44 protein-coding genes and 3 tRNA genes (1 of these 47 running past the window's edge) are annotated in these 57,671 nt (G+C 66.7%); 28 read left to right on the top strand and 19 right to left on the bottom strand.

What is annotated here, in order from left to right; translation table 11 throughout:
- On the top strand, positions 1–582 hold the end of the coding sequence (locus B5520_RS17245) for a RecQ family ATP-dependent DNA helicase (RefSeq protein ID WP_079598342.1). The gene continues 1,641 nt to the left of window position 1, outside the view; only the last 582 of its 2,223 coding nucleotides appear in the window; the start codon falls outside the window, past its left edge; its stop codon occupies positions 580–582.
- On the opposite strand, the gene B5520_RS17240 is transcribed toward B5520_RS17245, so the two are convergent.
- The 4 genes from B5520_RS17240 to B5520_RS17225 all read right to left on the bottom strand — a co-directional run bounded on the left by B5520_RS17240 (position 506) and on the right by B5520_RS17225 (position 5,194).
- A complete protein-coding gene (locus B5520_RS17240) occupies positions 506–2,032 on the bottom strand; it encodes an MFS transporter (RefSeq protein ID WP_079598301.1) in 1,527 nt (508 codons plus the stop codon). The two genes, B5520_RS17245 and B5520_RS17240, sit on opposite strands and share 77 nt — an antisense overlap.
- Before the next feature lie 169 nt (positions 2,033–2,201).
- A tRNA-Ser gene (locus B5520_RS17235) sits at positions 2,202–2,290 on the bottom strand.
- A gap of 100 nt (positions 2,291–2,390) precedes the next feature.
- On the bottom strand, positions 2,391–2,921 hold the full coding sequence (locus B5520_RS17230) for a GNAT family N-acetyltransferase (RefSeq protein ID WP_254865619.1): 531 nt from the start codon (positions 2,919–2,921) through the stop codon (positions 2,391–2,393).
- The gene (locus B5520_RS17225; protein WP_079598300.1) at positions 2,918–5,194 is read right to left on the bottom strand and encodes a prolyl oligopeptidase family serine peptidase; all 2,277 of its coding nucleotides are present in this window, start codon (positions 5,192–5,194) and stop codon (positions 2,918–2,920) included. Before B5520_RS17225 ends, B5520_RS17230 begins: the two co-directional genes overlap by 4 nt.
- Before the next feature lie 84 nt (positions 5,195–5,278).
- On the opposite strand from B5520_RS17225, the gene B5520_RS17220 reads away from it, so the two are divergent.
- On the top strand, positions 5,279–7,240 hold the full coding sequence (locus tag B5520_RS17220) for an FAD/NAD(P)-binding protein (protein ID WP_079598299.1): 1,962 nt from the start codon (positions 5,279–5,281) through the stop codon (positions 7,238–7,240).
- A gap of 189 nt (positions 7,241–7,429) precedes the next feature.
- Here B5520_RS17220 and B5520_RS17215 read toward each other — a convergent pair whose 3' ends face one another.
- Positions 7,430–11,959, bottom strand: a complete 4,530-nt coding sequence (locus B5520_RS17215; RefSeq protein ID WP_079598298.1) for an ExeM/NucH family extracellular endonuclease — start codon at positions 11,957–11,959, stop codon at positions 7,430–7,432.
- A 478-nt stretch (positions 11,960–12,437) separates the two neighbouring features.
- A tRNA-Ser gene (locus B5520_RS17210) sits at positions 12,438–12,525 on the bottom strand.
- Positions 12,526–12,632: 107 nt separating this feature from the next.
- Between B5520_RS17210 and B5520_RS17205 the strand changes: the two genes are divergently transcribed.
- From B5520_RS17205 to B5520_RS17165, 10 genes are all read left to right on the top strand, one after another.
- Positions 12,633–13,616 (top strand): NAD(P)H-quinone oxidoreductase, encoded by a 984-nt coding sequence (locus tag B5520_RS17205; RefSeq protein WP_079598297.1) that lies wholly within the window; start codon positions 12,633–12,635, stop codon positions 13,614–13,616.
- 118 nt (positions 13,617–13,734) lie between these two features.
- Positions 13,735–14,343, top strand: a complete 609-nt coding sequence (locus B5520_RS17200; protein ID WP_079598296.1) for a PadR family transcriptional regulator — start codon at positions 13,735–13,737, stop codon at positions 14,341–14,343.
- Complete coding sequence (locus B5520_RS17195) at positions 14,340–15,077, top strand: ABC transporter ATP-binding protein (RefSeq protein ID WP_079598295.1); 738 nt, start codon at positions 14,340–14,342, stop codon at positions 15,075–15,077. The genes B5520_RS17200 and B5520_RS17195 overlap by 4 nt, the downstream gene beginning before the upstream one ends.
- Entirely contained in the window at positions 15,077–17,560 is a 2,484-nt protein-coding gene (locus tag B5520_RS17190; RefSeq protein ID WP_254865618.1) for a hypothetical protein, read from the top strand. The genes B5520_RS17195 and B5520_RS17190 overlap by 1 nt, the downstream gene beginning before the upstream one ends.
- Before the next feature lie 3 nt (positions 17,561–17,563).
- The gene (locus tag B5520_RS23080) at positions 17,564–17,938 is read left to right on the top strand and encodes a hypothetical protein (protein WP_254865617.1); all 375 of its coding nucleotides are present in this window, start codon (positions 17,564–17,566) and stop codon (positions 17,936–17,938) included.
- 153 nt (positions 17,939–18,091) lie between these two features.
- Positions 18,092–20,392: a carbon starvation CstA family protein gene (locus B5520_RS17185; RefSeq protein WP_176156904.1), complete on the top strand. Its 2,301-nt coding sequence runs from the start codon at positions 18,092–18,094 to the stop codon at positions 20,390–20,392.
- Complete coding sequence (locus B5520_RS17180) at positions 20,392–20,595, top strand: YbdD/YjiX family protein (protein ID WP_079598294.1); 204 nt, start codon at positions 20,392–20,394, stop codon at positions 20,593–20,595. Before B5520_RS17185 ends, B5520_RS17180 begins: the two co-directional genes overlap by 1 nt.
- Before the next feature lie 77 nt (positions 20,596–20,672).
- A complete protein-coding gene (locus tag B5520_RS17175) occupies positions 20,673–21,299 on the top strand; it encodes a bacterial proteasome activator family protein (protein WP_079598293.1) in 627 nt (208 codons plus the stop codon).
- A 7-nt stretch (positions 21,300–21,306) separates the two neighbouring features.
- Positions 21,307–21,756: a hypothetical protein gene (locus B5520_RS17170; protein WP_079598339.1), complete on the top strand. Its 450-nt coding sequence runs from the start codon at positions 21,307–21,309 to the stop codon at positions 21,754–21,756.
- A gap of 110 nt (positions 21,757–21,866) precedes the next feature.
- Positions 21,867–22,712 (top strand): aldo/keto reductase, encoded by an 846-nt coding sequence (locus tag B5520_RS17165; protein ID WP_079598292.1) that lies wholly within the window; start codon positions 21,867–21,869, stop codon positions 22,710–22,712.
- Between the two features lie 106 nt (positions 22,713–22,818).
- Here B5520_RS17165 and B5520_RS17160 read toward each other — a convergent pair whose 3' ends face one another.
- The 8 genes from B5520_RS17160 to tmk form a co-directional block, all read right to left on the bottom strand.
- Positions 22,819–23,004, bottom strand: coding sequence for a hypothetical protein (locus B5520_RS17160; RefSeq protein WP_079598291.1), 186 nt, complete (start codon positions 23,002–23,004; stop codon positions 22,819–22,821).
- Between the two features lie 38 nt (positions 23,005–23,042).
- A complete protein-coding gene (locus B5520_RS17155; protein WP_254865616.1) occupies positions 23,043–24,140 on the bottom strand; it encodes a hypothetical protein in 1,098 nt (365 codons plus the stop codon).
- 40 nt (positions 24,141–24,180) lie between these two features.
- Positions 24,181–24,663, bottom strand: a complete 483-nt coding sequence (locus tag B5520_RS17150; protein ID WP_079598290.1) for a hypothetical protein — start codon at positions 24,661–24,663, stop codon at positions 24,181–24,183.
- A gap of 59 nt (positions 24,664–24,722) precedes the next feature.
- A complete protein-coding gene (locus tag B5520_RS17145; RefSeq protein WP_079598289.1) occupies positions 24,723–26,336 on the bottom strand; it encodes a phospholipase D family protein in 1,614 nt (537 codons plus the stop codon).
- 222 nt (positions 26,337–26,558) lie between these two features.
- Positions 26,559–26,631 (bottom strand) — tRNA-Thr (locus B5520_RS17140).
- A gap of 105 nt (positions 26,632–26,736) precedes the next feature.
- The gene (locus B5520_RS17135; RefSeq protein ID WP_079598288.1) at positions 26,737–28,302 is read right to left on the bottom strand and encodes an alpha/beta hydrolase; all 1,566 of its coding nucleotides are present in this window, start codon (positions 28,300–28,302) and stop codon (positions 26,737–26,739) included.
- A gap of 20 nt (positions 28,303–28,322) precedes the next feature.
- Complete coding sequence (locus tag B5520_RS17130; protein ID WP_079598287.1) at positions 28,323–29,465, bottom strand: DNA polymerase III subunit delta'; 1,143 nt, start codon at positions 29,463–29,465, stop codon at positions 28,323–28,325.
- A complete protein-coding gene (tmk, locus tag B5520_RS17125; protein ID WP_079598286.1) occupies positions 29,462–30,160 on the bottom strand; it encodes a dTMP kinase in 699 nt (232 codons plus the stop codon). Before tmk ends, B5520_RS17130 begins: the two co-directional genes overlap by 4 nt.
- Before the next feature lie 119 nt (positions 30,161–30,279).
- Here tmk and B5520_RS17120 point away from each other — a divergent pair, with 119 nt between their 5' ends.
- Both B5520_RS17120 and B5520_RS17115 read left to right on the top strand, forming a co-directional pair.
- Entirely contained in the window at positions 30,280–31,470 is a 1,191-nt protein-coding gene (locus B5520_RS17120) for a trans-sulfuration enzyme family protein (protein ID WP_079598285.1), read from the top strand.
- 9 nt (positions 31,471–31,479) lie between these two features.
- The gene (locus B5520_RS17115; protein ID WP_079598284.1) at positions 31,480–31,833 is read left to right on the top strand and encodes a DUF2516 family protein; all 354 of its coding nucleotides are present in this window, start codon (positions 31,480–31,482) and stop codon (positions 31,831–31,833) included.
- 126 nt (positions 31,834–31,959) lie between these two features.
- On the opposite strand, the gene B5520_RS17110 is transcribed toward B5520_RS17115, so the two are convergent.
- Positions 31,960–32,784, bottom strand: a complete 825-nt coding sequence (locus B5520_RS17110) for a class I SAM-dependent methyltransferase (RefSeq protein ID WP_254865615.1) — start codon at positions 32,782–32,784, stop codon at positions 31,960–31,962.
- A gap of 176 nt (positions 32,785–32,960) precedes the next feature.
- On the opposite strand from B5520_RS17110, the gene B5520_RS17105 reads away from it, so the two are divergent.
- Entirely contained in the window at positions 32,961–33,707 is a 747-nt protein-coding gene (locus tag B5520_RS17105; RefSeq protein WP_079598283.1) for a phosphoglyceromutase, read from the top strand.
- A gap of 72 nt (positions 33,708–33,779) precedes the next feature.
- On the opposite strand, the gene phoU is transcribed toward B5520_RS17105, so the two are convergent.
- Positions 33,780–34,442 (bottom strand): phosphate signaling complex protein PhoU, encoded by a 663-nt coding sequence (phoU, locus tag B5520_RS17100; protein ID WP_079598282.1) that lies wholly within the window; start codon positions 34,440–34,442, stop codon positions 33,780–33,782.
- Positions 34,443–34,647: 205 nt separating this feature from the next.
- Here phoU and B5520_RS17095 point away from each other — a divergent pair, with 205 nt between their 5' ends.
- Positions 34,648–35,895, top strand: coding sequence for a sensor histidine kinase (locus B5520_RS17095; protein WP_079598281.1), 1,248 nt, complete (start codon positions 34,648–34,650; stop codon positions 35,893–35,895).
- The gene (locus B5520_RS17090) at positions 35,892–36,572 is read left to right on the top strand and encodes a response regulator transcription factor (RefSeq protein WP_079598280.1); all 681 of its coding nucleotides are present in this window, start codon (positions 35,892–35,894) and stop codon (positions 36,570–36,572) included. The genes B5520_RS17095 and B5520_RS17090 overlap by 4 nt, the downstream gene beginning before the upstream one ends.
- 77 nt (positions 36,573–36,649) lie before the next feature.
- Here B5520_RS17090 and B5520_RS17085 read toward each other — a convergent pair whose 3' ends face one another.
- Entirely contained in the window at positions 36,650–37,207 is a 558-nt protein-coding gene (locus B5520_RS17085; protein WP_254865614.1) for a hypothetical protein, read from the bottom strand.
- Between the two features lie 257 nt (positions 37,208–37,464).
- Here B5520_RS17085 and B5520_RS17080 point away from each other — a divergent pair, with 257 nt between their 5' ends.
- From B5520_RS17080 to B5520_RS17045, 8 genes are all read left to right on the top strand, one after another.
- Positions 37,465–37,947, top strand: a complete 483-nt coding sequence (locus B5520_RS17080) for a CarD family transcriptional regulator (protein WP_011690592.1) — start codon at positions 37,465–37,467, stop codon at positions 37,945–37,947.
- A gap of 156 nt (positions 37,948–38,103) precedes the next feature.
- Entirely contained in the window at positions 38,104–38,886 is a 783-nt protein-coding gene (ispD, locus tag B5520_RS17075; protein WP_079598336.1) for a 2-C-methyl-D-erythritol 4-phosphate cytidylyltransferase, read from the top strand.
- 17 nt (positions 38,887–38,903) lie between these two features.
- Positions 38,904–39,404 (top strand): 2-C-methyl-D-erythritol 2,4-cyclodiphosphate synthase, encoded by a 501-nt coding sequence (ispF, locus tag B5520_RS17070; RefSeq protein ID WP_104443625.1) that lies wholly within the window; start codon positions 38,904–38,906, stop codon positions 39,402–39,404.
- Positions 39,405–39,413: 9 nt separating this feature from the next.
- Entirely contained in the window at positions 39,414–40,871 is a 1,458-nt protein-coding gene (gene cysS / locus B5520_RS17065) for a cysteine--tRNA ligase (protein WP_079598277.1), read from the top strand.
- A gap of 138 nt (positions 40,872–41,009) precedes the next feature.
- Complete coding sequence (rlmB, locus tag B5520_RS17060) at positions 41,010–41,999, top strand: 23S rRNA (guanosine(2251)-2'-O)-methyltransferase RlmB (RefSeq protein ID WP_079598276.1); 990 nt, start codon at positions 41,010–41,012, stop codon at positions 41,997–41,999.
- Between the two features lie 87 nt (positions 42,000–42,086).
- A complete protein-coding gene (gene glgX / locus B5520_RS17055) occupies positions 42,087–44,207 on the top strand; it encodes a glycogen debranching protein GlgX (RefSeq protein ID WP_079598275.1) in 2,121 nt (706 codons plus the stop codon).
- A gap of 14 nt (positions 44,208–44,221) precedes the next feature.
- On the top strand, positions 44,222–44,710 hold the full coding sequence (locus tag B5520_RS17050) for a ribonuclease domain-containing protein (RefSeq protein WP_079598274.1): 489 nt from the start codon (positions 44,222–44,224) through the stop codon (positions 44,708–44,710).
- Between the two features lie 8 nt (positions 44,711–44,718).
- Positions 44,719–45,075: a barstar family protein gene (locus B5520_RS17045; protein WP_079598273.1), complete on the top strand. Its 357-nt coding sequence runs from the start codon at positions 44,719–44,721 to the stop codon at positions 45,073–45,075.
- Positions 45,076–45,078: 3 nt separating this feature from the next.
- Here the strand turns inward: B5520_RS17045 and B5520_RS17040 are convergent, their stop codons facing one another.
- Both B5520_RS17040 and glgP read right to left on the bottom strand, forming a co-directional pair.
- Entirely contained in the window at positions 45,079–46,866 is a 1,788-nt protein-coding gene (locus B5520_RS17040) for a thiamine pyrophosphate-requiring protein (RefSeq protein WP_079598272.1), read from the bottom strand.
- 46 nt (positions 46,867–46,912) lie between these two features.
- On the bottom strand, positions 46,913–49,531 hold the full coding sequence (gene glgP, locus B5520_RS17035) for an alpha-glucan family phosphorylase (RefSeq protein WP_181039495.1): 2,619 nt from the start codon (positions 49,529–49,531) through the stop codon (positions 46,913–46,915).
- 191 nt (positions 49,532–49,722) lie between these two features.
- Between glgP and B5520_RS17030 the strand changes: the two genes are divergently transcribed.
- Genes B5520_RS17030 through B5520_RS17020 form a run of 3 tightly spaced genes read left to right on the top strand, consistent with a single transcriptional unit; the run spans position 49,723 to position 57,291 of the window.
- Positions 49,723–51,765, top strand: a complete 2,043-nt coding sequence (locus B5520_RS17030) for an alpha-1,4-glucan--maltose-1-phosphate maltosyltransferase (RefSeq protein WP_079598271.1) — start codon at positions 49,723–49,725, stop codon at positions 51,763–51,765.
- The gene (treS, locus tag B5520_RS17025) at positions 51,762–53,558 is read left to right on the top strand and encodes a maltose alpha-D-glucosyltransferase (RefSeq protein WP_079598270.1); all 1,797 of its coding nucleotides are present in this window, start codon (positions 51,762–51,764) and stop codon (positions 53,556–53,558) included. Before B5520_RS17030 ends, treS begins: the two co-directional genes overlap by 4 nt.
- Before the next feature lies 1 nt (position 53,559).
- Positions 53,560–57,291 carry a 1,4-alpha-glucan branching enzyme gene (locus tag B5520_RS17020; protein WP_079598269.1) on the top strand — a complete coding sequence of 1,244 codons (3,732 nt, stop codon included), beginning with the start codon at positions 53,560–53,562 and terminating at the stop codon, positions 57,289–57,291.
- Positions 57,292–57,671 lie beyond the last annotated feature (380 nt).

The following is a 57,671-nucleotide window of genomic DNA, read 5'->3' as shown; positions in this document are numbered from 1 at the left end:
CGCCTGGGTGTCCCGGTCAAGGGCAAGCTCAAACCCGGTGAAGGCCTTGCAGAAGGGCGTGTCCTCGCCAGGCTCACCGATCTGGGGTGGGGCGGTGCCTTGCGTGAGCTTTTTGCTGCCGGCGCCGAGGACCGGCCCGTGGACCCGGGCATGCTGCAGGCATGTGTTCAGGTCCTGCGGGAATGGGGTGCCGGTGATTCACGCACGCCGGGCTGGAGCGGGGCCGGGAGGCCCGCTGCCATTATCAGCGTCCCGTCCCGGAGCAAGCCGCAGCTGGTCGGATCCCTTGCCAGGGGGATCTCTGAGATCGGCCGTATTCCCTACCTTGGCGAGCTGCAGCGTGCGCACGGCGGCCCCACCGGAGGCCGGGGCGGCAACAGCGCCTACCGGCTGGCCGGGGTCTGGGACCGCCTGGTGGTTGGGCCGGAGCTTGCAGCGGCGATGGGCGGTATCCAGGGGCAAAGCGTGATGCTTATTGATGACCTGGCGGACAGCCGGTGGACACTTACGGTCGCGGGCCGCGCTCTTCGGCAGGCCGGGGCGGGAGCTGTTCTTCCGCTGGTCCTGGCCCAGGCCGGCTGACCTCTGGACCGATGGGCACAGGATTGTTCACTCCAGGCCGGCTGACCTCAGCGCCCGCATGCCGCGGCAGGAACAGGCTGTCGACGGTGCTGGCGAGCATCAGGGCGGCCATCACCAGGAACGCCCCGCGGAATGGCCCCGCAGGGTCCTGCGGAAATGCGGCCAGCCCGTCGAAGATCCGGATCAGCAGGGCACCCACCGCTATGCCCGCCCCCGTGGCCAGTTGAACGAGCGTGGCGGAGACGGTGTTCGCGGACGTCAGCTGGGCCGGCACGATGTCCGCGTACTGCACGGAGGCGTAGGCCGAGAAGCCGATGGACCGGAAGGCTCCGCTGCAGACGAGCAGGGCGAACATCACGGCCTGGGGAGTCTCAGGCGTCAGCAGGGCACAGGCGGCGAAGGTTGCGGCCGACGCCAGCGACGCGAACACCAGCATGGCCTTGAAGCCGAAGCGCCGGATCAGCGGCGTGGTGGCCGGCTTGATGCCGATGTTGCCGATGAAGACTGCCGCCACCATGATGCCGGCGTGGATGGGGGACCAGCCGAATCCTGCCTGGAACATCAGCGGAAGCAGGAATGGGACCGAACTGATGGTGAGCCGGTAGACGAACCCGCCCGTCGCCATGGCCCGGAAGGTCCGGGTGCGGAACACGTCCAGGTTGAACAACGGATTCCGGGTACGGCGCATCCACAGCACGGCGGCGGCAAGCGACGCGGCACCGGATGCTGCGCTGATCCCGGCCCAGGGCGTGTTCGGGTGGGCGCTCGCCAGTTCCAGGCCTACCACCAGGGCGCCGACGCCCACGGTGGTGAGGAACAGGCCGGGCCAGTCGAGCCGGCGGCCCGGGTCCCCTGCTGACCTGGGCACCAGCCTCAACGCGGCAAGGAAGGCGGCAAGGCCAAGGGGAAGGTTGATCAGGAAGATCCAGTGCCAGGACAGGTAAGTGGTCAGTGCGCCGCCCACCAAGGGTGCCAGGACCGGTGCCAGGAGCCCCGGCCACACCAGGAAGGCAGTGGCGCGGAGCAGTTCGGATTTAGGTGTGCCGCGGAGGACCAGCAGCGTTCCCACCGGAACCATCATTGCGCCGCCTGCCCCCTGGGCTATGCGGCTCAGGGTCAGCGTGGCCAGGTCCTGGCTCAGCGAGCAGGCCAGCGAGGCCACGGTAAAGACGGCGATGGCCAGGCAGAAGATCCGCCGGGCTCCGAACCGTTCCGCCAGCCAGCCGCTGATCGGAATGCCCACGGCCACGGTCAGCAGGTAGGCCGTCATGGTGATGTTCACGTCGGCCGCGGGGACCCGGAAATCGGCGGAAATGTTGGGGATGGCGGTGGTGAGGACCGTGCCGTCCAGGAACTCCATAAAGAACGTTGCCGCCACCAGGAGGGCCAGGCGGGGGCTCCACGCATGGCGGATACCGTCGGGTCCGTTGTCCGGTGCGCTTGCTGCCATCCGATTATCGTGCCACCCGAGGGGCATCTATCAGAAACACCGCTGGATCAGAAGCGTGTTCGCGAATCCGAATTCAGACGGCTCTGATCTGCGAACAAGCCCAGGAAATGAGGCCGCGCAAGTCCACCGGGAACGCAAAAGGCCCCGGTCCGGGGACCGGGGCCAAACGCGGAGACGGGGGGATTTGAACCCCCGGTCGAGTTTAACCCCGACCCTTCATTAGCAGTGAAGTCCATTCGGCCGCTCTGGCACGTCTCCAATTGCTATTCCTAGCCCACCAAGGATACGCAGATCGGGGCATGCAGTGCAAAACGGCTGTCCGCCGGTGGCAGGAGATGGCGGCAGGACGCGGGCAACATCAGGAGGCGGGCTGTGCCGGGCGGACCATCCGGATCTCCCGGAGGTTCTCCCAGCTGGGAATCACGTCCTCCGCCCCGTCAGGTTCAAAGCCGAACCTGCGGTAGAAAGCGATGGCGTTGCCGTTGTCCGCGGCCACCCAGAGTGACGCGGCCGCGGTGCCCAGGCCGGCCTCCAGCAGCCGCCGCCCCAGGCCGAGGCCCTGGTGCGAGGCCAACAGGTACAGCCCCCACAACTCAAGGTCCCCGGAAGACGGGGGCGGCGACTCGTGCCAGGGATCGTCAGCCGGCATATGCCGGACGCCGGAGAACCCGACGATCGTGCCGCCGTCGCACGCCACCCATGCCTGGACCGGTTCCGGCCGGTCCAGCAACGCCCGCCACATAGCCGCTCTGTCGGCAGGGTCCGCTGCTGCGAGGTGCGCGTCGGACAGCATGCCCCAGTAGGTTTCCTGCCAGCAGCGCAGGTGCACCTCCGCCAGTCGTTCCACGTCACCTGCCACGGCCTGCCGTACCGACAACTCCGGGGTCACGAGGTCCCGCCCGCCAGCGCCTTCCACAGGAAATGCTGGCTGCGGGCCTGGAGCGCGGCGGCCTGCCGGTTGTCGGACGCACCGGCGTGGCCACCCTCCAGGGCTTCGTGGAACCACACGTTGGGAATGCCCATGGCCAGCATCCGGGCAGCCATCTTGCGGGCCTGGACGGGGCCCACCCTGTCATCCGACGTCGCCGTCCAGATGAACGTTTCCGGATACTCCACCCCGTCCTTGAGCAGGTGGTAGGGAGAGAACGTCTTGATGTACTCCCACTGCTCCGGCACGTCGGGGTCACCGTATTCCGCGATCCAGGAGTGGCCGGCAGATAGCTTGGTGTAGCGGCGCATATCCAGCAGGGGAACGCCGCACGAAACGGCGCCGAAGAGTTCCGGGTACTGGGTGAGCATGTTTCCCACCAGCAGTCCGCCGTTGGAGCCGCCCACGCAGCCGAGCCGTTCCCGTGACGTGACGCCGCGCGAGATGAGATCGCGGGCCACGGCGGCAAAGTCCTGGAACGCCTTGTGCCTGTTCTCCTGCAGGGCTGCCCGGTGCCAGGCCGGGCCGTATTCGCCGCCGCCGCGGATGTTGGCCACCACGTAAACGCCGCCGCGGGAGTGCGGGGTCTGGCCGTCGTCGCCCGGCAGGCCGGTGGTCCTGCGCTCCAGCCAGGCCCTGCCCACGGTGCCGCTGTAGGAGGGCGTACGGGAGATCTCAAACCCACCGTATCCGGAAAGCTGTGTGGGGTTCTGGCCGTCGAGCGGCAGGTTCCGCGCGGCGACCTGGAAATACGGGACGCGTGTGCCGTCGTCGGAGACGGCGAAGTGCTGCTGTACTTCGTAGTCGCCGTCGGTGAAGAACGACGGCGACGTCTTCACGGTCGCATGACGGCTCACCACGCCGGGCGTTCCGGCGTCGCCGTGGTTGCGTTCCAGCGTGCCCCGCATCAGCGTGCTGGGGGTGGTGAACCCGGTGGCGACGAGCCAGAAGTCGTCGCCCGCACCGCCGTCGGCCGCAGCCTCGTCCTCGTCGTCCACGGCGTAGGCGTTGACGTCGTGCAGCGGCGGGCAGGCGTCCAGGGGAGTGGATGCCCAGGCGCCTTCGGTTCCGCTCTGGCTGCCGGTCCGCTCAGCCGGGCGGGACGGATCAAGGACCCTGATCTGCGACGAGACGTCCTGGAGGAGGTTGAGCAGCAGGAAGTTCCGGGTCCAGCTCCAGGACTGCAGCGAGGTGCTGGCATCCGGGGTGAACAGGACCAGGACGTCCCGGGCGCCGGCCAGGTAGTCCTGGAAGTTGGCGGCCAGCAGCGATCCGGCGGGGTAGGTGGTTCCGTCCAGGACCCAGTCCTGCTGCGGGCGGAACAGCAGCCATTCCCGGTGGGCGCTGACATTGACATCGGTGGGGACATCAATCGCCACCCACTCCCCGTCCCGCAGCACCAGGTTGGTGCGGTTGAAGAAGTCGATGTAGTCCACGGCAAAGGTGCGTTCGAAGCCGGGGGTGGAATCGTGCGCCACCACCGCCATCATGTGGTCCTCGGGGACCTCGAAGAGCCGGGGCGCGGCGGGCAGTCCGGCGCCGCGCTTGAGGGTCACCGCGGTACGGGCGTAGGAAGAGGCAGTCTTGGGGAGCCCGTCGGCGGTGGAGGCGACCAGCAGCGTATCCGCGTCGAGCCAGGACACGTTGCCCTTCGCCGTCGGCAGGTCAAAGCCGCCGCGGGCCGGGTCCACGAAGCTACGTGCCTCGACGTCGTATTCGCGGTAGCGGTTGGCGTCGCCGCCGTCGGGGGAGAGCGCCAGCAGGGCCAGCCGGTATGGCTCGCCGGGAGCGGGCCGGAGGAACGTTGCGCCGTGGAACACCCACTCCTCGCCTTCGGCGGCGGCCAGGGCGTCCACGTCCAGCAGGATGTCCCACTCGGGTGAGTCCGTGCAGTAGCTCTCCCACGTGGTGCGGCGCCACAGGCCCTTGGGGTTCTGCTGGTCCTTCCAGAAGTTGTAGTACCAGTCCCCGCGCTTGCCCACCATGGCGATGCGGTCCGTGGAGTCCAGGACCTCGAGGATCCTGCCCTCCAGTTCCACGTAGTCGGCGTCCTCGAGCAGGTCCTCGGTGCGGGAGTTCTGCTCCTTGACCCAGGCAAGCTGCTCTTCGCCGTAGATGTCTTCGAGCCAGACATTCTCATCCGTAGGCTCGGGTGCGATGGCCGCAGGCGTGCTGCCGGGGGTGGCCTGGCCGGAACCTGGGACGGACGCTGAATCAGCTGCAGTGGTGGTCATGCGCCCCATCCAAACAACATCCCCGGGGGCTGGCAAGTCAAGCGTTCGGCGCAGACTTGGTTCACAGCCCGTACTCTGGATGCCGTGGAAATAACGCAGAGCATCCGGACAGCCATCATTGGTGCCGGACCGCGCGGCACCAGCGTACTGGAACGCCTGCTCGCCCACGCCGCCGCACACAACACCGCCGCGTTGAACGCACCCGGGACAACGGGCGGGGCCATCCGGCTCCACATCGACGTCATCGACCCCTACCCGGCCGGCTCCGGGCACGTCTGGCAGCCGGAGCAGTCGCGGCTGTTCCTGATGAACACCCAGTCTTTCTACCCCACGCTGATTCCGGAGGACCCGTCACTTCCGGCGCCGGTGGCCGGCACCACCTTTGAGCAGTGGCGTGCCCGGCAGCAGCACCACCCGCTCCCGTTCCTGACAGCGGACGAGCGGGCCGAACTTGCCGTGCTGGGTGCCAACGATTTTCCCAGCCGCGCCCTGTATGGCAGGTACCTTCGCTGCACCCTGGCGGATCTGCTGGACAAGGCGCCCGACGGCGTCACTATCGACTTCCACGAAGCGACCGCCCTGTCGGTGCGCCCCTCAGGGGACGGCACGTTCGACGTCGGCCTGGCCACCGGCGCTACCCTCTTCGCCCATTCAGTGGTCCTGGCGCTTGGCCACATCCCGTCCCGGCTGAACCCGGAACAGCGGGAACTCCAGGCCTCCGCCGGGCAACTGGGCCTGCGGTATCTGCCGCCGGCCGTGCCGGCCGACGTGGACTGGTCACAGATCCCGGCGGGCGAACCGGTCCTGGTCCGCGGCATGGGCCTGAACTTCTTCGACACCATGGTGCAGCTCACCGAGGGCCGCGGCGGAAAGTTCGTCACCAGCGGCGGACGGCTGGAGTATGAACCGTCCGGCCAGGAGCCGCTCATCATCGCCGCGTCCCGGCGCGGAACCCCGTACCGTGCCAAGGCAGCGCTGAAAGGCTACTACCCGCGCTCAGTGACCCTCCGGTACTTCACGGAAGCGGCGCTGGAGCGCTTCCGCAAGGCCGGCATCCGGCCCGGGTTCGACCACGATCTGTGGCCCCTGCTGCACCGCGACACCCTCTGGGCCTACTACTCCACCCTGGTGCGCTCGCAGCCCGGCGCCGTCCCGGATACCGCCGCCTTCCTTGCTGCCCTGGACGAGGCGCTGCATCCCCACGCCCACAGTGCGGCCAACTGGGAGGACAGCGTGGAGAGCGTGCTCGCCATCCACGTGGGGCCCCGGCACCGGCTGGACCTCCCCGGACTCGCGGCGCCGCTGGCAGGGCGTACTTTTGCCTCGCGTACAGAACTTGATGCCGCGGTGGTGGAGTACCTGCTGGACGATGCCCGCCGTTCCGCCCTGGGGGAGGACGATCCCGTCAAGATGGCCATCGGCGCTCTCCATCACGGACGGGCTGTCCTCAAAACGGCAGTGGCCGACGGCGGCATCACCGATGAATCGTGGGTGGCCGGCCTGCGTGGCTGGTTCGAGTCCTTCGTGGAAGGCCTGGCCAGCGGGCCGCCGGCCCTGCGCTCGGAGCAGTTGGCGGCCCTGGCCCGTGCCGGAGTTGTCAGCTTTGTGGGCCCGGACCCAAAGTTCGGTGTCGACCGCCGGAACCGTATGTTCACCGCGTCCTCGCCGTGGGTGGGTGGGGCCCCTGTGTCGGCCGCCACGATGGTGGAGGCGCTCGCGCCCGGCAACAGGGTCTCGGCCAACGATTCTCCGCTGCTGGAGCAGCTCCTGGCCGACGGCGCGGTCCGGCCCCGGCTAATGATGACGGCGGAAGGCGCGCCGGTGCAGTCCACGGGCCTGGACGTGGTGCCGCACCCGTACCGCCCGGTCGCGGCGAACGGGTCCGTCACCGAGGGCCTGTACGTGCTGGGTTTGCAGCTGTCCTCCACCCAGTGGGGGACTGCCATTGCCGCCGAAGCGGTCCAGCCCGGCGGCCCGGTGTACCGCAGCGGCCAGCGGACACTCCGGGACGCCGACGAGATCGCCGCCGCCATCCTGGGTTCCTGACGTACCACCCGGACGCTCTCTCACGTCCTGCAGCCAAACCCCCAACGCTCTATCAGCGTTGGCGCCTTAACGGCCAACGCTCTCTCACCGGAGTGAAAGAGCGTTGGGCGAAAACCTGCAATATGTGAGAGAGGGTCGGTTTACGGGGTGGCTGATGCCGGGCGGAAGCCCGGCATCAGCCGTCAGCCATTAGCCGCGGAGGCAGGCCTGGTACTGCAGCCAGGCGATTCCGTAGCGGATCCAGCCCAGGACGTCGTACCACCTGGTGGGCTTTTCGGGCGCCGTGCAGACTGGCGGGACGCTGGCGCCTGCAGCCACCTGCACGTCCACGGTAACCGCCGTGCCGGATTCGGCTGCCGTAAGCACAAGCGTGGCAGGGCCGGCGGCCGCTCCTGCGGGAACCGCGAGGCTGACGTCGGCAGTACCCCCAGTGACGGGCACCGTGCCCAGCTGCGTGACAGTACCTGCCGAGTCGGTGAACACGGCCGACAACGCGGTGTTGACCGGGCTGCCGAGCGACGTCAGGTCCAGCTTGGAGACCGTGAGCGTCACAGCCTCACCGGGCTTGACCTCGCCGGGGGTCGTGTTGGTGACGGCCACTGAACGCCGGGCGAAGTCCGGTGAAACGGGACTGGTCTTTTGCAGGTAGCCGATCCAGGCGTCCCGGTCCACCAGTCCTGAGTCACGGGTGTTGGTGCCCTCCGTAAAGATCCGGAAGTTGTCACCGCCGGTTGCAAGGAAGCTGAACGTGCCCACCCGGTAGGACTTCGCCGGATCCAGCAGCTCTCCGTTGACACGAACCGACGTGATGCGGTCACCCGCCGCGCGGGCCGCGTCGTAGGTGTAGTTCACGTTCTTGGACAAGCCCAACTGGAGGTAGGCGCGGCTGGGAACCGTGCCGTCCGCGTTGGTCTGCCATTGCTGCTCCAGCAACGTCTTGAGCTGGGCTCCCGTCAACGACGTGGTCCACAGGTTATTGACGAACGGAAGCACCGCGTTGGCTTCGGCGTAGGTGATGGTGCCGTCAGGTGCGTAATAGAGCTCGTTTCGCAGCCCGCCCGGGTTGACCACGCCGATTTCCGCACCACCCAGCTCGGTTGGCTTCAGCGAATCCAGCAGGGAGTCGGCCACCAGGTTGCCCAGCGTGGATTCGCTGGCGCGGTCGTCGCGCTTGGCTGCGCCGGTGGCGTCCGTGGTGAAAGCGGTGGTGATGTCCGCAGTGACGGTGCCTACGGGCTGGTTGCCGATGACCGCGGCGTCAGCCAGGGCCTTTTGGACGATCGTGTCCACGGCGGCAACCCGCGGGTAGGCGGCAATGAGGTCGGCAGCGGCGTCGCTGGTGCGCTTGACGTTGCCGGCCTTGTACGCGGTGACCTGCTTGGTGGCGGTGTCGACGGTGAGCTGGATCTGCCCCACGTTCTCGCCGTAGTTGCCGGTCTGCACGATGGGGCGTGTCTTGCCTTCAGTGCCCGGAACAGGGGCATCCCACGCGTATTCCTTGTGCGTGTGGCCGGTGAAGATGGCGTCCACGTCGGCGGATGTTTCGGTGACCAGTTTGGCGAAGGGGCCGCCGGCAGCGACTTCCTCCTCCAGTGTGGCACCTTCCACAACTCCCGAGCCGGCGCCGTCGTGGTTTTCCACAATGATCACGTCGGCAAGGTTTTCCGCCGTGATCCTGGCGGCCGCGCGGTTGATGGCGTCCACGGGGTCACCGAACTCGAGGTCGGCGACGCCGGCGGGGGTCACCAGCGTGGGGACCTCCTGGGTGACGGTGCCGATTACCGCCACTTTGATGCCGTTCAGTTCCAGCACCGTGAACTCCGGCAGCACGGGCTCCGTGGTGCCCTTTCGGTACACGTTGGCTCCCAGATAGGGGAACTTCGCGTTGCTGCCACCGGCGATGACGCGGTCCCGCAGGTCCGCCCAGCCGCCGTCGAACTCGTGGTTGCCCACGGCGGATGCCCGCAGCTCCAGGGCGTTGAGCACGTCGATGGTGGGCTGGTCCTTGGCGACAGCGGAGGCAAACAGCGAGGCACCGATGTTGTCACCGGCCGAAAGGAACGCTGTGGCACCCGGGGCTGCAGCCGCGCGGAGCTTTTCGATGGTTCCTGCGAACTGGACCGTATTGATATCGATCCGGCCGTGGAAGTCGTTGATGCCCAGGAAATTCAGATCCACCGCGGCAGGCGCAGAAGTCAGGTTCAGGCCCACCACCACCGGATCATGGTCGCTGGCCCGGAACTGGTCCGGCGCGTAGTAGTTGGTGACGTTGTTGTTGTGGCGGCTGTACTCCAGCGCCACGGACTCCACGGAGTTGATGTTCCAGATGTCCGCACCCGTGACCACGGCATTGGCGGCAGGGGAGGCCAGGATGTGGTCGAGGGAGCCGACCATCCCGCCGAAAAGGTAGGAATGCTTGGCAGAACCGTCGGCGTTGCGCGCCTTGTCGTCCTGGTTGACGTATCCCGCGGATGTGAAGACGTTGATGGGGTCTTCCTTGCCATACGCGTTGAAGTCGCCGATCAGGAACACCTTGTCCGTGCCCTTGGCGGACTGCAGGGAGGTGGCGAAATCCAGCAGTGACCTGGCCTGGGCGGTACGGGCCAGGTTTGAGGCGCCCTGCCCCTTGTCCGTGTCGTCCGGGGTTGCAGCCGATCCCTTGGACTTGAAGTGGTTGGCGATGGCGATGAATTGGGTGCCGGCGCCGCCGCCCACGGGCTTGAACACCTGGGCCAACGGTTTGCGGGCACTTGCGAAGGCAACCGTGTCATTGTGGATGATCGATTCGCCCACCGGTTCGGCCACGGCCTTCTTGTAGATGAAGGCGGTACGGATCATGTCCTCGTCGCTGAGCGGGGGTGCGTTGGCGGGGGAGCGAACGTAGTCCCAGATGCCGGGGGTAGCGGTGTTCAGGGCGTCCACGAGCTTGGACAGGGCATCGTCGCGGTTCTTGCCGAACTGTGCTGAGTTTTCGATTTCCATCAGGGTGACGACAACTGCGCCCGCCTTGGTAATGGCGGACACAATCTTGTCCTGCTGCCGCTGGAAGTTCTCGGCGTTGGCTGCCCCGCGGGCGTCGCAGCCGCCACTGACCGTGATCGGGTTGCCGTCACGGTCCTCGTAGAACGTGCATCCGGCCAGGACGTCGCCCGTGGTGGGGAAAAAGTTGAGCACGTTGAAGGAAGCAATCTTCACATTGCCGCCCACCGCAGCCGGGGCGTCCGTCCGGGTGGCACCGAAGCCCGCCGGCTGGACGGTGGCCTTGTTGGTGCCGGTCAGGTGCGTCAGCGGCTGGAGCTTCCAGGCGTTGTTGGCGTAGCCCAGGACCACGTTGGTGGTGAACGTCGCGGGGGAACCCACGCGGACGGGGTCTTCCGTGGTCAGATACGGCAGGACCGTTGCCTTGGTAGCTGCGTCCCGCAGGAAGTTGGTGCTGGAGCCGTCATCGAGCTTGATGCCGCGGGCGGCGTTTTCGGCCACGACGGCGGCATGCTCCGGCGTGCCGATCGGCGCCACCGCGGTGGGCTGGACCAGGGGAGTGGTGCCTCCTGCCAGGCCGATCTCGCCGTACTGGTTGAGGCTGTAGTTGTCGGTGACGGTCAATGGCCCCTGGGGTGCCAGGAGCATTCCTTCGAGGGATTCCCGGAACGTCTCGTTGGCCGGCAACGTGAAAATGGTCGGCTTCACTTCAGGGGCAGCTTCGGTCAGCATGGCCAGCCCTGCGGCGGCGGTGACATTGAGCTGCGTCATCCCGTAGTACTCGGCCACCGTGCCGGTCACCTGCACGTAGTCACCAATCCGGACGGAGGCCACGGTGGCGGGGGAGTAGACGAAGATGCCGTCCGATGCGGCATGGGTGGTGGCCGGAAGGTCTCCGCCGGTGCCGGCCGTCTGGATGTAGTAGCCGTTCAGCCCGCCGGTGGGGAACGCCGCAGTAACTTTGCCGGTGGTGGTGACAGTGGCGCCCACCAGCGGGCTTCCGGCACCGGTTCCCTGGATGTCGGCGATGGCCTTGATGACCGGATCGGGGGTCGGTTGGGGCGTGGGACCGGGGTCGGGGGCAGTTCCGCCGGAGGGAGTGGGGGTGATGGCGGCGCTGAGTGTGAAGTCTGCAGTGTTGCTGTTGGTGTCCGCTCCGCCGGTCCTGTTGAGGCTCTTGACGTCACTGTTGCCCGCGGGGGCGGCGGCTGCCAGGGTCTCGTAGGTGTTGGACGTGCCATAGCCGAGGAGGTCGGCCACACCGGCGGGCTCCACCTGCGAACCGGTGGAAAGTCCGACGGCGGTTGGCTGCTTTGCGAGGACGAGGGTACCTCCGCTGCCGCTGACGTTGAGGGCGCCCGTCACGAGGTCGGCGGCCGGCAAGTCGGCGCCGGTGGTCCCGTTGCTTCCGCCCTGCACCAGGTAGTGGCCCTTGGCGGGGATGGATCCGGACAGCGGGGCCACACTGGTTGGTGCGGCAGTTCCGGTGGCTGAGCGGTACTGCAACGACCAGCCGTCCAGGGGTACCGCAACGTCAGAAGTGTTGTAGAGCTCCACGAATTTGTTCTTGTACGCGGCGCCGCTGCTGCCGCCGCTGAGGTAGGCCTCGTTGATCACAACAGGCGAGCTGCCTGCCGCGGCTGAGACCTCCGCGGCCGCCGGGACAACTGCCAGGGGAGCTGCGATGAGCCCCGCGGACAGGGCTGTTCCCAGCGCTAGTTTCCAAGGTGTTTGATGCATCCGCTCTTACTTTCATAAGGGTGTCCCGGTGGGGGACCCGATGGAGTGTGTCCGGGTTGTACCGACGGACAAGTGGCCCCGGACCCTGCTCCTGGTCAAGTGGTTTCCGGCACATCACAACAGCGCTGAATGAACGCAGGGTGGATAGAGCGTGCATTCGGTGGGACGTTCCCCAGCGGAACGTGCCGCCCACCGGCCTGGAGCCCCCGTAGCCCGGTTCCGGTGATGCTGCTGGTTTTGGTTTTATGGCCGGCGCCTTCCCCCAAATGTGCCGGTCATCACAAAGAATACCGGCCGGTAGCTTCCAGAAAAGAGGTGCGCCGCGGATAAGTCCAAAGAATTTACGGGGCGGCAACAAGCGGTCTGAAAAGGTGTGGCCGGCCCGGCGGAATCGATGCGCCTCACCCGAGGGGCAAGGCCGGGCTTAAAACAAAGGACCCCTGCCGGCCAGCATGCTGGCGGACAGGGGCCTTCTTTGCGGAAGGTAAGAGATTCGAACTCTTGGTACGGGGTTACCGCACACTAGTTTTCAAGACTAGCTCCTTCGGCCGCTCGGACAACCTTCCTCAACTAGTAGTGTTTCATAGGCACTTGCCTGCAACAAAACAGAGCCCGGAAGGCTGCCGGTGCACACTGGTTGCAGCCAGTATTCAGTCAGGAACGGAAGTGGTCTATGAAAGCCGTCTACATATCGGAACCGGGCGGCCCGGAAGCCCTCGAGGTCCGCGAGGTGGAGGCGCCGGTGCCGGGTCACGGCGAGGTGCTGATCGATGTGGTTGCCGCCGGCCTGAACCGCGCGGATGTGCAGCAGCGGCGGGGCTTTTACCCGCCGCCTCCCGGCGCGTCGGACATACCGGGCCTGGAGGTTTCCGGCCGGATCGCGGGCTTTGGCACGGGGGTTACCAAGGCGTTCTCGCTGGGCGACAAGGTGGTGGCGCTGCTGGCCGGCGGCGGCTATGCGCAGCAGGTGGCGGTCCCGGCAGAGCAGGTGCTGCGTGTGCCCGACGGCGTTGACCTGGTGACGGCCGCTTCGCTGCCGGAGGTTTCCGCCACGGTTTATTCCAACCTGATCATGACGGCCCAGCTGCAGCCGGGTGAGACGGTCCTTATCCACGGTGCAACCGGTGGAATCGGCACCATGGCCATCCAGCTCGCCAAGGCTTTCGGCGCCAAGGTGGCCACCACGGCAGGAACTGATGAAAAAGTCAGCACCGCGAAAGCCTTCCTGGGCGCGGACATTGCCATCAACTACGCCGAGGAGGATTTTCCGGAAAGCCTCCGCCGGCAGAACGGCGGAAAAGGCGCGGACGTGATCCTCGACGTCGTCGGAGCCAAGTACCTCCAGCAGAATGTGGATGCCCTGGCAGACTACGGCCGCCTGGTGGTCATCGGCCTGCAGGGCGGCACCAAGGGGGAACTGGACCTGGGGCAACTCCTGAAGAAGCGCGCCGCAGTGGTGGCCACGGCGCTCCGGCCCCGGCCCGTTGAGGAAAAGGGCGCCATCATGAACGCGGTCAGGGACGCCGTATGGCCGCTGGTCACGGACGGACGGATCCGCCCGCTGGTGGCGAAGACGTTCCCGCTGGACCAGGTGCAGGCCGCGCACCGTTACTTTGACAGCGGGGACCACGTAGGCAAGATCCTCCTCCTGATGTAGGCAGTAGATACTCAGTATTGTGCTGCGGCGCCGGCTGGGCTAGGCTTCGAGGCATACGCGGTATGCACGGGTCTTGGGGGTCCGTGCATACCGGCGGTAACCAGCCCGAAGGAGCAGCATGTCCATCCGTCACAGCCTCCTCGCCCTGTTGCAGGACCAGCCGCGTTACGGCTACCAGCTGCGGGTCGAGTTCGAAAACCGGACCGGAGCCACCTGGCCGCTCAACATCGGCCAGGTCTACACCACGTTGGACCGGCTCGAGCGGGACGGCCTCGTTGCCAAGGAGGGCGACGACGGCGAGGGCCACGTGGTGTACAGCATCACGGCTGCGGGCAAGGCGGAGGTGCAGAGCTGGTTCGCCGCGCCGGTGGAGCGCACCAACCCGCCGCGGAACGAGCTCGCCATCAAGCTGGCGCTCGCCGTCACCCTCCCGGGGGTGGACGTCCAGGCGATCATCCAGGCCCAGCGGGTGGCGTCCATCAGGTCGCTGCAGGACTACACCAAGGCCCGCAGGGACACGGCGGCCAGCCAGCGCAGCGGTGATACAGCATGGCTGCTGGTCCTTGACTCCCTCATCTTCCAAACGGAAGCGGAGGTCCGCTGGCTGGACCTCTGCGAGGCCCGGATGGTCCAGCAGGCGCAGTCAGCCGGCTCGGGTGGGGCACGCAAAACGTCCAACGGGGTCACGGAAGACGCCACCCCGCTCAACGCGGACAGCCGCCGGTGAGCGTCCGGGGGCCGCAGCAGGTCCTGGAGCTCGCGAAGGTCAGCAGGACGTTCGGGGAAGGCGCGACGGCGGTGGCCGCGCTTCGGGACGTGGACCTTGCCATCAGCGCTGGCGAGTTTGTTGCGGTCATGGGACCGTCGGGCTCGGGAAAGTCCTCGCTCCTTGCCCTGGCCGGGGGACTGGACCGGCCGACGTCGGGCGCGGTCTTTGTGGAGTCAACCCCCCTGGCCGCGTTGGGTCTCAACGAGCTGGCCCGGCTGCGCCGGCGTGCGGTGGGATACGTTTTCCAGGACTTCAACCTGGTTCCCACGCTGACCGCCGCCGAAAACGTAGCGCTGCCCCTGGAACTGGACGGCACCGCTTCGAAGAAGGCCCAGAGGCAGGCGGCAGATGCCCTCCGCCAGGTGGGGATTCCGGAACTCGCGGACCGCTTCATGGACCAGATGTCCGGTGGCCAGCAGCAGCGGGTGGCCATCGCGCGGGCCGTGGTGGGGAAGCGGCGCCTGATCCTCGCCGACGAGCCAACGGGCGCCCTGGATTCGACCACGGGCCAGGGAGTCATGGAAGTGCTGCGTTCGCGGGCTGATGCGGGCGCGGCCGTCATGCTGGTCACCCACGAAGCGAGGCACGCGGCCTGGGCCGACCGGGTGGTGTTCCTCCGCGACGGGAGGATCGTGGACCAGGCGACCGCCATGCATGATCCTGCACTGCTGCTCTCGCAGGCCGGCCACTGATGCCCCTGGACCTCACTCCGGCGCCGGGAGGGCGCCGGAGCAGTTTCCGGGTTGCCCTGCGGATGGCCCGGCGGGACATCCGGCGGCACCGGGGACGGTCGTTCCTGATCGTGCTGCTGATCATGCTGCCGGTGGCCGGAATGACCGGGGCTGCGACGTTGTACCAGAGCTCGCAGCGCACACCGGAGGAGATCGTCCGGTACGAACTGGGCAACGCGCAGGCGCGGTTCAGTGCCTTGGCGTCGGTCAACGCCGAATCAATCCAGGACCCGCTGAACGACGCCGTGGTGGCGTCCAGCACAGGGAATGCGGACCCCGACTTCATCGCCACGCCGCCTGAAGAATTGCTTCCCGAAGGCTACGATGTGCTGCCGATGCGCCAACTGCAGCTCACCACCACCGTTGGGGAAGCGTTGGTGTCGCTGAACGGCGTGCAGGTGGACGCGCTGAATCCCGCGTTCACAGGCAAGTTCACCCTCCTCGATGGCCGCGCTCCCGAATCCAGCCGGGAAGTCCTGGTATCGCGCGGGCTGCTGGAACGCTTCCACTTGCAGCTCGGCGAGGAATTTACGACGTCGGCAGGAACGTATGTGCCGGTGGGCACCCTTCGTGACGCGGACGCCTCCGACAACAACAGCTTCCTGTACGTTCAGCCCGGGCAAGTGGCGCCTGCTGTCCTGGGCCGGGAGCGTGAGCTGCCCCAGTCGGTGTCCTACTACCTCGTGGGACCGGAGCCCGTCAGCTGGCAGCAGGTCCGGGCGGCCAACCGCCAGGGTGTCGCGGTGCTTTCCCGCAGCGTGGTGCTTGATCCACCGCCCCTGGACCAGCGGGTGGTCAGTGGTGCACAGCCCAGGTACGAGTCGACGGAAACGCTGACCCTCTACGCCTCCTTCGGCCTGCTCGGAGCCCTTGCCCTCCTTGAGGTTGGCCTGCTTGCCGGTGCGGCCTTCGCGGTGGGCGCCAAGAGGCAAGTGCGGGAACTCGCGCTGTTGGCTGCATCGGGGGCTGAGACGCCCACTGTCCGTGCCGTCGTAACGGCGGCCGGCTTGTGGCTCGGTGCCATTGCCGTCATGGCAGGCGCAGGCCTGGGACTCGGGGCGGCAGCCGTCGTCGTACTCTGGGTCCGGTCCACCGGCTCGGCCCGGCTGGCAGGACTGCACCCGGACATACTGCTGACGTCGCTTGCAATGTTCATGGGGCTGGCCGCCTGCATCCTCGCCGCGGTGGCTCCTGCCGGCCAGGTAGCCCGCCAGGCAGTGCTCGGTGCCCTCAAGTCCGGGCGCGCTCCCGCCGGGAACGGAAAGCGGACGAGTATCACGGGGGCGGTGCTGCTGGTGGCGGCCGTTGGGCTGCTGGCAGCCGGCTGGCTGCTGGGCCAGTCAGCGAAGGACCCGGACCGGCAGGCAGAACAGCTTCCACTGGTGGCCACGCTGCTGATCGGCGGGGCAGGGCTGGCCGTGGCTGCGCTGGTGCTGCTGACGGGCTGGCTGATCGTCCGCCTGACATCCCGGACGCAATGGTTGTCCCTGCCCCTCAGGATGGCGGCCCGGGACTCGGCCCGAAACCGCGGACGGACCGTCCCGGCAGTGGCCGCGGTGCTGGCCGCGGCCACGCTGGCCAGCGCCGGCCTGGTGCTGTCGGCTACCCAGCAAACCTGGATGCGGGACAACCATTGGTGGAGTGCCCTGGAAAACCAGGCGCGCCTTCCGTTGGTGATGGACGCCCCGCTCCCCGCGGACGGCAGCCGCCAGCCGCCGATGAAAGTGGACCCGGCTGAGCTCTCGTCCCGCGTCGGGAAGGCGGTCGGCGCAGTTGCCTGGACCAGGGTCATCACGGCGCCGGCACCGATTGACTGCGAATTTGGCCCCGAGGTGGACATGACGGTCCCCGTGCGGACAGAAAATTCGAACTGCATCCTCTATTCCCTGGCTGTCCCGGAGGAGCATGAATGTCCGATGACGCCGCAGCGGAGGGTTGTGGACCCCGAAGACTGGCGCTGCCGCGGCTCCATGATCCGTGAGTCCGGTTCGCCGAGGGGAATCGTGGTGGGAGGTGCCGAGGACATCCGGATGATGCTCGGCACGGAAGCAGGCGCCGAAGCCCTTCGGGTGCTGGATGCCGGTGGCATGGTGGTGACCAATCCGGTCTTTGTCCAGGACGGAAAAGTTGTGCTGCGGGGACAGGACGTCCGCACCCAGCTGCAGTCGCCGTCGGACGGCTCGATGGTCCACCGGACGGTCAGCAGCACCTCCTTGCCCGCGATGGCAGTGGAACCACGGGAAGCGGTGCCTTACTACGGCTTTGTTTCGCCGGAGACGGCGGAACGGCTGGACCTGCGGGCTGAACCGGCCGAGCTGCTGGTCCAGCTGGACCGGCGGCCGTCAGCCGCCGAAGCTGACGCGGCGGCCGCGGCAGTGGCAGCTGTTTACAAGCAGCCAGGTGCCGGGTTCTGGGCGGAGCCGGGAGTCTCACAGGACAACTAGTGGATGTTCTGGTTGATCGTGGCTGCCAGCGCAGTGATAACTCTCAGCGCCGCCGGCATCACCACCGGCCTGGCACTGGCTGACGCCCGGAACGACCATGTGACCCTTGCCGGAGTGGGGGCCTCACCCCGTCTTCGGAAGGGGCTCGCTGCGGCGCAGGCACTGCTCACCTCCGGTCTTGGGGCCGCTCTCGGTACCATCGCCGGGGCGGTGCCCGCGGTGCTTATTGTGGCCTCGACGGATATGAGGACAGCCGTGGAGATCCCCTGGCTGCACCTGCTGGCGCTCGTGCTGGCCGTCCCGCTCACGGGATCGGCGCTCGCGTGGATCTGTACGCGGGCTGTGCTCCCGATGTCCCGCAGAGGGCTGGTTGGTTAGGGCAGAACCACACACCTGCGGGGTCGTTCGGCGCCCCGTGGCTGCCGTTCGCCGCACCGGCCGGCGGCGGGCGGCGCAACCCATCCCCATCTGCAACCGGCATTGGTAAGGTGCCTTAGTAAGGGGAGACCTGCACCCACTCAAGGAGGAGACATGGCCGGAACGCCTGATGATCGGAACGGTTCATTCCGGAGGGAGGGTGCTGTGGCCACAGATCAGGCCCTTCCCCCTGCCGCCGTGGATGAGAATGCCCGGGAGGCAGAGGAGAGGAAGTGGACGCCCGGCAAAATCGCCTTGTGGGCCGCCATCGCCCTGCTCGGCGGCGTGGCGTGGTTCATGCTCGCCATCATCCGCGGGGAGACCGTCAATGCGATCTGGTTCGTGTTCGCATCGGTGTGCACCTACCTGATCGGCTACCGTTTCTATTCCAAGGTGATCGAGCGGTACATCACCCGGCCGGATGACCGCCGGGCCACCCCCGCCGAGTACAAGGCCGACGGCAAGGATTATGTCCGGACGGACCGCAACGTCCTGTTCGGCCACCACTTTGCCGCCATCGCCGGCGCCGGGCCCCTGGTTGGCCCCGTGCTTGCAGCACAGATGGGCTACCTTCCCGGCACCATCTGGATCATCATCGGCGTCGTTCTCGCCGGCGCCGTGCAGGACTACCTGGTGATGTTCTTCTCGATGCGCCGCGGCGGACGTTCCCTGGGCCAGATGGCCCGTGAGGAACTCGGCGTCATCGGCGGCACTGCGGCCCTCATCGCCACCCTGCTCATCATGGTGATCATCGTCGCCATCCTCGCGCTCGTCGTCGTCAATGCCCTGGGTGAAAGCCCGTGGGGCGTGTTCTCCGTCAGCCTGACCATCCCCATCGCCCTGTTCATGGGCATCTACCTTCGCTACCTCCGGCCCGGCAAGGTGATGGAGGTTTCACTGATCGGTTTCGTGCTGCTGATGGCGGCCATTATCGGCGGCGGCATCGTGGCAGAAACCCCGTGGGGCGCGGACATCTTCAGCCTGGACAAGGTGACCATCGCCTGGGGCCTGATCGTGTACGGCTTCATCGCCGCGATCCTGCCCGTGTGGCTGCTCCTGGCACCCCGGGACTACCTCTCCACATTCATGAAAATCGGCGTGATCGTGATGCTCGCGCTGGCCATCATCGTTGTCCGCCCGGAAATCACCGTGCCGGCCTTCAGTGAATTCGCCAGCAGGGACAACGGGCCGGTGTTCCCCGGATCCCTCTTCCCCTTCCTCTTCGTCACCATTGCCTGTGGCGCGCTGTCCGGCTTCCACGCCCTCATCTCCTCCGGCACCACGCCAAAACTCGTGGAGAAGGAACGCCAGACGCGCTTCATCGGCTACGGCGGAATGCTGATGGAATCGTTCGTGGCCATCATGGCCCTGGTTGCCGCCATCTCGATTGACCGTGGCCTGTACTTCGCCATGAACTCGCCCACCGCACTGACGGGCGGAACAGTGGAAACGGCCGCCACGTGGGTCAACAGCCTGGGTCTGAGCGGCGTGAACCTCACTCCGGAATTCCTGTCCCAGACGGCAGCCAACGTGGGCGAGGAAAGCATCGTCTCGCGCACCGGCGGCGCTCCCACCCTCGCTGTGGGCCTCGCACACATCATGCAGCAGTTCATTGGCGGCACCGCCATGATGGCGTTCTGGTACCACTTCGCCATCATGTTCGAAGCCCTGTTCATCCTGACGGCAGTTGACGCCGGCACGCGCGTGGCACGGTTCATGCTGCAGGACTCCATCGGCAACTTCGTCCCCAAGTTCAAGGAAGCCTCCTGGCGGCCCGGGGCGTGGCTCTGCACCGCGATCATGGTGGGTGCCTGGGGTGCGGTGCTGTTGATGGGCGTGACCGATCCGCTGGGCGGCATCAATACACTGTTCCCGCTGTTCGGCATCGCCAACCAGCTGCTGGCGGCCATCGCCCTGTCCGTGTGCCTGGCCATCGCAGCCAAGCGCGGATCCTTCAAATACCTGTGGATCGTCGCGCTGCCGCTGGCCTTCGCCGCGGTGGTCACCATCACCGCGAGCTACCAGAAGATCTTCTCCCCGACCCCCGCCGTAGGCTACTTCGCCAACAACGCCGCCTTCAGCAAGGCCCTTGCCGAGGGGAAGACCGAGTTCGGCAGCGCCAAGACCGTAGTGGCCATGGAGGCCGTGGTTCGCAATACCGCCATCCAGGGCTGGCTCTCGGTGATCTTCGTGGTCCTGAGCATCATTGTCATTGCGACGGCGTTGCTCGCCACCGTCCGGGCGTTCCGGAACAGGGCGGCCGGCGTTCCCACCAAGGACAACGAAGACCCGGCCCTCCCGTCGCGCGTCTTCGCTCCCGCCGGGCTCATTCCCACCCGTGCCGAGCGTGAGCTGCTGGCGGAATGGGAAAAGGTTCCCGCCAACCTGCGCTTCGAGCGGGCAGGACACCACTGATGAGCACCGGAGTTGCAGCGCTCTCCAACGGGTTCAAGGGGTTCGCACGATATATGGGGGGTGTCATGGGTGCCGACGCCTACACCAAATACCTCGAACACCACAGGGAGGCCGGCCACAAGGAACCGCCACTCAGTGAGCGGGAGTTCTGGCGCGACCGGACGGACCGCCAGGACGCCAACCCGCAGGGCAGGTGCTGCTGATTGAGCCCGCAGCGGACAACCGTCAGGCGGCTTCATCGAGTGGCGTTCGGACGGATTCCACGTGAGAGTATGAACGCATGAGCGATCCGAAAGACACTCAGGCACCTGAGGACCTCCCGGTAGAAGGCACCACCATCGACGACAGCCAGCCGCCGGTGCCGGCGGCCCAGCCGGACGGCACCAAGCCCAAGGGCAGCAGCCTGCAGGACCTGGTGGACGAACCAGCCAAGGTAATGCGGATCGGCACCATGATCCGGCAGCTCCTGGAGGAAGTGAAGTCCGCCCCGCTGGATGACGCAGCCCGGGGCAGGCTGGCCGAAATCCATGAGCGCTCCATCAAGGAGCTGGAAGACGGGCTGGCGCCCGAGCTGGTGGAGGAACTGGACCGGATCAGCCTTCCCTTCTCGGACGAGGCCACACCCTCCGACGCAGAGCTCCGCATTGCCCAGGCGCAGCTGGTGGGCTGGCTGGAAGGCCTGTTCCACGGCATCCAGACAGCCATCGCAGCCCAGCACGCAGCCCGCGAGCACGCAGCCGCGCAGATGCAGTTGCGCCAGCTTCCGCCTGGCACAATGATCGCCCCGGGCGTGGTGATCGGCGAGAACGGCGAGCCCCAGCGCGCGCCCGCCGGTCCCCGCCCAGGCGCTCCGGGACGCCCGGGGCAGCAGAACGACCCGGACCACGGTCCCGGACAGTATCTGTAGGTTGCGCTTGGGCTTTTTCAGCGCTGCCAGGCAGGGGCGCAAGGACGACGCGGAACTGGGGAAGGGGTTGTGGCGCCGGGCGCACGACCGCTTCCATCGGGGACTGGACCGCTTCCACCAGGTGCTCGAAGGCGTGGAGGACGACCAGCTGTACGAGGAGCTGGTGGAGATCGCCAACGAACTGGCCGCGCTCCTGGACCGGGTGAGGGCTGTCTGCGTGGAAGCGCAGCGCCGCTCACCCAGCGAGGGGCTGGACATCCCGGCTGCCCTTTCCGGCGTTCACCGGGCCTTGTCCAAGGCGGGCAATTCGCTGGCCACCACCGCTGAAGCGGCGGCAATGCTGCGGCTCGCCGTCGGGCCCGTGCCGGTAGGGGCCGCGTCCGTGCGCCGCCGTGCGGAGGCCGTTTACCAGCAGGTGTCCGACGCCGAGAGGCACCTCCATGAGGAGGCCTCCTAGCTGCACGGCCGGAATATTCCCCGTTAAGCCGGGAAATTCCCCGTTAAGCGTGTGGCTTAGCGGGGCCCGAATGCCCCGGTGCAGGGTGGATTATTTGGCAGGATAAATCCATGACTTCTTCACCTACACTGACTTTCAATGACGGAAACACGATTCCCCAGCTCGGCTACGGCGTGTGGCAGGTTGACGACGGAGTGGCTGAAAAGGTAGTCCGCCAGGCGTTCGAAGCCGGCTTCCGCCACATCGACACCGCAAAGATCTACGGCAACGAAGCGGGAGTGGGCCGTGCCATCGCCAGCTCCGGCCTGTCCCCGGAGCAGATCTTCATCACCACCAAACTGTGGAACTCGGACCAGGGCTACGAGTCAACCCTGGCTGCCTTCGAGGAATCGATGGACAGGCTTGGCCTGGAGACCCTGGACCTGTACCTCATCCACTGGATGCAGCCCAAGCAGGACAAGTACGTGGACACCTGGAAGGCGCTGATCGAACTCCAGAAGCGCGGCCGGGTCAAGTCCATCGGCGTTTCCAACTTCACCGCGGAAGGCCTGCAGCGTTTGATCGATGAAACAGGTGTAGTCCCGGCCATCCACCAGATCGAGCTGCACCCGTACTTCAGCCAGCGTGAGCTGCGCGAATTCGGGGCCTCGAAGGGCATCCTGACGCAGGCGTGGTCGCCGCTGGGGCAGGGCGGTGAGCTGCTCGAGGACGCAACGGTGGCGCGAATCGCCGCCAAGCACCAGGCCACCCCCGCCCAGGTGGTCATCGCCTGGCACCTCGCCATCGGCAACGTGGTGATCCCCAAGTCAGTCACCGAGTCACGGATCCGTGAAAACTTCGCGGCGCTGGAGGTCTCCCTGGACGCCGAGGACGTTGAGGCCATCAACGCCCTGGACCGCACCGGTAACGGTGAAGGCCGCATCGGCCCGGACCCGGCGGTTTCCGACTTCGCGTAGGCGACGTCCCTGCAATAGGGCACCGTTGCAATAAGCGGTATGGACCCGCACTGCCTGATTCGGGCAGTGCGGGTTCCTGCTTTAAGCCGTAACCTCCCGGGGACGGTCAGGCAGCGATCTTGATGTGCTCCACGCTGACAGTATCGATGACAGCCCAGCTGTCCTCGCCGGAGCAGTGCCTGTTGGCGAACCGCTGCGCCTCTGCCAGGGTGTCGAAAATTTCAGCCCTGGACCGGCCGCAGTCGGCATCGAAGTAGGTGACGTGAAATTCCTGTACGGGTTGGTTTTCCATAAATCCAGTGTGCAAGAGGGGTCTGACAATTCCCGGAATCAGCCCCGCGTGTTGCCCAGCCGGAGGACGCGCTCCTGCGCCAGCATGGCCGTCCGCCCGGCTTTGTCCGCTGCCCGTGCAGCCTGCTTTGCCTCGGCAGCCGTGGTGGTGAGCCGCCTGCGGGAGCGCTCCAGCTCTTCCTCCGCGGCCTTCAACCGGTCACGGAGTTCCGCTGTTTCCCGCTGCAGGGCGGCAATGTCCGTCCTGGTTTGTTCCGCCTGCTCCTGCAGTTCCCGGGCCAGTTCGTTCGTCCTGGCCTCCTCCTCCCGGGCTTCCGCCAGGGCTGCCTGGGCCTTTTCCAGCGCTGGCGGGGACGCCGGCCGGGGCGTCTGCCGGACTGCCTCAAGCCGCGGTTTGGTTGGCTTGGGCTGGGAGGGGCGCTCCGCCGTCGTGCGTTGCTTCTTGTCGGCTGTCGGTGCCGGTTTCCGGGCCGGGGTCGCGGCGGGGGGAGCGTCCGGCGGGGCAGCAGGAAGCGCCCCGGGAACCGCCACCGCCCCTTCGAGGTCGGCGGCGCCCACGCCATCCGCCGACAGAGTCTTCACAAGGCGCCCGCTTCGGACGGCAGCCGCGGCCCCTGCGTCGGCCGTCAGGGCCCGAAGGGTTTCTTCGACATCCCCGGCAATGGTTTCGCTGATGGCGCGTCCCTGCTGCTGGACCACCGATTTGGCGGTGTCGACGGCGGCGGCCAGCATGGTGCGGCGCTCCCGGCCCAGTTCGCGGAGCGACGGTGCGTCGAGTGCGGCCTGCGCGGCGCGCATCCGGGAGCCGAGGTCAGCCAGTCCGTCGAGGACCTCGGGCTGGTGCAGGGCGAGCATGTTCACGGCCCAGGCCGCAACCGACGGCTTGGGAAGCCCTTTGACGGCGGCGCCCAGCTCTTTGTCCTTCCCGGCGGCTTCCTTTGCTGCAGCTGTCCGGGCCGCCACAAAGTCCTCCAAAGGCGCGGCGTACAGCCCGTTCGCGATGTCTGCCAGGGCCTGCTCTTCCATGTTCGCCATCTTAGGCGGCACCTTCATCAGTTGCCGTTTCGCCAGGCCCTGCCGGCCCGCCAGGCAGTCCTCCGGCCCGGCCTTCTGCCCCTTGCTGCGCTGAAGGCCCATCCAAATGGTGTTGGACGGGCCTTCGCCTGGTCACAGCCAATCAGCTGGTGGTGCAGGAGCCGGTGCTGTGGTTGTAGCCGCCGGAGACGTTCGCCTCCACGAAGTTGGTATCCAGGACGCAGGTCAACCCATCCGAGTAGGACAGAACGTCTGAACCATCAACCCGCGTCACCTGGGGGTCGAGGTAGTAGATGCCATCCGGCACCTCCACCGACGACGTGTAAACGACAAGGTACCTGCGCGTCCCCTCAGACGTGTGCGACCCGCCCGGGTACGTGGTGGCATCTGAATACTCGCGGTAGCCCTGGAATATCGTGATCCCCGACGGTGTATGGACTTCGATGCGGCGTTCGGTCATGGCGCTGCATGTTGTTACCTCAGGTGCCAGCTCGGTGCACGTATCACGGATTGTGAATGTGGTGCCCTCGGTGCTGGCGGCCGTGGCCGGCGCGGCCACGGCGCCCATCAATGCAGCTGCTGCTGCCCCGCAGGCCGAGAGCCGGAGCATGGTTTTTGCAGGCATGAGAATCCCCCAGTTTTTTCAGCGCGGCCCCTGCGGCCGCCCGCGTAGCCTAGCAGCCACTAGAACCGGGTGGTGCCGCGCAGCCGGCGGGGGCGCCCGTCCGGGTCCACGAAGAAGCGGTTTGCAGGCTCCGCCCAGAGACGCTGAAGTCGCGGCACGGGTTTGGTGGTGTGGTGCCGCACATGCCCGTTGGGACGGGGCTGGCGGCGGCCGGCTTCGTGCCAACCGTCAAGGGCGTCCGCGGCGGCGTTCCACAGTTCGAGCCCATCCTCCGGGGCGTGGAGCTGCGGGTCGTTCTGGTCCAGGCCAAGGTGTTCAGCCCAGAGCTGGCGCCGGAGCGCGTAGGCCAGCGGCCGGGAAGCGCCGGGGTCCGCGCCTGTGGCGGGCGCATCCCGGCCAGGGGCAGAGGTGTCGATGACGGCGCAGGTGAGCTCACTGTCGGTGGTCCAGGACCGGCGGTTGAAGTTGTCCGATCCGCAAGTGAACCAGGTGTCGTCGATGATGCAGATTTTGGCATGGATATAGATTGCGGTTCCGGCTCTGTTTTCCAGATTGAACACGCCGAATCGGTCCGGCGCAGCGCGGCTTATCGTTTCGATCGCGTGCAGTTGCCCCAGCCGCTTGGGAGGCCCTCCGAGCGGACCGTCGGAGTCCGGGTAGCGGGGCACGACGGCGATCACCGTCAACCCGGGGTTCCGTTCCAGGGCCGAGGCGATGCCGGCTGCCACCTCTGCCGACCACAGGTACTGGTCCTCGATGTAGATCAGGGAGCGGGCCAGGGAGAAAGCCTTTGTGTAGGCCAGGGCAACGCTTCGCTCGCCACCAGGTGCGAACGGGAAAGGCGGATGCTTCACGCCGTAGGTGCGCAGCAACTGCACGGCGTGGGGGCCGGCCGGCGGTGGCGGCGGGGCAGTCTCCGGCAGGGGTTCGGGGTGCCGGGGCATATCGGCCAGGCGCTGCAGCAGCATCCTGTAGGGTGTGCGCCGGTCCAGGGGATGGGGGTCATCCCACCGTTCCGCGAACAGCTGCAGCACATCTGCCACAACCGGGCCGTGCAGTTCGAGGGCGGCATCGTGCCACGGAGGCTGTTTCCCGTACCGGGGATCCATGTCTACCGCCTGTGGGTCTCCGCCGTGGTCGGCGTCGTCCCGGCGGCTGTGGGAAAGGTCGATTCCGCCCACGAACGCGACGTCCCGCGAAGGGTCGTTGCGGTTGCGGATGACGAAGAGTTTCTGGTGGTGGCAGCCGAAGAGGCGCACCCGCTGATCCAGCAGCACCTCGCCGCCGGCGTCATTGATCTGGCGGCTGAGGTGCTCGTTGGACAGGTTGCTCATGGGGGCGGACACACGCTCCCCGTGGGACCTCCAGACCAAGCCCCGCACCTCCACCCCCGCCCGCGCTAATCCCGCCAGCAACTCACCGATCGCCGGCCCGTCCGGCGTCAGCCGCTCGTCGCCATCGCCGCGCCAGTCGGTGAACCACACACGGTCTCCCGCTTGAAGGGCCGACAACTCCTCATGCAGTCGGGCGAAGTAGGTGGCGCCGTGAATCAGGGGCCCAACGAGGTTTCCCTCCGACCAGGCCGGTGAGCCGGACCCGCCGGCGTGCACGTTAGTGGCTGCATGTTCCCGCTCAGCGCCACTCAAGAACCAGGTACCAGCAGTACTGTCCACTCGTCGTTCCCTTCGGGACCCGAGGCCGGCCAGGAGGTATTCGGCCTACTCAGTAGCCTACGACTGTGCAGGGCAAAGGGTGAGGACGGTACCGGTAGGGATTCTGATGGCTTTGGGAACCGGCGGCACACCTGAAGCCCTGCCCTCGGCCAATGACCGCCGCTTAACCAGCGAAAAACCCCCCAAAGCCCTAAAACTAGGGGCAATAGGGGGTTTATCCCGAGCTTCCTATCAGAATCGAACTGATGACCTTTTCATTACGAGTGAAACGCTCTACCGACTGAGCTAAGGAAGCGCCGCATAAAATCCCCGGGAAAACCGGGCGCTTCATGCAAGAGTCAACTGTAATAGAGTCCCGGCGCCCGGGTCAAAATGGGACGCCCTCCAGCAGCTGAGGCGTTCAGCACACCGTGTTGTCGGCCGGCACTTCGCCGCTCACCAGGTACCTGTCCACCGGATCCTCGATGCAGCTGTTGGACCGTCCGTAGGCGGTATGGCCTTCACCTTCCCACGTCATCAGCGTGGCATTTCCGAGCTGCTTCCGCAGCGACGCGGCCCATTCGACGGGGGTGGCGGGATCGCCGGTGGTGCCGATGACCACGATCGGGGAATCGCCGGTGTACTCCACCGGTGCCGGGGTCCGGACGTTCTTGTAGGGCCAGTCGGAGCAGCTGGTGCCGCCGTACGCGAAAAAGTACCCCAGTGTGGGCGATTCCTGCATCAGGCGCTGCTGCTCCGCCCGCATCGCGGCGGGGTCGGACTCCATGGGGTAGTCCAGGCAGTTGATCGCGTTAAAGGCGAAGGTCGAATTGGACGAGTAAGTGCCGTTGGACGACCGGTCGGCACCGAGGTCGGCCAGGCGCAGCATCAGGCTGACGTCCCCGGTCATTGCCGCGTCCAGGGCCTGGGTCAGGGCCGGCCAGCTCTGGTCGTTGTAGAGCGGGGTGATGAGTCCGCTGACGAACATCGTGGCGTTGACGGTCCTGCCGTCCTTGGCCGTGCGCGGCGTCTGCTGCACAGCGGCGATAAGGTCGCGGATCTGCTGCACGCCGGAGTCGACGTCCCCGCTCAACGGGCACCCCTCCTGCTGCTGGCAGCTCGCAACATACGCGCGGATGGCCTTCTCAAAGGCCCGGGCCTGGCCGCTGGTCAGCTCCTCGTTGCTGATGGAAGGATCCAGGGCACCATCGAGCACCATGCGTCCCACGTTGTCCGGGAAAAGGGAAGCATACGTGGAACCCAGGAACGTCCCGTAGGAGTAGCCCAGGTAGTTCAGCTTCTTGTCGTTGACCACTGCCCGGAGGATATCCAGGTCCTTCGCGGCACTCTGCGTATCGATATGCGCCAGCACCTCGCCGGTCTGCGCGACGCACTGGTCCGCGATCGCCTTGTTGTCCGCGCGGGCAACCGCCAGGCCGGCATCCGTTTCAAGATCGTAGATCTTTGCCCGTGCCGCGTCCCGTTCGGCATCGGTCAGGCAGGTCACCGGAGAAGAGCGCTTAACACCGCGGGGGTCGAAGCCCACCAGGTCGTAGGCGTCCCGGACCGTCTGCGAGAAGTGGGTGCCGGCCGCGTCCTTGACGAAGTCGTAACCGGAGGCGCCGGGGCCGCCGGGATTCACCAGCAGACTCCCGGTTTTCCGGCCGGTGCTGGGAGCCCTCAAGGCGGCAATCTGGATCGAGGCGCCCTCGGGATCCTCGTAATCCATGGGCACGGTCACCTTGGCGCACTGGAACTCATTCTCGCAGGGCTCCCACACCACTTCCTGCGAGTAAAACTGCTCCAGCCCGGACGGGGCAGAGGCCACGATGGAAGGATCAGCCTTGGCGGTGGCCGTCTCCTGGTTGCGGTCGCCGCCGTTGAGGAGGCTGCACGAGGCCAGCACCACGGCAAGAACCAGGGCGCCGGCGGCACGGAGTCCGACCACGAGGGATCGGTGGCGTGCGGGCAGGGGGCGGGCAGTCATCGGGTCTCCTTGGAAGGGGGCTAGATCAGGCTGGCTGCCATGGACTCAATGGTCAACAGCGGGGCAACGTTGGTGGTGGTGATGCGTTCGCGGGCTTTGTTGATGGCGTCCATCCGGGCAAGAGTGGCTTCTGGAGTGGAACGGCTGGCAAACTCCTCCAATTCACTCCTCAACTCAACGTTTACCAGCTCCACAGCATTCCCAAGCTGGATAATCAGCACGTCGCGGTAAAAGGACAGCAGGTCCGTCAGGGTGCGGTCCAGGGAATCCGTGATGGAACGCTTCGCCCGGCGCTTCTGGTCGTCCTCCAGCTGCTTCAGCTGGCTTCGCATGGCCGGCGGGAGGGTGCCGGACTCGGGGGCGCCGAGCGTGGCCAGCAGCGCGGCTTTTTCGGCGGCGTCGCGCTCTTCATTGGAGCTGTTCGCTTCGGCGGTGGCGATCTTCACCAGCTTGTCCGCCATCATGACGGCAGCGGTGACGCCCCGGAGCCCGAGCGGGAACCTCACAGTCTCCAGCCGGCGTTCCCTCGCTGCCGCATCCCTGGCCAGCCGGCGTGCGATCCCCACGTGGCTTTGCGCAGCGCGGGCGGCCCGTTCCGCGAGCTCAGGGTCCACGCCGTCGCGCTTCACCAGGAGCGCGGCAACATCAGCGGCCGGCGGCAGCCGCAACGCCACGCTGCGGCAGCGTGAGCGGATGGTGACCAGCACATCCGCGGGGGAGGGCGCGCACAGCATCCATACCGTCCGCGGGGTGGGCTCCTCGATTGCCTTGAGCAGAACGTTGGTGGTGCGCTCAGCCATCCGGTCCGCGTCTTCCACCACAATGATGCGCCAGCGTCCTGCGGAGGGCCGGTTCCCCGCAGTGGCCACCAGCTCACGTGCCTCGTCGATGGTGATGGTGACCTTTTCGGTCCGGACAAAGGTCACGTCCGAGTGGGTTTCGCCCAGGATTGTCAGGCAGGCCGGGCATTCGCCGCAGCCGCGCAGGCGCACATCCTCCTGGTCACAGTTCAAAGCCGCAGCAAAGGCCTTGGCGGCATTCGAGCGCCCGGAGCCCGGCGGGCCGGTGAACAGCCAGGCGTGCGTCAGGGCTTCGCCGCTGGAAGCCTGGCGCAGCTGCTCGACGACGGCGGACTGGCCCTGGAGGTCATCCCACACGGTCATGGGGTGCCGCCGCCGTGGTCGCTTGCGGAGGGGCCGGCGCCAACGGGGGCCACCTCGGTGTTGGCTAGCAGGGCATCCACGCGCGCGAGGATCGCCGCGGCCAGCTCGCCGACGGGCAGATGCGCGGGCAGCACGAGGTAGGAACTGGGGCGGCTGCCGGCCAGCTCGAGGAAGGCTTCCCTGATCCGGCCGTGGAAGTCGTCCGCCTCGGATTCCAGCCGGTCCTCGGCGGCGTCACCGGCAGTCCGGCGCTGCCGTCCCACTGCCGGGTCAACATCCAGCAGGACGGTGAGGTGGGGCTGCAGGCCGGAGGTGGCCCACTCGTTCAGGGCCCTGACGGCGTCCTTCCCCAGATCGCGTCCGGCGCCCTGGTAGGCCACAGAGGAATCAATGTAGCGGTCCGTCAGCACAATCTCGCCGCGCTCCAGCGCCGGCCGGATCACCTGGGTGGCATGGGCAGCCCGGGACGCCGCAAAGATCAGTGCCTCAGTGTGGGCGTCAATTTCGCCATGGCCATGGTCAAGGACCAGGGAACGCAGCTTCTCGCCGATGGGCGTCCCGCCCGGCTCGCGGGTACGCCGCACTGTCAGTCCCCGGGATTCAAGGGCGTCTGCAAGCCGGGCAGCCTGCGTCGACTTGCCGGCACCATCGCCGCCTTCAAACGCGATGAAAAGTCCGGCCCCTTGTTTGTTCACCCCACAAGCCTACCGACCCCCATGGACTTTCTCCGATCGGGCGGGGCGCCTGTGGACAGCCCGGGTGGCCCCGTTAACGCCTTTCCGGGGCATGTCCGCCGGACAAGTACGCTTTCACCATGAGTCTTTCCGAACAACAGGCGGCTGCCCTGTCTTCAGAGACAGTTGTGGTTGCGGCAGGACGTCCGCCGCGGGAAAGGGACCAGCCGGTCAACCCGCCTCTCGTCCTCTCCTCCACCTACTTCGGTACCGGCCCCCTGGGCCCGGGGGACCGCGGCTACGGGCGGTACTCCAACCCCACCTGGGACCCTTTCGAAGAGGCGCTTGGCCAGCTGGAGGGCGCCGAACTGCCGGGCCTCCTCTACGCCTCGGGCCTTGCAGCTGTCAGTTCGGCCCTGTCGTTGATCCCCGCCGGGGGAGTGCTGGTCATGCCGACGCACAGCTACTCGGGAACCCTGGTGATGGCTGCTGAACTGGCGCAAAAGGGATTCATCGAACTCCGGACGGTTGACATCACGGACACCGACGCGGTCAAGGAAGCCCTTGCACCCGCCGGACCCGGGGCCCGGCCTGCCGCCATGCTGTGGCTGGAAAGCCCCACCAACCCCATGCTGGGCATCGCCGATGTCAAGGCACTGACGGCCGCGGCCCATGCCGCCGGAGCCATCGTGGTCACGGACAACACCTTTTCCACCCCGTTGGTGCAGCAGCCGCTGGCGCTGGGGTCCGACGTCGTCCTCCACTCGGTGACCAAATACCTTGCCGGCCACTCCGACGTAGTCCTCGGGGCCCTGGTGACCTCCAACCCCGACATGCGCTCCGCGCTGCTCCACAACCGGACCATCCATGGCGCCATTGCCGGTCCCTTCGAAGCATGGCTGGCACTGCGGGGCCTGCGGACGCTCGCACTCCGGGTGGAACGGTCGCAGCAGTCCGCAATGATCCTGGCGGAACGGCTCAGCACGCATCCGCGCATCGACTTCATCCGGTTCCCGGGGCTTCCCGCCGATCCGGGACACGAACGGGCCAAAGCACAGATGACCGGATTCGGGTCAATTATCTGCGTCCACATTGCACCGGTCGCGGGCCTGGACGGTGCCGACGCCGCGGACAAGCTTGTGCGTGCCCTGGAGCTGTGGCTCCCGGCAACTTCCCTCGGCGGAGTCGAGTCCCTCATCGAACGCAGGCGCCGGCATGCCGCGGAACCCGTCAGCGTGCCGGAGAACCTGGTCCGCATGAGCGTGGGCATCGAAAATGTCGAAGACCTCTGGGCGGACCTGAAGCAGGCGCTGGACACGCTGGGAGGCTAGGCTTGGCTTGTGGACGGTGAACTGATTATTCGGCCTGTTGAGCAGGCAGTGTTCTTTATCCTTGCCCTGGTGGCACTGGGCCTTGAGCTGTGGGCCGTGGCCGACTGCGCCCGGCACCGGGCCAATGCCTTCGAGGCAACCGGCAAGAGGACCAAGACATTCTGGCTCGCCTTGACCGGCGGAGCCGCCCTGGTCGGTGTCATCTCAATGTTCGGCAGCGGCGGCGGTTTCTTCGGCACGCTGGGGCTCTTTGGACTGGCCGCGGTAGTCGCCGCGTCCGTGTACCTCGCCGACGTACGGCCCGCCGTGAAGGACGCCGGACGCGGCGGCACCCGCAACATGGGCCCCTACGGCCCCTGGTAATCCCCACCGGCTCCCTCGGCTCGCAAGCTCGCCCAGGGAACCCTGCCGGCGTGGGCCCCCCACCGGCTCCCTCGGCTCGCAAGCTCGCCCAGGGAACCCTGCCGGCGTGGGCCCCCACCGGCCCACTTAGGCCAGCGGCGCCACTGCTTCCCAGCCCACCGTCAGCTCCCCGAGCCGCCACCGCGCCGGTCCGTCCTGGACCGGCCAGCCGGCGTCGCGCAACGCCTGGCACATAGCCTGCCAGCGCTGCCTGTTACCAAACGACGCCAGGGGTGCTGATTCCAGCCACGCCCGGTCCATCGCCTGCATCAGGGCGTGGACCGGCTCGCCGGGAACGTTGCGGTGGATCAGCGCCTTCGGCAGCCGTTCGGCCACCTCGGACGGCAGCTCGAAGCTCCCGAACCGGACGGACACGCTGAGCGACAAGGGCCGGCTGCGGTCGAGCGCCACCCACGTCACCCGCCGCCCGATTTCATCGCAGGTGCCATCGATAAACAGCCCGTCAGCGGACAGGCGGTCCTGCACCAGCCGCCAGATCCCCGCCACGTCCGCCTCCTCATACTGCCGCAGCACGTTGAACGCGCGCACCAGGACCGGATGGCCCGGCACGGGAAGTTCAAAGCCGCCCACGAGGAAGTTCAGTCCAGGCCGCTGGAGGGGCAGGGCAGCACGTACACGTTCCGGTTCGATCTCGATGCCGCAGACCCGGACATCGGAGCGGACGGCGGACAGCCGCTCATAAAGTTCGACGGCGGTGGCCGGGGTGGCGCCGTACCCCAGGTCCACTACCAGCGGGTCGGCAGCGGAGCGGAGGCGCCAGGCCTGCGGCCCGGTGAGCCAGCGGTCAAGACGGCGCATGCGGTTGGGATTGGTGGTGCCGCGGGTCACGTTGCCCACCGGCCTGCCCTGCCTGCCGGCCGCGTTCCGGCCGGTGATCTGCGGGGCGGTCACCCGTTCAGCCTTTTGCACCACCGCCCCACCTTATCCTGCAGGGCGGGGTCACTCCCGGCCCTGTAATCCGCCTGGAAGCGGCATTAAGTGACTCCGCGTTGCTTTTCCGCGGAGCCACCGGGCCTCGCTTTGTAACGCTGGGCGGGCGGCAACGGCGCTCGGCTAGGATGAAAATCATGACTTACAAGCTGATTCTGCTGCGCCACGGCCACAGCGAATGGAACGCCAAGAACCTGTTCACCGGCTGGGTGGACGTTGACCTGAACGACCAGGGCCGCGAGGAAGCAGCACGCGGCGGCGAGCTCCTGGTGGAGAACAACATCCTTCCGGACGTGCTCTACACCTCCCTCCTGAAGCGGGCCATCAACACGGCCAACATCTCGCTGGACAAGGCCGACCGCGGCTGGATCCCGGTCAAGCGTGACTGGCGCCTGAACGAACGCCACTACGGCGCCCTCCAGGGCAAGGACAAGGCACAGACGCTCGCGGAGTACGGCGAGGAGCAGTTCATGGAATGGCGCCGTTCCTACGACACCCCGCCGCCGCCCCTGGATGACAACTCCGAGTTTTCCCAGGCCCACGATCCCCGTTACGCCGGGCTCGGGGATGCCCTTCCCCGGACCGAGTGCCTGAAGGACGTGCTGGTCCGCCTGCTGCCGTATTGGGAATCGGACATCAAGGAAGACCTCAAGGCCGGCAAGACCGTCCTGGTCACCGCCCACGGCAACTCGCTGCGCGCGCTGGTCAAGCACCTCGATGGCATCAGCGACGAAGCCATCGCCGGCCTGAACATCCCAACCGGCATCCCGCTGGTGTACGACCTGGACGAAAACTTCGGGCCCATCAAGCGGGGCGGCACCTACCTTGACCCCGAAGCTGCCGAACAGGCCATCCTGGCCGTCGCGAACCAGGGCAAGAAGTAAGACTTCGCGTTATGACGACGGCGGGCCGGCCACCTAAGGTGGCCGGCCCGCCGTCGTTTGCGCTGTTTGCTGCTAGCTGTGTTCGTTGGCGTTCGGCTGCCAGGCGCCGGTTACCAGGTAGGTGACCTTCTGGGCCACGGAAACGCCGTGGTCGGCGAAGCGCTCGAAGTAGCGGCTGGCCAGGGCCACATCCACGGTGGTGGCAGGCGATTCGGCCCATTCGGGAGCGGCGATGGCCTTGAAGACGCTCAGGTGCAGATCGTTAATGTCGCTGTTCGCTTTCAGGATGTCCCTCGCCACTTCAAGGTCGCGGGTTTCCAGCAGGACGGTCAGCTTGTCAGCGATCATCTGGTCCAGCTCGGCCATCCGCTTGAACGTGCCGGTCATGGAGGCGGGAATGACCGTGGACGGGAACCGGAGGCGGGCCAGCTGCGCGATGTGCCGGGCGAGGTCGCCCATCCGCTCCAGCGACGCACTCATGCGCAGGGAGCCCACGATCATGCGCAGGTCGCTGGCAACGGGGCCCTGCAGCGCCAGGATGTCGATGGCCCGCTCGTCCAGGCTGTTCTGCAGGAAGTCGATCCGCGCGTCCGCGGCAATAACGTCCTGGGCGAGGTCCACGTCCGCCACTTCAAAGGAAGTGGTCGCTTTGTCCATCGCTTCGCTGACCAGGCGGGAGATCTCCACCAACTGGTCACCCACATGGGTGAGCTCTTCCTGAAAAACCTTACGCACGTAGGCGTCCTTTCCTTGGAACTCCTGCGGCCCGTGTCTGGGCAGCAGGAATCGTGTCGCCGTTCGGCACTCCAACCCGCTACTCTGCCACCGCCCGGTGAACGGTTAAGCCCTTGCAGGTGAACGTTAGTTGAACCGTCGCCGCAGGCGGTCCTGACGCGCCGGAAGGCCTCCTGTAAGAGCATAAGGTGGATCTGTGGATCCTATGCTCATCGGTCTGGTCGCAGGCCTCGTCGGCCTGGCGCTTGGCACGTTCGGCGTGCTCGCCTACCGGGTCAGCGAGAAGCAGCGCCGGCTGCTGGACGTGGACGCTGAGGAGCCGGCCCTGCCGGCCGGCGCCGCGGAGGTGCTTGCCGTCGTTGGGCGTGCCTTTGTTGTGGTGGACGCCGTGGACGGTGTGGTCCGCGCGAGTCCTGCCGCCTACGCGTACGGCCTGGTCCGAGGCCATACGGTGGTCCATAAGGAACTGCTGGACATGACGGCCGGGGTCCGCCGTGACGGCGTCATCCTTGAGAAGCAGCTTGAACTGCCCCGTGGTCCGCTGGGGCAGGGGACCATCATTGTGCAGGTGCGGGCAGCGATGCTCGGGGAGGAATACATCCTCCTGCTCGCGGACGACCGCACCGAGATCACGCGCACCGAGGAAATCCGCAACGACTTCGTTGCCAACGTTTCACACGAACTGAAGACCCCCGTGGGTGCCATCTCGCTGCTCGCCGAAGCCCTGGAGTCTTCGGCGGACGACGAACTGGCCGTCCGCCGCTTTGCCAAGCGCATGCACAAGGAATCCGGCCGCCTCGCCGCGCTGGTGCAGGACATCATCGAACTCTCCCGGCTGCAGGGCGCCAGCGTCACGCAGGAGGGCCGCCCGGTGGACATCAACGCCGTCATTGCCGAGGCCGTTGACCGGTCGCAGCTGCCCGCGGAAAGCAAGAACATCACCATCGTTGTGGGTGGCCGGACCGACGGCAAGGTCTTCGGAGACCAGGACCTGCTGGTGACGGCCCTTCGCAACCTGATCGACAACGCCATCAGGTATTCCCCGGCCAACACGCGCGTGGGCATCGGGGTCCGTGCCAAGGAGGGCCTGGTGTCGATTTCCGTGACCGACCAGGGCGAGGGCCTCAGCGCCGAGGACCAGGAACGCGTCTTCGAGCGCTTCTACCGGGTGGATTCCGCGCGTTCCCGCCACACCGGCGGCACGGGCCTGGGCCTGAGCATCGTCAAGCACGTTGCCTCGAACCACGGCGGCGAGGTGACCCTGTGGTCCCAGCCGGGCCAGGGATCCACTTTCACCCTCCGTCTTCCCGAGATGGAGGGGCACGACGGCGACGAGGAACTTCCGCCTGCTGCCGCCCCTGTGCGCGGGCCCTCAGGGCAGCACACCGACCAGCCAACTGTCACCCAAGTACCCCGCGCCGCAGGCGCAAAAGAACGAGGAGCTAGCGCTTGAGCAGGATTCTGATTGTCGAGGACGAGGAGTCGTTCAGCGATCCGTTGTCCTATTTGCTGGGCAAGGAGGGGTTCGAGGTGGAGGTCGTGGACAACGGCCTGGACGCCATCACCGAATTCGACCGGAACGGCGCGGACCTGGTGCTGCTGGACCTGCAGCTGCCCGGACTTTCCGGTACCGAGGTCTGCCGGCAGCTCCGCCAGCGTTCCAGCGTGCCGGTGATCATGCTGACGGCCAAAGACTCCGAAATCGACAAGGTGGTGGGCCTGGAGCTCGGGGCCGACGACTACGTCACGAAGCCTTATTCCTCCCGCGAACTGGTGGCCCGGGTGCGGGCGGTGCTGCGGCGCCAGGGTGAGCCGGAGGAACTGATTTCCTCCACGGTCCAGGCCGGGCCGGTCCGCATGGATATCGAACGGCACGTGGTGAGCGTGGACGGGGAGCAGGTGCTGCTTCCGCTCAAGGAATTCGAGCTCCTCGAAATGCTGCTGCGCAACTCGGGCCGGGTGCTGACCCGCGGCCAGCTCATCGACCGGGTCTGGGGCTCGGATTATGTGGGGGACACCAAGACGCTGGATGTCCACGTGAAGCGGCTCCGGGGCAAGATTGAACCCGATCCCTCGGCGCCGCGGTACCTGGTGACGGTGCGCGGGCTGGGGTACAAGTTCGAGCCGTAGGCGGAGCGGCCGCAACGGCATAACAAAAGGGAGGGGCCGCCGGCCCCTCCCTTTTGTCTGCGGCTTGCTGTGCCGGCCTAGTGGCCGGTGCCGCCGCCAAGTTCGGAAGCCGTCGGCGAGGGGGTCGGCGACGGGGACTGCGTGCTGCCGGCCGGCAGGTACTCCTTGTACTCCGGAAGCGTGGCATCCAGGACGGGAACCTTGACGGTGTTGCTGACGTTGGTGCCGTCCTCGGTGATCTTCACGTCCACGAGGGAGCCCGGGATGCCGCCGGTGGTGCTCAGCATGGCTTCGTCCGAGCTCGCGTTGAGCAGGGTGTAGTCGTTGGCCTTGACCGGAACCTCGGTCTGCGAGCCTTCAGCGCCGTTGACCGTCAGCTTCACGTCCTGGGAGGAGGAGTTGTAGACGGCGCCGATCACACGTCCCGGCTGGTCCTCGCCCGCCGAGACGATGAGCATGTTGCGCAGCTCAAGCGGGCCGAGGTCTGCGTTGATGCCATCGGACTGCTGGTACTCCGCAGTTGTCTGCTGGGAATTCGATGCCGAACAACCTGACGCCAGCAGCCCGACGCCGAGAGCGCCTGCCGTCAGTGCCAGTTTGGCGCGCTGGGCCCGGGTCATCGCAGTGAAACGCACGTCACGTACTCCTCGAGAGTCTTGAAACATTATTCAGCCCATAGCCTATCCGCAAAGCCGCTTAAACGAGGATTCGGCGCCGTCATATCACCCTTGGCAGCGCACCGGCGATGCACTATTATCCGCATCCGTCAAGGGGTCCAAGGGGGTTGATTTGCCCCATTTTCCGCGTATTTCCGCGGTTCCGGGCCCTTTCCGCGGCCGGTCATATGCCTGAATCGTGATAAACTGGTCTGCGGGAAAGGGGAAATGTCCACATGGTATTTGAGGTCGGCGAGACAGTAGTTTACCCTCACCACGGTGCTGCGAAGATTGAAGAAATCAAGATGCGCACCATCAAGGGCGAAGAGAAAATGTATCTCAAGCTCAAGGTGGCTCAGGGTGATCTGACCATTGAAGTTCCAGCAGAAAACGTTGACCTTGTTGGGGTCCGGGACGTAGTGGGCAAGGAAGGCCTGGAGCACGTGTTTGATGTGCTCCGTGCCGAGTTCACCGAAGAGCCCACCAACTGGTCACGCAGGTACAAGGCAAATCTGGAGAAGCTTGCTTCCGGTGACGTCATCAAGGTGGCTGAGGTCGTTCGCGACCTGTGGCGCCGGGATCACGACCGGGGCCTTTCCGCAGGCGAGAAGCGAATGCTGGCCAAAGCCCGGCAGATTCTGATTTCAGAATTGGCGCTGGCTGAAAAGACCGACGAAGAGAAGGCAGCAAGCGTTCTCGACGAGGTCCTGGCTTCCTAAGAATTGAACCCCGGCGGCACGCAAGTGCGGCCGGGGCTTCTTTTTGCCCTGAAACAGCCGTCCTGAAAATGGCTCAGGGCCTGAGTGCCAGTCCTCCCGGTTTCCGGCCTGGGTTGGTTCGGCACGGCAGCCCACCGGGACGTTAGGCTGGTCCGCATGAGCGAAACAGCTAAGCGCCTGGTCACCGCGGTGATCCTGGTGGCCGCAGGTTCGGGGCAAAGGCTGGGTTACGGCATGCCCAAAGCTGCAGTGCCGCTGGGTGGCGAACCCATCCTGATGCATGCCCTGCGCGGCATCGTTGCGGCCGGAATCAGCAGCCAGGTCTGCATTGCCCTGCCGGCAGGCGATGATGGCCTGCGCCGGCTGTGCGAGGACTTCCGGGAAGAACTCGCCGACGGCGGTCCGCTGCTGACCATCGTCGACGGCGGTGCCACCCGGGCGGACTCCGTCCGGGCGGGCCTGGAGGCCCTGATGGAAGGCACCGAAGCGGTCATGGTGCATGACGCCGCCCGCGCCCTGACGCCGGAGTCGGTGTTCCACCGCGTGGTGGACGCACTCGCTGCGGGTGCTGAAGCCGTCATTCCCGCCATCCCTGTGGTGGACACGGTCAAGACCGTCGCAGCCACCACGGGTGAGGGCAGCGTGCTGGCACCCGAAGTCGTCACCGGGACCGCACCCCGCGAGGACCTGCGCGCGGTGCAGACGCCGCAAGGCTTCCGCTTCCGCACGCTGCAGCGGGCCCACCAGGCAGCCCGGACCCTGGAACCCCGGCAGGCGGCCGCCGTCACCGATGACGCCATGCTGGTTGAAATGACCGGCACGGCCGTCCACGTAGTGCGCGGCTCCACCCAGTCCCTCAAAATCACCACTCCCCTCGACCTGATCCTGGCGGAGGGGCTGCTCGAAGGCCCGCTTGGCGCCCGGTGGGTGGAGGGATAGGCATGCAAAACAACACGATGATCATTCCCCGTACCGGAATCGGTGTGGACGTCCATGCGTATGCCCCGGAAGATGCCCCGCGCCCCCTCTGGCTGGGCGGACTCCTCTGGCCGGGCGAGCGGGGCCTCGCCGGGCATTCGGACGGTGACCCGGTGGCCCACGCCGCCGCCGATGCCCTGTTCTCGGCCGCCGGAATCGGCGACCTGGGCACCCACTTCGGAACCGACAGGCCCGAATTCGCCGGCGCCTCCGGGGTGGCACTGCTGGCCGAGGCTGCACGGATCGTCCGCGCCGCCGGCTTTGAAATCGGCAACGTGGCTGTCCAGTTCGTCGGCAACCGGCCCAAGTTCGGTCCCCGCCGCGAGGAATCGTCGCAGGTGCTCAGCGACGCCGCAGACGCTCCAGTCAGCGTCACGGCCACCACCAGCGACCGGCTGGGATTCACGGGCCGCGGCGAGGGAATCTCTGCCGTGGCCACCGCCCTGGTGTATCCGCGGCCGTCCGGCGCCATCGGCTAATCTGGAGCGGTGACCCTGCGCTTCTATGACACTGCCTCCGCCGAAGTCCGCGACTTCGTCCCCCTCGTCGCCGGAAGGGCCAGCCTCTACTACTGCGGGGCAACGGTGCAGGGCATGCCCCACGTGGGCCACATCCGCTCCGCCATCGCCTTCGACCAGCTGACCCGCTGGCTGGAGTACCGCGGCCACCGGGTCACGGTGGTCCGCAACGTCACCGACATCGACGACAAGATCCTGGCGAAGTCGGCCGAGTCCTTCAGCCCGGATTTCAGCGGCGGCCCCGGTGACGTGGCAGCCGAGGAATGGTGGGCGCTGGCGTACCGCTTTGAGCAGGAGTTCCTCAAGGCCTACGACACCCTGGGCGTCTCACGCCCCACATACGAACCGCGCGCCACCGGGCACATCCCGGAAATGCACACCCTGATCCGGCAGCTGATCGACCGGGGCCATGCCTACCCCGCCCTCGATGACTCAGGCGACGTCTACTTCGACGTGCGCTCCTGGAGCAAGTACGGAGCCCTGACCCGGCAGAACATCGACGACATGCAGGCAGCCCCCGACGCCGATCCCCGCGGGAAGAAGGACCCCCGCGACTTCGCCCTGTGGAAGGGTTCCAAGGAGGGCGAGCCGGCTACCGCCAGCTGGGCTTCCCCGTGGGGTGCCGGGCGTCCGGGGTGGCACCTTGAGTGCTCGGCCATGGTCACCAAATACCTCGGCACGGAGTTCGACATCCATGGCGGCGGGCTGGACCTGCGGTTCCCGCACCACGAAAACGAAATGGCGCAGTCCCAGGCGGCAGGCCACCCGTTCGCCAACTTCTGGATGCACAACGGCATGGTGACCTACGAGGGCGAGAAGATGTCCAAGTCCATCGGCAACACCATCAGCCCTGCCGAGATGCTCGAACTGGCCTCCCCGCGGGTGGTCCGCTACTACCTCGGCCAGGCACACTACCGCTCAGTGCTGGACTACCGGCCAACGTCGCTGCAGGAGGCCGCCGCCGCCGTCGAACGCGTTGAAGGGTTCATCAACCGCGCCGTCCGTGCCCTGGCCGCCGGCGAAACGTACGGCCTTGTCACCGACGGGAAAGTGCCGGGCCCGTTCGAGCGCGCGATGGACGATGACCTGAACGTGCCGCAGGCCCTGGCCGTGCTCCACGAAACCGTCCGGTCCGGCAATACAGCGCTGACCGAGGGACGGCTGGAGGACGCCAGGGAGGCCCTGCACCAGGTGCACGACATGCTCACGGTGCTCGGCCTGAATGACGTGGCATCCGGTCCGGCGGGTGACGCCCGCGAGGCAGCCGCCCTGGAAGTCCTGGTCCAGGCGCAACTGGCGGCCCGGGCCGAAGCGCGGGCCAACAAGGACTGGGCGGCGTCGGACGCCATCCGCGACACCCTGAAGGAGGCCGGCGTCGTGGTCGAGGACGGTCCGGACGGTGCCACCTGGAGCCTGAAGCGCGACTGAGCCCTGGTGACTGACTGCGCACCGTTGACCCGACTGGCGGCCACCACCGCGGGTGCTTTGCGACGCGGGAAGGCCGATTTTTCTTCGGTCAGTAGACTGGTAAGCAGACTCAGTCAACACAATTAAGGGTGGAACAACATGGCCAACAATGGTCGCCGATCGGTTAAAGCGAAGAAGGGCCCAACCATCGGAACCGGTGGCCATGGCCGCAAGGCCCTCGAAGGCAAGGGCCCGACGCCCAAGGCTGAGGACCGCCCCTACCACAAGGCACACAAAGCCAAGCAGCTGTCCGAGCGGTCCGCCGCCAAGCGCGGCACGGGTGCCCGCAGCGCCGGCGCAGCAAAATCCGGGCCCAAGGGACGCGCCACCGAGGAAGTCGTCACCGGCCGTAACTCCGTGGTGGAGGCGCTCCGCGCCGGCATCCCCGCCAAGGCACTGCACATCGCCATCCGGATCGAGATGGACGACCGTGTCAAGGAATCCCTGAAGCTCGCGGCTGAGCGCGGCATCCCGCTGCTGGAAACCGGCAAGCCAGAGCTTGACCGCATGACCGATGACGCCGTGCACCAGGGCCTGGTCCTGCAGATCCCGCCGTACGACTACGCCGACGCCTATGACCTGGCCGAAGAGACTGTGGACAAGTGGAAGAAGGGGCACATCGGCAACGCGCCGCTCTTCGTCGCCCTGGACGGCATCACCGATCCCCGCAACCTCGGCGCCATCATCCGCTCAGTGTCCGCCTTCAGCGGCCACGGCGTCATCGTCCCCGAGCGCCGCTCAGTAGGCGTCACCGCATCGGCCTGGAAGACCAGTGCCGGCGCAGCTGTCCGCGTCCCCGTGGCACGCGCCTCCAACCTCAACAGCGCCCTCAAGCAGTTCAAGAACATGGGCATCTTCGTCCTGGGCCTGGACGGCGACGGCGACGTCTCGCTGCCGGACCTCACGCTCGCCACGGAACCTGTGTGCATCGTGGTGGGTTCCGAAGGGAAGGGCCTGAGCCGCCTGGTCCGTGAAAACTGCGACCAGATCGTCTCCATTCCCATCGACTCCGCCATGGAATCCCTTAATGCCTCCATGGCCGTTGGCATCTCGCTCTACGAGGTCTCCCGCCAGCGCGCCACCAAGTAGTTCCCACCACCGCCACCCGCGGGCCTGCCCCGGCGCCATCGTGACGCCGGGGCTGCCCACGTGCTGCTGGCGGCTACTATTTAGGTGATGGTCATGCCGCTTTTCGACACCGCTTCCACCATGGACGCCTCAACGGCCGTTCCCCTCGGTGTCAGCGTTCCGCGCGCGGATTCCGGCGGGACCCGCCACCGGGCAGGGGGACGCGCCAACGTTGCCTGCTATGCGCCCGGTGTTCCCAGCCTGGAAATCGTCTATATCGCCCCCGGCGGGGACTGGCGCGTCCAGGCGCTGCCGAACGTCACCCATGGCGTCCACCACGGCATCGTGGAGGACCTGCCGTACGGCTCGCGGTACGGGTTCCGCCCCGCGGCCCCGGAGCAGTCGCAGTCCCTGCCCCTTGCGGTGCCCACGAAGGATGTTGACGAGGACGACGCCGGCCAGCCGCTGCTGCTTGACCCTTACGGGCGCGCCGTGGACCAGCGGGACGGCTTCCTGACCAGCGTCCGGATGGCCAGCGACTTTGACTGGGGCAGTGACGAGCGCCTGCGGCTGCAGTGGCGCAACACCATCATCTACGAGGCCCATGTGCGCGGGCAGACCATGCTCCACCCGGACGTGCCCGAGGAGCTCCGCGGCACCTACGCCGGCATGGCCCATCCTGCCATCATTGAACACCTCAAGGGCCTGGGCGTCACGTCCGTACAGCTGCTGCCGGTGCACTTCCACCTCGATGAGCCGCACCTGCAGGACCTGGGGCTGACCAACTACTGGGGGTACAACACCGCCGCCTTCTTCGCGCCCCACCCGGCCTACGCCACCCGTGCCTCGCAGCACGCGGGTCCGCAGGCCGTGCAGGACGAGTTCAAAAGCATGGTCAAGCTGCTCCACGCAGCCGGGCTGGAAGTCATCCTCGACGTCGTCTACAACCACACCGCCGAGGGCGGGCCCGACGGCAAGACCGTCAGCTTCCGCGGGCTGGGCGAGGACACCTACTACCGGACCGACGGCCACGGCAAGTATGTGGACACCACAGGCTGCGGAAACAGCCTCAACTTCGGCGAACCCCGGGTGGTCCAGATGGTCCTGGACTCCCTGCGGTACTGGGTGGACGAATTCCATATCGACGGCTTCCGCTTCGACCTGGCCGTAACACTGTGCCGGAACGGGGCCAACGAGTTCGACCCCCGGCACCCGTTCCTGGTTGCCATTGCCGCGGATCCGGTCCTGTCGGACGTAAAACTCATTGCCGAGCCGTGGGACGTGGGCTACGGCGGCTGGCAGACCGGACGCTTCCCGACCGGCTGGGTGGACTGGAACGACCACTTCCGCGACACCGTCCGCTCATTCTGGCTGGCGGACCGAGCGGCCCTCGAAGCCGGTGGCCACGGCGGGTCGGTGGCAAAACTGGCCGACGCGCTGTCCGGCTCCGCCGCACTTTTCCAGCCCTCCGGCCGCTCGCGCCTGGCTTCGGTCAACTACATCACGTCCCATGACGGTTTCACCCTGAACGACCTCGTCTCCTTTGACCGGAAACACAACGAGGACAACGGCGAGCAAAACCGGGACGGCCACGGCGACAACCGCAGTTACAACCACGGCGTGGAGGGCCCCACCGAGGACGGCGACATCCTGGCCAAGCGCGCCCAGTCCCGCCGCAACATGATGGCGTCGCTGCTGATTTCCCTCGGCGTCCCCATGATCACGGCCGGCGACGAACTGGCCCGTACCCAGCAGGGGAACAACAACGCCTACTGCCAGGACAACACCACCACCTGGGTGGACTGGACCCGGACCCCGGAATCCCACGAGATGCTGCGCAGCACCAAGCGGTACATCCGGCTGCGCAAGGAGTTCCTGGCTGCCCAGCCCCACGACTTCCCGGTGCGCGACGAACAGTCCTACCTGTACTGGTACGACCAGCACGGCCGGCCCATGTCCATGGAGCGCTGGAATGACCCGCGGCACCGCGTGATGCAGCTCCTGCTCGGCACCGACGACGGCTCCCTGGCCGGCCTGGTGGTGGTGAACGGAAGCACCTCCGACGTCCAGATCACCCTGCCCCGCGTCACTGCCGAAGGCACCGCCCCGCGCATGTTCGAACTGCGGCTGACCACCTCGCCGCTGCACGAGCTGCGGCAGGGCGGCATAGTGGCTTCGGGGGAGAAGGACCTCGTCGAGGCCAACTCCATCAGCATCTACCGCACCTAGGCAGGAACAACAGAATGCGCAACCGCCCCCTGCTGCCCCTGCTGCTGGCTGCCCTCGTGGTGCTGGCGTTGGTGGCTTTCGGCGGCTCGGGCGTGCTGGGCCAGCTGACGGAAAGTACGACGCCGGACGCCACGTCCAGCGCGACGGCAGCACCGGGGGCCGCCTCGCCGTCCGGGCCGGGCGTGCCGGCCCCGGCACCCGCGGCAAACAACCCGTCCGGTCTGCCCGCCATCCCGGAATCGGAACTTCCGGCCGAAGGGCGCAGGATCCTTGAGCTCATCCGCGCCGGCGGCCCGTACCAGTACAGCCAGGACGACCAGGTCTTCGGCAACTTCGAGCGCATCCTGCCGCGGCGCGACCGGGGGTACTACCGGGAGTACACCGTGCCCACGCCCGGAGAATCGGACCGCGGCGCCCGACGGATCGTCGCCGGCGATAACGGCGAAAAATACTACACCGATGACCATTACGAGTCGTTCACGTTCATAGCGGAAGGCAGCTAAGCACAACCATGAAGATCTACTCCGGTGATACCTGGACCCTGGAAGAACTGCAGGAGCAGGTAGCCGATGCCGGACGGCGAAGCCTGGTTGTCCCCCCGGCCGACAGCAAGAGGGCAGTCCTGGAAACCTTTGGCGAGGTCCTCAGCTTTCCCGAACATTACGGCGTGAACCTCGATGCCCTGAACGACTCACTCCACGACTTCGCGGACGCGATTACTGACAACGGCAACGCTCCGGTCACCCTCCTGTGGCAGGTTGCCGCTCCGTTCCGGGGCGACCGGACGTTCGGCGTCATCTGCGAAATCCTCCAGGACGCCGAGCAGTATGCCGGCAAGGACCTTGCTGTCACTGCCGTGCTGCTGTAAGGCTCAGGCGTCCGGACGCTCCTCCTGCGAAACGTACGTGTCGAGCAACTCCGCGGCCCTGCCGCCGTCGTCCTCTGCCGCGAGGCCCTTGCGCATGCTCTCCGCCTTCTCCTTGCCGGCCGGGAACGGCGGCAGGAGCGGAACCTCGGGATCGGTCAGCACCTCGATCACTACAGGCCGGTCCGCGGCGAACGCCTGCTCCCAGGCATCGCCGAGCTGGTCCGGGTCCTCCACCCGGATACCCTGCAGGCCCAGCAGCTCGGCGTAGCCGGCGAACGGGAAATCAGGCAGTTCCTGGCTGTCCGCGAACCGCGGCTCGCCCTCGGACTCGCGCTGCTCCCAAGTAACCTCCGTCAGCTCGCGGTTATTGAAGACGCACACCACGAACCGGGGGTCCTGCCATTGCCGCCAGCGGTGGGCCACCGTCACCAGTTCGGCAATACCCGCCATCTGCATGGCGCCGTCCCCGGCCAGTGCCACCAGCGGCCGGTCCGGATGCGCGAGCTTCGCCGCGATCCCGTAGGGGATGGAACACCCCATGCTGGCGAGGGTCCCGGAAAGGTGCGCAGGTACGCCGCGGGGCAGCACCAGCTGCCGGGCGTACCAGTAGACGCAGCTTCCGACGTCGATGCTCAGCTGGGCGTCCGCCGGGAGCCTGCCGTTGAGCTCCCGGACCACGCGTTCCGGGTTGACGGGAGTGGCGGGCACCGCGGCGCGGTCCGCGGCGAGGATGCGCCAGCGGCTGACTTCCTGCTCCACGTCTGAGCGCCACTGGCCCCGCGGGCGGTGCTCGAGCTTCCGGTCCAACGCGGCAAGGGCGGAGGCTGCATCGCCGGCCAGGCCAACCTCCACCGGGTAGCGGTTGCCGATCTTCTTCTCATCAATGTCGATCTGGACGGCGCGGGCAGCCCCGGGCGGCGGGTAGAACTCGGTCCAGGGGTCGTTCGAGCCCACAATCAGCAGGGCATCGCAGTTGCCCAGGAGGTGCGCGCTGGCGGTGGTACCCAGATGCCCCATGGTTCCCACGGCGAAGGGCAGGGTTTCGTCCACGTACGGTTTGCCCAGCAGGCTGGTGGCGATTCCGGCGCCAAGCTTTTCCGCCACGGCCACCACCTCGGCGGCGGCATGGCGGGCGCCCTGGCCAACCAGCAGCGCCACCTTCTGGGCGGAATTGAGGAGCGCAGCCGCAGCATCCAGATCCTCCTCGCGGGGAGTCCTGGCCGCCGAACTCCACGAGGGGGCGGTGACCACGATGCCGTGTTTCTGCTCAAGCTCCGGGGCCGGCGCCGACTGGATGTCATGCGGGACGATGACCACGCACGGCGATGACGTCGCCTTCGCGGTGCGGAAGGCCCGGTCCAGGACCATGGGCACCTGCTCCGGCGTGCTGACCAGCTGCACGAACTGTGAAGCGACGTCCTTGAACAGGGCGCTGAGGTCTATCTCCTGCATGTAGGCCGAGCCCAGCACGGTCCGGCTTTGCTGCCCCACGATGGCCACCACCGGGACGCCGTCCAGCTTGGCATCGTAGAGCCCGTTAAGGAGGTGGACCGCCCCGGGCCCCTGGGTGGAGGTCACCACCCCCACCCCGCCCGTGTACTTAGCGTGGCCCACGGCCATGAACGCCGCAGTCTCCTCGTGCCGGGCCTGCACGAACTCGATGCGGTCCCTGGCCCGGCGGAGCGCCCCCATGAAGCCGTTGATGCCGTCGCCGCTGTAGCCGAAGACCCGGTCGACACCCCAGCTCCCAAGCCGCTCCACAATGACATCGGCCACTGTACGTTCGGTCATACGTCCTCCTGTGTCCGTTCAGGGGAGCGGGCCGAGGCCCGCCGTGCTACGCGTTGACGATCAGCCCCAGCTCTGCCTTGGAAGCCAGCGCCGCATGCCGGGGCAGGACCCGGACGGTGTAACCGAACGTGCCCGAGCGGTCGATGACCAGTGAGCCGCTGAACAGGTGGCGTCCGCTGCCCAGGTCCTCCTTCACCTGCAGTTCCATCAGGGTAATGTCCGCCAGGGTGTCGCTTTCCTCCGCCCGGCCGTAGGCCACCTCCACGCAGACGTCCTCGGGCGAGAGGCTGTTCAGGGCCACGTAGGCGTTGACCTGCAGGATGTCACCGATCTGCGGGTCCTCGGAGACGCCCACCGAGTCCACGTGCTCCACGTGGACCTGCGGCCAGGCGGCGCGCACCTTGGCGGTCCAGGACGCCAGCGAGCGGGCCTGCGAAAAGGCGTTGGCGCTGGCGCTGCGGCCCGCTTCCGCCGCGGGGCGGTACAGGATGTTCACGTAGTCCCGGAGCATGCGCTCGGCCGAAACCGCCGGGCCCAGGTGGGACAGGGTGTGCTTGATCATGGATACCCAGTGCGTGGGCACCTTCTCGGCCTCCGACGTCGACGGCCCGGCCGCTCCGGCAGCCTCCGAGACCGTGCTGCCGTAGAACCGCGGCGCAACCTGGGTTTCGAGCAGCTCGTACAGGGCAGCCGCCTCGATGTCGTCGCGTTCCTCCGGGGAGGCGTCGTTGTTGGCGGTGGGGATCGCCCAGCCGTTCTCGCCGTCGTACATCTCATCCCACCAGCCGTCCAGGACGGACAGGTTCAGCGAGCCGTTCAGCGCCGCCTTCATGCCGGACGTGCCGCACGCCTCCAAAGGACGCAGCGGGTTGTTCAGCCAGACGTCGCAACCGGGGAACAGGGTCCTGGCCATCGCGATGTCGTAGTTGGGCAGGAACGCGATCCGGTGCCGCACCTCGGGGTCGTCGGTGAAACGGACCAGGTCCTGGATCATCTTCTTGCCCGCGTCATCGGCAGGGTGGGACTTGCCGGCGATGACCAGCTGGATGGGGTGCTCCTTGTGCAGGAGCAGTGCCTTGAGCCGCTCCGGCTCGCGCAGCATCAGGGTCAGGCGCTTGTAGGTGGGAACGCGGCGGGCGAACCCGATGGTCAGGACGTCCGGGTCAAGGACGGTGTCCGTCCAGCGCAGCTCGGCATCTGCAGCGCCGCGTTTCTTCCACGCGGCGCGCAGCCGCCTGCGGACATCCTCCACCAGTGCAGACCGCATCTCGCGGCGCAGCGCCCAGACGTCGGCGTCGCTGACGTTGTACGCCAGGTCCCAGCGGCCGTTCGCCTCCGCCTCGCTGCCGAACTGGTCGCGTGCCAGCTTGGAGATGCGGCTGTCCACCCAGGTGGGGACGTGCACGCCGTTGGTCACCGAGGTGATGGGCACCTCGGAGTGGTCGAAGCCCGGCCACAGGGCGGAGAACATGCCCCGGGACACTTCGCCGTGCAGCTTGGCCACGCCGTTGGCGCGCTGCGCGAGGCGCAGGCCCATCACGGCCATGTTGAACACGGCAGGATTCCCGTCCGCGTAGTTCTCGCGGCCCAGTTCCAGGATCCGGTCCACCGGCACGTCCGGTGCCAGCCCGGCCTGGAAGAAGTGGCTGATCTGGGAAATCTCAAAGCGGTCGATGCCGGCCGGCACAGGGGTGTGCGTGGTGAAGACGGTGGAAGCGCGGCCGGCCGCCAGGGCTTCGTCGAAGGTGAGGGCCTGGTCCCCGGACATGAGTTCCTGGATGCGCTCGATGCCAAGGAAGCCGGCGTGGCCCTCGTTGGTGTGGAACACTTCCGGTGCAGGCGAGCCTGTGAGCTGCTGGTAGGCGCGCAGGGCCTTGACCCCGCCCATGCCCAGCAGCAGTTCCTGCTGGAGCCGGTGGTCCCCGCCGCCGCCGTACAGCCGGTCGGTGACGCTGCGGGCGGCGTCGTCGTTGCCCGGAACGTTGGAGTCAAGGAGCAGCAGGGGAACGCGTCCGACGTCGGCACGCCAGATGTGTGCCAGCAGCCGGCGGCCGTTGGGCAGCGGGAGGGTGATCTGCAGGGGCCGGCCGTTGCCGTCGGGGGAGGGCTCGCGGAGCAGGGTCAGCGGCAGGCCGTCCGGGTCCAGGACGGGGTAGGTCTCCTGCTGCCAGGCGTCCCGGGACAGCGACTGCTTGAAATAGCCGGCCTGGTACAGCAGGCCGACGCCGATCAGCGGCACGCCGAGGTCCGAGGCGGCTTTCAGGTGGTCACCGGCCAGGATGCCCAGGCCGCCCGAGTACTGCGGGAGCACCTCGGTGATGCCGAACTCGGGGGAGAAGTAGGCGATGGCGGCCGGCGCGTCCGGGCCCAGGCTTTGGTACCAGCGCGGTTCCTCCAGGTACCGGTCAAGGTCATCCTCGGCAGCCCGTACCCGCTCCACCACGGACTGGTTTGCGGCGAGCCGCTGGAGTTCTTCCCGGCTGACCAGGCCCAGGAAACCGACCGGGTCCTGGCCGCTTTCTTCCCACAGGCGGGGATTGAGCCCGGCGAAGAGTTCGCGCGTGGGCCGGTGCCAGGACCAGCGCAAATTGCTCGCCAGCCGTGCCAGGGGCCGGATGGGTTCGGGGAGGACTGTACGGACCGTAAACCTGCGGATTGCCTTCACCTGCGTCACACTAACCGACAACATGGGCAGCCGGAACCAGCTTTGGGTTTCTTTTGGGTAAATGACAGGGGCATGAAGGAAATGAGGCGCGGCACAACGAATTTAGTGAGCAGGCTTAGCAATCTTCGTCATTTCTCGCTAACGTCGAGCCTGTGACGACTAACTCAGTAACCAGTGCCGCATCAACGAAAATGCCAACGGGACGCATCACCGACGGACTGCGGTTCGGACGTTTTCCGATCACTGCCGTGCAGCCCGTCGTCGAGGGTGGAAAGTTCCCCGCAAAGGCCCTGCCGGGCGAAGGAATCGTGGTAGGTGCCACCGCATTCCGGGAGGGGCACGACCAGCTGGGCGTCAGCGCCGTGCTCCTGGACCCGTCCGGCGCGGAGCGCCAGCGCGTCCGCCTCGCACCGCCCCGCGGGGAACGCGGCATGGGGACGGACCGATGGGAAGGCATCCTCACGCCGTCGGAAACGGGCAACTGGTCCTTCGTCATCGAGGCCTGGCATGACCGCTACGGCACGTGGCACCACAATGCCGAGGTGAAGGTCGCCGCCGGCATCGACGTCGAGCTGATGCTCGCCGAAGGTGCGGCGCTGCTGTCCGAAGCGGCCGACGACGACTCCCGCAGCGAGGCGGACAGGGCCACGCTGCGCTGGGTCGCCGACAGGCTGGCGGACCGGGCGCTCAGCCCGGAGGAGCGCCTCGCCGCCGGGTTCAGCAACGGGGTGACGGACATCGTGGCCCGCCAGCCCATCCGCGAACTGGTGACTGTTTCCGAAAAGTACCCCCTCCTCGTGGAGCGCGACCGCGCCGGGCGCGGCGCCTGGTACGAGTTCTTCCCCCGTTCCGAAGGCGCCGTCAAGGACCACTCCACCGGTGCCTGGACGTCCGGCAACTTCCGCACCGCGGCCCGGCGGTTGGACGCCGTGGCCGCCATGGGCTTCGACGTGATCTACATGCCGCCCATCCATCCCATCGGCGTGCAGCACCGCAAGGGACCGAACAACACCCTGGTCGCCGGCCCCAACGATCCCGGTTCACCCTGGGCCATCGGTGCCGCGGAGGGTGGCCACGACGCCATCCATCCGGACCTCGGTAGCTTCGAGGACTTTGATGCGTTCGTGGCCCGGGCCAACGAACTGGGCCTGGAAGTGGCACTGGACCTCGCGCTGCAGGCCGCCCCGGACCACCCGTGGGTGACGTCACATCCGGAATGGTTCACGACCCGGGTGGACGGCAGTATTGCCTACGCCGAAAATCCCCCGAAGAAGTACCAGGACATTTATCCGCTCAATTTCGATAATGACCCCGAAGGGCTTTCCAACGAAATTCTGCGGATTGTCCTGCTGTGGGTGAGCCATGGCGTAAAGATTTTCCGCGTGGATAACCCGCATACCAAACCGGTGTGGTTCTGGGAATGGCTGATTGCCGAAGTGAATAAAACGGAGCCAGGCGTGGTGTTCCTCGCTGAGGCGTTCACGCGCCCGGCCATGATGCACGCCCTGGGCCGCGCAGGCTTCCAGCAGTCCTACACCTACTTCACGTGGCGCAACACGAAGAAGGAGATCGAAGCCTACTTCCACGAGGTCAGCCACGAATCCCCGGCCTTCTTCCGGCCGAACTTCTTCGTCAACACCCCGGACATCCTCACCGAGTACCTCCAGTACGGCGGGCCCGCAGCCTTCAGGATCAGGGCAGTCCTGGCGTCCACCGCCAGCCCGCTGTGGGGCGTGTACGCCGGCTACGAACTCTATGAGCACGTGGCCCGGCCGGGCGCCGAGGAGTACATCGACAACGAAAAGTTTGAGTACAAGGCACGGGACTGGGACGCCGCGGCAGCATCCGGGCGCACCCTCGCACCGTTTATCACCCGGCTAAACCACCTTCGCCGCGACCACCCGGCCCTGCAGGACCTGCAGAACCTGACGGTCCACCAGAGCACGGACGACTCCACGGTGGTGTACTCCAAGCACAAGACTCTTCCTGACGGCTCGAAGGACACGCTCATCGTGGTGGTGAATGTGGATCCCCATGTCACCAAGGAATGCAGTGTTTCGCTCGACCTGGCGGCTCTTGAGCTCGACCCGCAGGACCTGACGGCCAACGGGACCTTCTACGTGGACGACCTGATTTCCGGCGAAAGTTGGGAATGGGGTGAATTCAACTACGTCCGCCTCGATCCGCATGTAGAGCCTGCACATATCCTGAGCGTGAGGAGAATGCATCAGTGAGTTTTAATCCGCAAAGTTCCGGCCAGCACTTCACTCCCAAGAGCACGTTCGAGCTCAATGCGCCAGGTCTCCAGCACGATCCGCTGTGGTACCGGAAGGCTGTGTTCTACGAGGTACTCGTACGGGCTTTCGCGGATGCCAACGGCGATGGGTCCGGAGATTTCTCCGGACTCATCGACCGGCTGGACTACCTGCAGTGGCTGGGGGTGGACTGCCTCTGGCTGCCCCCCTTCTTCCAGTCGCCGCTGCGTGACGGCGGCTACGACATCTCGGACTACAACTCCGTGCTGGACGAGTTCGGCACCATCAGCGACTTCAAGCGGCTGGTCGCGGAGGCCCACGCGCGCGGTGTGCGCGTGATCATCGACCTGCCGCTGAACCACACCTCGGACCAGCACCCGTGGTTCCAGGAGTCCCGCAAGGACCCCGACGGCCCGTTCGGCGACTTCTACGTGTGGAGCGATACGGACGAAAAGTACCAGGACGCCCGCATCATCTTCGTGGATACCGAGGAATCGAACTGGACGTTCGACCCCATCCGCCGGCAGTTCTTCTGGCACCGGTTCTTCAGCCACCAGCCGGACCTGAACTTCGAAAACCCCAAGGTGATCGAGGCGCTTTTCGATGTGGTGCGGTTCTGGCTGGACCAGGGCATCGACGGCTTCCGCGCGGACGCCATCCCCTACCTCTTCGAGGAGGAGGGGACCAACTGCGAGAACCTCCCCGCCACCCACGAGTTCCTCCGGAAGCTCCGCACCATGGTGGACGAAAACTACCCCGGCCGCGTCATCATCGCCGAGGCGAACCAGCCACCGAACGAAGTGGTGGAGTACTTCGGAACCGAGGCGGAACCGGAATGCCATATGGCGTTCCACTTCCCGATCATGCCGCGGCTGTACTACGCGCTCCGGGACCAGAAGGCCGCCCCCATCATCGAGACCATGCAGGACACTCCGGACATTCCGGAGGGCGCACAGTGGGGCACCTTCCTGCGCAACCACGATGAACTGACCCTGGAAATGGTCACGGCCGATGAGCGCGCGGCCATGCTGGGCTGGTACGCGCCCGATCCCCGGATGCGGGCCAACATCGGGATCCGCCGCCGGCTGGCGCCACTGCTGGACAACTCGCGGGCGGAAATCGAGCTGATCAACGCGCTGCTCCTGTCCCTGCCCGGCAGCCCGTTCCTGTACTACGGGGACGAGATCGGCATGGGGGACAACATCTGGCTTGAGGACCGCGACGCGGTCCGCACCCCCATGCAGTGGAACCCGGACCGGAACGCCGGCTTCTCCCATGCTGATCCGGGCAAGCTCTACCTGCCCCCGATCCAGTCGCTGGTGTACAACTACAGCATGGCGAACGTGGAGGCCGAGGCCGCCCATTCCGGTTCCCTGTTGAGGTGGACCCGGCAGATCCTTAGCGTCCGCAAAAACCACCCGGCATTCGGGCTGGGCGGGTTCAAGCATGTGGAAGCCGACCACGACGCCGTCCTTGCCTACCTTCGCGAACTGCCGGAGGGCAATGCCGCCGGTGCAGACGCCGAGACCATCCTGTGCGCCTTCAACCTCTCGCAGCACCCGGTGGCCGCCAGGCTCCGGGTTCCGGAGTATGCCGGCCGCGGACTGCGCGACGTCTTTGGCGGCCAGACGTTCCCCGGAATCAACGACGACGGCACGTTGACGCTGACCCTGGGCAGCCACGATTTCTTCTGGTTGCGCCTCCGGTCTGCGGCTTCCAATCCGTCGTCGCCCTATACCCAGGCCATGCCCATCCTGTCGATAGAGAACTGAGATGAACCAGCCCATCCTCACCCCCGCCCTGACCGCGCTCCTCAAGGAATGGCTTCCGAGGCAACGCTGGTTCCCAGTCAAGACACCGGATTTCGACATGTCCCAGGCAGGCAGCCTGGGACTGGACGATCCCTCCCGGCACGCCGCCCTGGCCGTCTTCCTGCTCAATGTCACCACCCGTGGTGCCGACGGCGGCCGGCGCACCGCCGTAGTCCAGGTCCCGCTGAGCTTCCGCCCGGCGCCCGCGGCCGGGATGGAGCGGGCCCTTGTTGGCAAGGCCGCAGGGACGGACCCGTCCCGGCCCTGGGTCTATGATGCGGTCCACGATCCCGACTTTGTCGGCGGCTGGCTGGAACTGATCCGGCAGGAGTCCAAGGCTCCCAGCGGCACGGCGATGGGCTACAAGGTGCCCGGAAGCTACCGACTGCCCACCGCACGCGGCGTGGTGAAGGTCCTGTCCGGTGAGCAGTCCAACAGTTCCGTCATCGTGGACGACGGCGAGTCGGCCGCCATCGTGAAGTTCTTCCGGGTCCTCTCCGAAGGGACAAACCCCGAAGTCGAAGTGGGTGCCGCGCTGACGTCCGCCGGGACCTCCGAAGTGCCGGCCACCCTTGGCTGGGTCCGCGGGGAATGGATGGCGCAGGGCAGGACGGCCTCCGGCGATACGGGCACCCGCCACGTCCAGGGCGAACTCGCGGTGGCCCATGAGTTCCTGGCCGGTGGCCGGGATGCCTGGCGCCTTGCCGTAGATGCCGCCCGGTCAGGGACGGACTTCACCGCCGAGGCCCGCGCCCTGGGTGCGGCCACCGCCACCGTCCACCGGCGCCTGGCCGAAGCACTCGGGCAGTCAGCCGAAAGCGAAGCCGGGAAGGTGATCGGGCCCGGAGTAGCCCAGCGCGTCCGCCAGGCATGGACGGAAGCCGGTCCCGCCGTCGGGCCCTACGACGAACCATTGAATGCACTGCTGGACGGCCTCGACGGAGTACCCGCCGGCTCGCTGCAGCGCATCCATGGCGACCTGCACCTCGGCCAGATCCTTCAGGTCCCGCAGGCCGCCGGCACGGCTGGCGGGGGCGCCCGGTGGGCCATCCTCGACTTCGAGGGCGAGCCCATGCGGCCCATCGCCGAACGGAACGTCCCCGATGTTCCCCTGCGCGACGTCGTCGGCATGCTCAGGTCCTTTGACTACGCAGCAGGGGCGGCCCAGCGCGAGCAGGAAGGTGCCCACGTGCCCGCGTCCTGGGTTGATGACTGCGCCGACGCGTTCCTCGAAGGGTACGCAGGGGTCACGCCCGGCACCGTGGACAGGAACTCGCCGCTCTTTGTGGCATTGTGGCTGGACAAGGCGCTCTACGAAGTAGTTTATGAAATGCGTAACAGGCCCGACTGGCTGGCAATACCAGTGAATGCCTCCAGGCGGCTCCTTAGCGGTAACAGCTCCGGCCACCAGGCCGGGGCAGCATCGGAAGGTAACGAAATGACAGGCTCAGCACGAACTGACCGGCCGGGAGTGCCGCTGCACGTAGATGACGGCATCCTGGGCAGGATCGCGAACGGTGAACACCACGCCCCCCACTCCGTCCTTGGTGCACACCTGGACGACTACGGCCACGTCACCATCCGCACCGTAAAGCACCTCGCGGAAGCAGTCACCGTCATCACCGCGGCTGGCGAGGTTCCCATGGAGCATGAGGCGCACGGGGTGTGGGCGGCCGTCCTGGAACCGCTCCAGCAAGGCCACGTTCCGGACTACCGCTTGTCCGTCACCTATCCCGGCGCTGAACCCGTAACGGTTGATGAACCCTACCGGTACCTGCCCACCGTGGGTGAAGTGGACCTGCACCTGATTAACGAGGGCCGGCACGAGAAGCTGTGGGAGGTCCTGGGCGCGCACGTCCAGCACTACAAATCGTCGCTGGGTGATGTGGACGGTGTTTCGTTCGCCGTGTGGGCGCCCAACGCGCAGGCCGTCCGGCTCAAGGGTGACTTCAACGGCTGGGACGGACGCGAGCACTCGCTCCGCTCCTTGGGTTCCTCGGGCGTCTGGGAAATCTTCGTCCCCGGCGTTTTGGCAGGGGCGTGCTACAAATTCGAAATCAGGACCAGGTCCGGTTACTGGGTGGAGAAAGCCGATCCCCTTGCCTTCGGCACCGAGGTTCCCCCGCTGACCGCATCCAAGGTGGTGGAACCCTCCTACGCCTTCAAGGACGACGAATGGATGGAGGCCCGCGCCCAGCGGGACCCGCACAACTCGGCCATGAGCGTGTACGAAGTGCACCTCGGATCATGGCGCCTGGGACTGGGTTACCGCGAACTGGCCAAGGAACTGGTGGACTACGTCAAGTGGCTGGGATTCACGCACGTGGAGTTCATGCCGGTCGCCGAACACCCGTTCGGCGGTTCCTGGGGCTACCAGGTCACGTCCTACTTCGCGCCGACCTCCCGGTTCGGGCACCCGGACGAATTCCGCTACCTTGTGGACACCCTGCACCAGGCGGGCATCGGCGTGCTCCTGGACTGGGTCCCCGCACACTTCCCCAAGGACTCCTGGGCTCTTGCGCAGTTCGACGGCGAAGCCCTGTACGAGCATGCCGACCCCAACCTCGGCGAGCACCCCGACTGGGGCACGCTGATCTTCGACTTCGGCCGCACCGAAGTGCGCAACTTCCTCGTGGCCAACGCGCTGTACTGGCTGGATGAGTTTCACATCGACGGACTGCGCGTGGATGCCGTCGCCTCCATGCTGTACCTCGACTACTCCCGCCAGGACGGGCAGTGGCAACCCAACCGGTTCGGCGGCCGGGAGAACCTGGAAGCCATCTCCTTCCTGCAGGAAGTCAACGCGACGGTGTACAAGACGCACCCCGGCGCGGTCATGATCGCCGAGGAATCCACGGCGTTCCCGGGCGTGACGGCACCCACCAGCCACGGCGGGCTGGGCTTCGGCCTCAAGTGGAACATGGGCTGGATGCACGACTCCCTCAAGTACGCTTCCGAGGATCCTGTAAACCGCAAGTGGCACCACGGCACCGTGACGTTCTCCATGGTCTACGCGTTCACCGAAAACTTCCTGCTGCCCATCAGCCACGATGAGGTTGTGCACGGCAAGGGCTCGATGCTCCGCAAGATGCCGGGTGACCGCTGGCAGCAGCTCGCCAACCTGCGGGCCTTCCTCGCGTACCAGTGGGCGCACCCGGGCAAGCAGCTCATCTTCATGGGCACCGAATTTGGCCAGGAAGCCGAATGGTCCGAGCAGCACGGCCTGGACTGGTGGCTTGCGGACATTCCGGCGCACAAGGGCCTGCAGCTCCTGACCAAGGACCTCAATGAGCTGTACAAGTCCACCCCGGCCCTCTACACCCGGGACAACGAGCCCGGCGGTTTCCAGTGGATCAACGGGGGAGACGCGGACCGCAACGTCCTGTCCTTCATCCGCTGGGACACCGACGGCAACCCGCTCGTGTGCGCCATCAACTTCTCGGGAGCGCCGCACGTGGGCTACACGCTGGGAGTCCCGACGGCTGGCGCCTGGACCGAAGTGCTGAACACGGACCACACCACCTACGGCGGCTCCGGCGTCCTCAATGACGGTGAGCTCAAGGCCTCGGGTGAGGGCCAGGACGGGCAGCCGGCCACGTTGACCGTCACATTGCCGCCGCTGGGTGCTTCCTACTTCAAGCCGGGGGCAGCCAAGCCGTCGGCAGCCAAGCCAGGAGCAGCCGGAACGGCCTAGATTGTTTGGACCCTTTGGAGGAGCCCGGGATCCGCGTGATTCCGGGCTTTTTCATGCCCAGCCGCTGGCGGCGGGGGAGGGCCTGCCGGGTGGAGTTGGCCTTCCCGGGCAAGTGGTGGTAGAGTTTATTTCCGCGCTGCTCCACGGAGTCAGGCGGAAAAACCGACCACAACGCCTCAGGGTGAAGATGGTTGCGGGACGCCGGTTTGACAAGTTGGAAGCCAGCCGGTAACTTTGGAAAGTTGCTCCGGAGCGAGCCGCGACTGAGGTTGTGGTGGTGCCGGGTGTGTCTGTTGTTTGAGAACTCAATAGTGTGCCAAGTTTGTTGATACCGATTTGTTTTTATGGATTGGTTGAATTTGCCGGGCCTGCCGCCCCTG

Origin of the sequence: Arthrobacter sp. P2b (genome assembly GCF_900168295.1) — a bacterium.
GTDB lineage: Bacteria > Actinomycetota > Actinomycetes > Actinomycetales > Micrococcaceae > Arthrobacter.
This window is presented reverse-complemented; position numbering and strand designations above follow the sequence as displayed.

Coding starts and splice junctions, on each gene's coding strand:
- B5520_RS17165 (WP_079598292.1), top strand. CDS start 21,867: ATGACTTCTTCACCTACACTGACTTTCAATGACGGAAACACGATTCCC.
- glgX (WP_079598275.1), top strand. CDS start 42,087: ATGGTCATGCCGCTTTTCGACACCGCTTCCACCATGGACGCCTCAACG.
- B5520_RS17030 (WP_079598271.1), top strand. CDS start 49,723: ATGCCAACGGGACGCATCACCGACGGACTGCGGTTCGGACGTTTTCCG.
- B5520_RS17225 (WP_079598300.1), bottom strand. CDS start 5,194: ATGACCACCACTGCAGCTGATTCAGCGTCCGTCCCAGGTTCCGGCCAG.
- B5520_RS17040 (WP_079598272.1), bottom strand. CDS start 46,866: ATGACCGAACGTACAGTGGCCGATGTCATTGTGGAGCGGCTTGGGAGC.
- B5520_RS17130 (WP_079598287.1), bottom strand. CDS start 29,465: ATGACCGTGTGGGATGACCTCCAGGGCCAGTCCGCCGTCGTCGAGCAG.
- B5520_RS17215 (WP_079598298.1), bottom strand. CDS start 11,959: ATGCATCAAACACCTTGGAAACTAGCGCTGGGAACAGCCCTGTCCGCG.
- B5520_RS17150 (WP_079598290.1), bottom strand. CDS start 24,663: ATGCCTGCAAAAACCATGCTCCGGCTCTCGGCCTGCGGGGCAGCAGCA.
- B5520_RS17135 (WP_079598288.1), bottom strand. CDS start 28,302: ATGACTGCCCGCCCCCTGCCCGCACGCCACCGATCCCTCGTGGTCGGA.
- B5520_RS17240 (WP_079598301.1), bottom strand. CDS start 2,032: ATGGCAGCAAGCGCACCGGACAACGGACCCGACGGTATCCGCCATGCG.
- B5520_RS17050 (WP_079598274.1), top strand. CDS start 44,222: ATGCGCAACCGCCCCCTGCTGCCCCTGCTGCTGGCTGCCCTCGTGGTG.
- B5520_RS17205 (WP_079598297.1), top strand. CDS start 12,633: ATGAAAGCCGTCTACATATCGGAACCGGGCGGCCCGGAAGCCCTCGAG.
- B5520_RS17120 (WP_079598285.1), top strand. CDS start 30,280: ATGAGTCTTTCCGAACAACAGGCGGCTGCCCTGTCTTCAGAGACAGTT.
- B5520_RS17200 (WP_079598296.1), top strand. CDS start 13,735: ATGTCCATCCGTCACAGCCTCCTCGCCCTGTTGCAGGACCAGCCGCGT.
- B5520_RS17160 (WP_079598291.1), bottom strand. CDS start 23,004: ATGGAAAACCAACCCGTACAGGAATTTCACGTCACCTACTTCGATGCC.
- B5520_RS17180 (WP_079598294.1), top strand. CDS start 20,392: ATGAGCACCGGAGTTGCAGCGCTCTCCAACGGGTTCAAGGGGTTCGCA.
- B5520_RS17185 (WP_176156904.1), top strand. CDS start 18,092: ATGGCCGGAACGCCTGATGATCGGAACGGTTCATTCCGGAGGGAGGGT.
- B5520_RS23080 (WP_254865617.1), top strand. CDS start 17,564: ATGTTCTGGTTGATCGTGGCTGCCAGCGCAGTGATAACTCTCAGCGCC.
- B5520_RS17020 (WP_079598269.1), top strand. CDS start 53,560: ATGAACCAGCCCATCCTCACCCCCGCCCTGACCGCGCTCCTCAAGGAA.
- B5520_RS17105 (WP_079598283.1), top strand. CDS start 32,961: ATGACTTACAAGCTGATTCTGCTGCGCCACGGCCACAGCGAATGGAAC.
- B5520_RS17080 (WP_011690592.1), top strand. CDS start 37,465: ATGGTATTTGAGGTCGGCGAGACAGTAGTTTACCCTCACCACGGTGCT.
- B5520_RS17175 (WP_079598293.1), top strand. CDS start 20,673: ATGAGCGATCCGAAAGACACTCAGGCACCTGAGGACCTCCCGGTAGAA.
- B5520_RS17190 (WP_254865618.1), top strand. CDS start 15,077: ATGCCCCTGGACCTCACTCCGGCGCCGGGAGGGCGCCGGAGCAGTTTC.
- B5520_RS17095 (WP_079598281.1), top strand. CDS start 34,648: ATGCTCATCGGTCTGGTCGCAGGCCTCGTCGGCCTGGCGCTTGGCACG.
- ispF (WP_104443625.1), top strand. CDS start 38,904: ATGATCATTCCCCGTACCGGAATCGGTGTGGACGTCCATGCGTATGCC.
- ispD (WP_079598336.1), top strand. CDS start 38,104: ATGAGCGAAACAGCTAAGCGCCTGGTCACCGCGGTGATCCTGGTGGCC.
- B5520_RS17045 (WP_079598273.1), top strand. CDS start 44,719: ATGAAGATCTACTCCGGTGATACCTGGACCCTGGAAGAACTGCAGGAG.
- rlmB (WP_079598276.1), top strand. CDS start 41,010: ATGGCCAACAATGGTCGCCGATCGGTTAAAGCGAAGAAGGGCCCAACC.
- B5520_RS17155 (WP_254865616.1), bottom strand. CDS start 24,140: ATGGGCCTTCAGCGCAGCAAGGGGCAGAAGGCCGGGCCGGAGGACTGC.